This window comes from Cryobacterium sp. W22_MBD10_FK3 (assembly GCF_052113745.1).
Taxonomy (GTDB): Bacteria; Actinomycetota; Actinomycetes; order Actinomycetales; family Microbacteriaceae; genus Cryobacterium.
The window spans coordinates 1-55,767 of the sequence record NZ_JBGQOH010000018.1 but is presented as its reverse complement, the minus strand read 5'-3'; the positions used below and the strand labels follow the sequence as shown (position 1 = coordinate 55,767).

Genomic DNA, 55,767 nt, shown 5'->3' with positions numbered 1-55,767 from the left:
CGGGCTTGCCGGCTCGAGCACGAACAGGGAGACCGACCCATGAGCGATTCCGCAGACTGGAAGTTCGAAACCAAGCAGGTCCACTCCGGGGCCCGCCCCGACCCCGTGACCAACGCACGGGCCACGCCGATCTACCAGACCACCTCCTACGTCTTCAACAACGCCGAGCATGCCCAGAATCTGTTCGCGCTGGCCGAATTCGGCAACATCTACACCCGCATCCAGAACCCGACCCAGGCCGTGGTCGAGGAGCGCGTCGCCGCCCTCGAGGGCGGCACCGGCGCCCTGCTCGTGGCCAGCGGCCAGGCCGCGTCGACCTTCGCCGTGCTCAACATCGCCCAGGCCGGCGACCACATCGTGTCGTCCAGCTCCATCTACGGGGGCACGTACAACCTCTTCAAGTACACCCTCAAGAAGCTCGGCATCGAGACCACCTTCGTCGAAGACCAGGACGACGCCGCCGAGTGGGCCCGCGCGGTGCGGCCCAACACCAAGCTGTTCTTCGCCGAGACCATCGGCAACCCCAAGATCAACGTGCTCGACATCGCACTCGTCGCCGAGGTCGCCCACACCAACGGGGTGCCGCTGATCGTGGACAACACCATCGCGACGCCGTACCTGATCCGCCCGTTCGAGCACGGCGCCGACATCGTCGTGCACTCCGCCACCAAGTTCCTCGGCGGTCACGGCACCATCATCGGCGGCGTCGTCGTGGACGGCGGCCTGTTCAAGTGGTCCGACAACGTGGAGAAGTTCCCCGGCCTGACCGAACCCGACCCGTCCTACCACGGCGCCAGCTACACCACGGCGGTCGGCGACGGCCTCGCCTTCATCATCAAGGCCCGCGTGCAGCTGCTGCGCGACCTCGGCAGCGCCATCGCCCCGGCGAGCGCCTGGCAGCTCATCCAGGGCATCGAGACGCTGAGCCTCCGCATCGAGAGGCACGTGGCCAACGCGCAGACCATCGCGGAGTTCCTCGAGAACCACCCCGACATCGCGTCGGTCAATTACGCCGGGCTGCCGTCCAGCCCCTGGTACGCGGCGGCCAACAAGTACGCCCCGCTGGGCGTTGGCGCTGTGCTCTCGTTCGAGCTCAAGGGCGGGGTGGATGCCGGGCGCGCGCTGGTGGACAACCTCAGCCTGTTCAGCCACCTGGCCAACATCGGCGATGTGCGCTCCCTCGTGATCCACCCGGCGTCGACCACCCACGCCCAGCTCACCCCGGAGCAGCAGCTCACCGCTGGCGTGACCCCGGGTCTGGTGCGCCTGTCGCTCGGCATCGAGAATGTCGTCGACCTGCAGGCCGATCTGGAGGCCGGTCTGGCCGCCGCACGGGCCGTGGTCGTCGCGTCCCGCGCAAACGCGTAGCCGGCTGCCTGCCTCAGCACGGGGCGTAACAATCACCCGGCCCGGGTCGACATTGACCACAATGGAGCCGTATGGAATGGCAATACTCCGCGGACACCGTCCCGTCCAGCCTCGTCACCGACGCGCAGGCGCGCTCCCTCCTGGGCAAGCCGCCCGTGACGGGCGCCTGGCGGGACGGTGACCCCGTCGGCCGCCGCCGCTTCACCGACATCGGCGCCCTGGACCTCGAAGCCGGCGGTCGCCTGCCCGCGGTGCGAATCGCCTACGAGACCTGGGGCGAGCTCTCCCCGGCCGGCGACAACGCCGTGCTGGTGGTGCACGCGCTCACCGGGGACAGCCATGTCGCCGGGCCGTCGGAGCCCGGGCATCCGACCGCCGGCTGGTGGAGCGGCATCGTCGGCCCCGGTCTGGCGATCGACACCGACCGCTGGTTCGTGGTGGCGCCGAACATGCTCGGCGGTTGCCAGGGCAGCACCGGACCCGCCTCCCTCGCCCCGGACGGCTCGGAGTGGGGCCCCCGCTTCCCGTACCTGACCATCCGGGACCAGGTGGCCGCGCAGGTGGCCTTCAGCGACCGGATCGGGGTGGCGAGCTGGGCCGCGATAATCGGCGGCTCCATGGGCGGCATGCACGTGCTGGAGTGGGGCATCGACCACCCCGACCGGGTGGCCAGGCTGGGCATCCTGGCCGCCCCGCCGGTCACGACGGCCGATCAGATCGCCCTCAACTCCGTGCAGGTCGAGGCGATCCGCACGGACCCGCTCTTCCGCGGCGGCGACTACTACGACGCAGACGCCGGCGACGGCCCGAGCCGGGGCCTGGCCCTCGCCCGGCGGATGGCGCTCTTGAACTACCGCAGTCCGTCTGAACTCAACCTGCGCTTCGAGCGCGGCTGGCAGAGCGACATCACCCCGCTGGGCGGGCACGGTCGCTTCGCCGTGGAGTCCTACCTCGACTTCCACGGCAACAAATTCACCCGCCGGTTCGACGCGAACAGCTACATCACCCTGGTCGAGGCGATGAACTCCCACGACGTCGGCCGGGGCAGGGGCGGCGTCGATGCCGCACTGGCCCTGGTCACCGCCCGCACGCTCGTGGTCGGCATCGACAGCGACAGGCTGTTCCCCCTCGACGGGCAACGCGCCATCGCGGCCGGGCTCGGCGGCGTTCCCGTCGTCATCGAGTCCGGGTACGGCCACGACGGGTTCCTCATCGAGTACGAGGCCGTCGGCCGGCAGTTGCGGCGGCTGTTGGAGGGTTGACACCCGGTCGGTTCGGGAGAACTGTGACTGCCATGAAACCCGGTCCCCTCATCATGCTGCTGATCGGCACGGTCCTCGCGCTGATCGGAATCGGGCTGACGGCCACGGGCATCGTCGCCGGGGTCGCCGCCGCGGCTCAGGGCGAAAACGGGTACTTCTCCACCCGCACGGTGCCCCTGATCGCGAACTCCTACGCCTTGACCAGTCCGACGCTCGGGCCGGTCACCACCACTGGAACCACACCGCCGCTGAATTTCGACGTCGCCCGGATCCGGTTGGAAGCGACCGGCGCCAACAACGCCGAGGTGTTCATCGGCATCGCGCCGCGCGAGGATGTCGACGCCTACCTGGAGAACGTGGCCCACACCGAGGTGCGCGGCATCGAGTCCACGCCGTTCCGGGTGCGGTACGGCGACATCGCCGGGTCCAACCGCCCCGCCCCGCCCGCCGCGCAGGATTTCTGGACGGTCTCGGCGGCGGGTCCGGGCAGCCAGGACATCACCTGGCCGGTGCAGCCGGGCTCCTGGGCCGTCGTGGTGATGAACGCCGACGGCAGCAGCCCCGTCGCCGTCGAGGTCAGCGCTGGGGTGCGGTCTGGGCTGCTGGCACCCGCGGCGGTCGCCCTGCTGCTGACCGGCATCCTCAGCCTCGTGATCGGGCTGATTCTGGTCATCCTCGGCGTGATCGGCCTCGGCCGGAACGGACCGGCCCCCTCGAGCCGCAGCGGATCGACGCCGGCAGGCGGGGCGGCACGTCAGCCCGGTGCCGACCCGGATGCGCCCGGCGCCGACTACCCGGCCCGGCTGAACGGGCGGCTCGATCCCGGCGTCTCCAGAGCGCTCTGGCTGGTGAAGTGGATTCTGGTGATCCCGCACGTCATCGTGTTGTTCTTCCTCTGGTTCGGGTTCTGGATCGGCACCATCGTGGCCGGGTTCGCCATCCTGTTCACCGGTCGGTACCCGCGCTCCATCTTCAACTACAGCGTCGGCGTGCTGCGCTGGAACTGGCGGGTGGGGTTCTACTCCTATTCGGCGCTCGGCACCGACAGGTACCCGCCATTCACCCTCGCCGCCACCGACTATCCGGCGGACCTCGAGGTGGACTATCCCGACCGGCTCTCGCACGGCCTGGTGCTGGTCAAGTGGTGGTTGCTGGTGATTCCGCACCTGTTCATCGTGGCGATCATCACCGGGGGCAGCTGGGGCTGGACGACAACCGGCAACAGCGGCTGGGGCCCGGCCGCCGGCACCGGAATCTCGCTCCTGGGCATCCTGATTGTCATCGCCGCCGTGATCCTGCTCTTCAGCGGGCGGTACCGGCACGGCATCTTTGACCTGGTCATCGGCCTCAACCGCTGGGTGTACAGGGTGATCGCCTACGCCGCGCTGATGCGCGACGAGTATCCCCCGTTCCGGCTCGACCAGGGCCCGGTCGATCCCGGCACCGGTGTCCCCGCGTCTGTGACCACCGTCGCGCCTGCCCCCGCTGCGCCCCATGACGGTAGATAGAGGCGTTCCTCCACGGCCCCGCGTCGCACCCGATCCCGCCGACAGGTTTCTGCGCAATTGGCTGCTCTGGGTCACCCTCGGCGAAAGCGTGGGCTTTCTCGCCCCGGCACTCGCGCAGCTGGCCTTCGCGGGTGCGCCCGTCGCGGCCCCCGCGTTGATCCTGGCGGGCGCGGCGGAGGGAGCCGTGCTCGGCTGGACGCAGGCCACCGTGCTCCGCAGCCGGCTGCCGGCGCTGTCCCGCCGCCGCTGGGTCGGGGCCACGGCGATCGGTGCCGCCCTGGCCTGGTTCATCGGCCTGTTGCCCGCCGAGTGGGCCGATGTCTGGCAGCGCTGGCCGGTGTCGGCGCAACTGGTCGCCGGGACCGTGGCCGCGACGGTGCTGCTGTCTGCCCTCGGTGTGGCCCAATGGTTCGAGCTGCGGCGACACCTCCGGCGAGCCGTCTGGTGGATCGTCGGCAGCGCCGTGGGCTGGTGCGCCGGGCTCGCCGTCTTCTTCGCCGTCGCCACTCCGCTCTGGCAGCCGGGCCAGCCGGGGGCCCTCGTCCTCCTGATCGGCGTTCTCGCGGGCGTGCTCATGGCCCTCACCATGTCCCTGGTCACCGGCCTGGTTCTGCTCAGACTTCTGGGCGACCACGGAAAGTCCTAGTCATCAGCCGTAAAACCCTCTCCTGGGCCGATAAGGTGCAGTGAGAGCACTCATGAGGAGTCCTGCATTCATGCCACGCATTGCCAGAGAGCGCGATCGGGTCCTTCGTCGGTCCGCCCGGGTGACCGGGGTGACCGCTTCGGTGACCTCGCTGGCCTATCTGGCCGTGCCGGGCGGCCCAGGTGCGCCGGTGACCCTCCTGGTCGGGGCCCTGCTCGTGCTGATCCTCGGCTGCCAATACGTGCTCGGGCAGAGTGGCGCGCTCCGATGGGTGCTGTGCATCATCGTGCTGGGCAACGCCGCCATCCTCGTTGTGGGATCGAACCACCGGGTCGACGTCGGGCTGACCGGGGTCGAGGAGGCCCTGATCGGTTCACTGGCCGCCGGCGCAATCAGCTGTGTCGCCCCTGTTCTGGTGGTCGGCCCCCAACGCCAACTCGTGCTCTTCGGCGCCTTCGGCGTGACTGCCGCGAGCGTGGCCTTGGTCACGATGTCAGCCGGCGCATCGGTGTTGCCGCTCGCCCTGACGGTGTGCGGCTGGGCCGCCCTGTCGCTGGGCGGGTGGTGGATGGCGCAGAGCGTTCCCCGGGTGCTGCAGCGCGTGGCGGCGATCGGCCGGGCGCACCACGCCGAACGCCACGCCAGCGAACTCGAAGCACAACGCCGGCAGGGTGCCAGGCTGCTGCACGACACCGTTCTGGCCACGCTCACCCTGCTCGCGCATTCGGGGGTGGGCGTCAGTCCCGCGGCGCTCCGGCAGCAGTCCGGCGATGACGCCCACCTGCTGCGCCAGCTGCGCCTGGGGGCCCTGCCCACCCCCAGCCGGTCGGGCGTCTACACCCTGGAACCGGCCAACACGTCGATGCTCGGCAGCACCCTGGAATCGGTCAAACAGCGCTTCGGCCGGATGGGACTCGAGGTGGACTGGCACGGCAGCGGCCAGGTGCTGTTGCCCGCCGACGTGCTCGACTCGTTCCTGCTCGCCCTCGGCGAGTGCCTCGAGAACGTGCGCCGGCACTCCGGCGTCACCAGGGCCGACGTCACGATCTCCGACGATGACACCACGGTGCGTGCGATGGTGACGGATGCCGGTAAGGGCTTCAACCTCAGCGCGGTGAGCACGGAACGGCTCGGCTTCGCCGAGTCCGTGGTGGCGCGGCTGCGCGATGTCGGCGGCACCGCGCGGCTGTTCTCCTCGCCGGGCTCTGGCACCACCGTCGTGCTCGAGGTGCCCAAATGAGCGCGGGCACGGCGCAGACGCCGGCATCCGCACCCCGCCCCAACCCGTCATCCGCGCGTGCGCACAAACAGCTCCTCGACGAGCAACGCGACGAACGTCGGCGCACCTTCCGACGGCCGCAGCGCACCGTCAACACCACCAGGGCCAACCGCACCGGGCTCGGCAGCCGCCACCTCGGCCTGGGCATCTCACTCAGCGGCGGGTTCTTCGCCCTCTTCCTGCTCTGGCGGTTTGCCGTGCAGTGGGACCGCTACCCCAACCCGCTGCCGACCCTGGCGGCCTGGATCGTGCTTCTGGTCGCCACCGTGGCGACCCTGATCGTCGTCAACAGGCTCGCCGACCGGATGCCGACCTGGATGTTCCTCACCGTCCTGGCCATCGGCGAGATCGTCGTGGGGCTCGACCTGGCCGGTTACGGCCGTGGCGACGCTGTCGACACCTATCCCACCGCGGCCGCCGCAGTGGGCGCCTTCTTCGCCATCCTGGTTTCGGTGCGGCGCGGGCGCGAGATCGTGGCCGCCACCCTGGTCCTCGGCGCCGTCATCGCCGCCGGCTCCCTCACCGCGGCCCGAGACAATCCGCAGGTCCTGGTCCCGGCGATCCTCACCATCAGCCTGTGCGTGTTCCCCCCGCTGCTCGGCGTGTCCATCGTGCGCGGCTTCCGCCGCATGGTGCAGCGCGAACTCGACCTGGTGCTGGTGCAGAGCACGATCAGCCAGCCCTCCTCCGCGGTGGGCATGCTCGCGTCAGAGGAACTCGCCCGCATCGACCTGGACGCCGAGACCCTGCTCGACGACGTCGCCACCGGGCGCACCGCGTTGCCGCTCAGTCCCGCGAAGTCTGCCGCTGCGGCGACCCTGGCCACCCAGCTGCGACTGCACCTCATCGAGGGCCGCAGGGAAACCTGGCTGCACCACGCGCTGACCGAGTCCGAGTTCCTCGGCCCGGCCGTGAATCTCGATGACCCGGCCGGGCTCGCCGGGGAACTCTCGCCAACGCAGCGCGACGCCCTGCTGTTGGCGATTTGGCTTCTGATCAGCGACACCGACGGCGCAGAACCGACGGTTTCGCTGGTTTTCGGGCCCTTAGGCCGTACCGGCGGGCACTCGATCGGTGAGATGCTTCGGTTTCCGATCAAAATGATCATCGAGGGGGTGCCACGGCGACGGGTGGACCCTGAGACGTGGCAAGCTATCCGAGTAGTCGGCCCTCACATCGATTCGGTGCGAAGTGGGCAGCTCCACGTCGACATCGAATGCAGTATTGACAATCCTGCGGACGCCTGACCGTGCATTGTGCACGGTCTCGCTCCGACAGGGAAAAATGCAACAGGAGGCAGCAGTGACGAACACAGCAACGACGCTCATCGACAATCCCATCCGGTTGGCTTTGGTCGACGACCACCGGATGCTCCTGGGAGCGTTGACCGAGTGGATCAGGGGCGCCGCAGACGACATCAACATGGTCGCGGCCGTGACCACCTGGCCCGAGCTCCTCACCCACCCGGAATTCCCGGTCGACGTGGTGCTGCTCGACCTGGACCTCAAGGACAACATCCCGGTCTCGCTCAAGATCTCCACCCTCAAGACCGCCGGCGTGAAGACGGTGCTGATGAGCACATACTCCGAGCCCGCCCTCGTGCGTGAGGCTCTTGCCGCCGGCGCCCTGGGGTACCTCGTCAAGACCGAGGAAGCGACCACCATCGTGGAAGCCATCCACGCCGCTCACATCGGGGAGTCCTACATCTCCGCCGAGCTCGACCTCGCCCTGCACGCCGGGGCCGCCGGCAGCTCACCGCGGCTGAGCGCACAGGAGCGCCGGGTCATGGCGCTGTACGGCGCCGGCGAGCCGGTCAAGGCCGTCGCGCACCAGCTCGGCATCTCGGAGGAGACGGCGAAGTCGTACCTCAAGCGGATCCGCGAGAAGTACCGCCTCGCCGGCTTCGACGTGGGCACCAAGGTGGCGCTGCGAAAGCGCGCCATCCACGACGGCATCCTGCTGCAGTCGGACTGAGCCGACGAGGGAGAACCGGCGTGCGGCCTCGGCCCACGCCGGTTTTGTGTGTCCGGGCTCAGCTCGGGCTGATCACGCTGATCAGCTGCGTGCCGTATGGCACGTCGACTCCGCGCCGCCTGCGGCTCCGGTCGATGGCGAAGGTGACGACGGCCAGGGCCACCCCCAGCACGCTCAGGCCCAGACCCACCCAGATGGGCGCGAGATAGCCCAGCCCCGCGGCCACCACCACCCCGCCGAGGTAGGCGCCCAGCGCGTTGCCGAGGTTGAGCGCGGAGTGGTTCAGGGCGGCGGCGATGGACTGGCTGTCGTGGGCGACATCCATCAGCCGGGTCTGGATGGTCGGCGACAGCGCCGAGGCCGCCCCGCCGACCAGGAACACGCCGATCAGCAGCCCCGCCAGGGTTGCTGCCGAGAAGGCCAGCAGCAGCAGCGCCGCGATCATCACCCCGAAGAACAGGTACATCGTGCGCCGCACGCTGCGATCGGCGAGGGCGCCGCCGACGAAGTTGCCCGCCGTCATGCCCAGGCCCACCACCACGAGCACCAGCGGCACCGCGAGGGCAGGGAGCCCAGTGACCTCGATCACCAGCGGCGCCACGTACGTGTAGACGGCGAACAGTCCGCCGAAGCCGACAGCGCCGATCAACAGCGCGAGCCAGACCTGCAGCCGGCCGAAGGCGCGCAGTTCGCTCCGCATGGTGGCGCCCGAATTGCCGTTCTGGAACGGCACGGCCACGATCACAGCGACGAAGGTCATGGCGAACAGCGCCGCCACCGCCAGGTAGGCGGTGCGCCAGCCGGCGACCTGGCCAAGCCAGGTGATCGCCGGCACGCCGATGACGTTGGCGATGGTGAGGCCGGAGAGCACGATGGCTACGCCGCGGGCCCGCTTGCCCGGCCCCATCAGCTCGGCCGCGACCAGCGACGCGATGCCGAAGTAGGCGCCGTGCGGCAGGGCGGCGACGAACCGGGCCACGAGAACCAGGCCGAAGGTCGGCAACAGCGCGGACGCGATGGTGGCCAGGGTGAAGCAGGCCAGCAGCACCAGGAGCAGCTGCTTGCGCGGCCACCGGGCCGCGGCCGCGGCGATCGTGGGGGCGCCGACGACGACGCCGAGCGCGTACGCGGAGATGAGCCAGCCGACCTGGGCGTTGGCGGCATCCGGCGACGACGCGTGGAGGCCGGGCAGGAGGTCGGCGGCCAGGTTGGGCAGCAGTCCCATCGCCACGAATTCAGTCGCGCCGATCGCGAAGCCGCCGAGGGCGAGAGCGAGGAGCGCAAGACGGATGCGGGCCGGCGACAGGCGCGCCACCCCATCGGAGAGTGAAGGCATCGGACCAGACTACGGGGAGGCCGTGTCGGTACCGTGTCCGAGCACCATCCGGTCGCTATCCGTCACGAGCCGATCGCGAATGCGGTTCCGTAGAAATTCACAATCAGCGCGGCGATTCCCAGCCCGGCCATCCACCATGCGGACTTCCCGTTCATCAGCCGGAAGAACCCCCACAGGACAGACCCGAGCACGATGCCAATCGGACCGAAGGTCGCCAGGGACAGCAAGAACCCGAGAACGGGACCTGGCAGGGTCGATTCCAGCGCCCCATAGCCGAGGAAGCTGCCGAGGAAGCCGGCAAGAATCGCGGCGAAGGACAAGACGATGTTGCCCAACACGACGACGATGACCTCCCAGACCGGAATCTTATGAACGATTTCCTGGCTGCTGGGGGATGTCATCCGGTGGTCCGATCTAGTCGTCAGATTCCTCGAGCGCCTGCTCGAGTCGGTGAATCTTAGCGTCGAGTTCGCCCTCGTAGCCGGGCCGGATGTCGGCTTTGATCACGAGCGAGATCCGTGAGCCGAACGGCGCCACAGCCTCGGTTGCTCGTTTCACGACATCGAAGACGTCGTCCCACGAGCCTTCGATCTCGGTGAACATGCTTGTCGTCCGGTTGGGCAGGCCGGACTCGCGGACCACCTTCACGGCGGCGGCGACAGCGTCGTGCACCGAATCGGTCGGGCCGCCGGAGGGGGCGACAGAGAATGCGACAAGCATGATTACTCCTTGATGATCGAGCGGTGCCACGCGGCACCTGGGTTGCCGGCGGGGACGACTGCCTCACCGGTGGTGCTGCAGAGCCGCCAGATGCGGCCGACCATCCAGCCCAGCAGCACCAGCTCCAGCACGTTCCGAGCCGTCAGTACCAGCACCAGGGCCGGCTCGGTGGCCAGCAGGTAGTTGTAGAAATACGGGTAGACCACCTGGGTGAGTGCCGCCATCGCAAGCGCGACGAGCGCGGGGGCCCGCCAGGCCCGCGGCGACGCGACCAGGCCGAGGATCAGCGGACCGGCCAGCCAGGTCATGAACTGCGGTGACCCCACCTTGTTGGCCGCGATCAGGGTGAGCACCAGGGCGAGCAGCAGCGGCGGGAAGAGGGCCGCCGCGGCGGCCCCGGCCCGCTGGGCGCGCCAGCCGATCAGCAACACCAGGCCCACGCACACGGCCAGCAGCGGGGTCAGCAGCGCTCCGGCCAGGTCGGTGCCGGGCCCGATCACCTGGTAGGTCAGGATCTGCTGGTCGTAGTAGACCACAGCGCCCGGGATGCCCAGGGCCGACTGCACCAACCACCACGACGCCACCGGCGACTCGATCTGGATGCCCCGGTTGGTCTGCTCGGTGACGAAGCTGAGGATGGTCAGTCCGCTGCCGGCCACGAGGGCCGCGCCGATGATCAGCGCGGAGGTGCCGGCGAAGACGGCGAGCACCTGCCACCGCCGCTTCGACGCCACCATCAGCGCGATGATCGCCGCGACCGGCCAGACCTTGATCCAGGTGGCGATGCTCAGGAGCACGGCCCCCCAGAACGGCCGGGTGCGCAGCACCAGCAATCCGGTGATCGCCACCGCCGCTGTCACCGCGTCGATCCGGGCCAGGGCGACGGGGCCGAGCAGCAGCAGGAACACCAGCCACCACCAGGCGGCCAGGCAGGCCGCCCGGCCGGGCCGGCGGCCGAGCAGCACGGCGAAGGCGGCAGCATTGAGCACGGTGACCAGGCCCAGCCAGGTGAGCGCGTAGAGCGGGGCGCCGAAGACGAGGGACGCGAGGATCGGGGCGAGCGCCAGGATCGGGTAGACGAAATCAGTGTCGATGCCCAGCCTGACGGCGCCGGAGGTGGTGCCCTCCGCCCAGCCCAGGTACACCCTCTCCACGTCGCCGAGCGGCCAGCCGACACCGCTGAGGTTGAGGGCGATGAGCACAGCGTGCACGAGAGCGAAGCCGCACCACAGCGCGACGGGGCGGCGCAGGAAAGCCGGCAACACGCTCGGGGCTGCGGGCTGGGATTCGGGCACGCTCCACTGTGACACACCTGTGCCGGATTCCCCCGGATCGGGTCAGCCCAGGGGGTCGGTCAGAGTTGGGTGGCTCAGCCGAGCAGGTCAGCGATCGTCGCCGGTACCGCCAGGGCCACGTCGAGCGCCACCAGAGGTCCGCCGCCGGAAGCCCGGTGGGCCGCCGCGCCGTGCAGGAACGCCGCCGTGGCGGCGAGCGCGGCGAGGGCGTCGGCATCCGCCTGGATGCGGGCGGAATTCGTGGCCAGCAGGGCACCGAGGATGCCGGCGAGCACGTCGCCGGAGCCTGCCGTCGCCAGCCAGGTGGGGGCTCCGGACACCGTCAACCGGATACCGGACGGAGAGGCCAGGTGGGTCACGCTGCCCTTCAGCAGCACGGTGACGTCGAGCAGGCCGGCCGCCCTGATCGCCCACTCCCCCGGGTCGCCGGCGATCTGGTCGACGGTGACGGTCTCCCCCGAAAGGCCGAGCAGCCCGGCCAGTTCCCGGTAGTGCGGGGTGATCAGTCTGGGCCCGGTACCGGTGCCGACCAGGTCGAGCGCACCGGCGTCCAGCACGGTGGGCAGGCCCTGCCGCAGCGCCTTCTGCAGTTGTTTGGTCGTCTCGGCGCTGCGGCTGCCCGCTGCCATGCCGGAGCCGAGCAGCCAGGCCTGCACCCGGCCGTCGACCGTCACGATCTCGGGCCGGCGCTGCATGACCAGGGCGCCCACCCGCCTGGGGCCGAGGTAGCGCAGCATGCCCACCCCGGTGCGGCTCGCGGCCTCGACGCCGAGCACCGCGGCACCCGGGTACTCGGTGGAACCCGTGCGCATCCCGAGCACACCGCGACTGTACTTGTCGTCGGCCGCCTGCGGAACCGCGATCCAGTCGCGCGCCTGCGCGGCCTCCCATTCGAGCCATCGTCGTGGTTTCGCCATGCACTCACGATAGGTTGTTTCGGTGTCCGATATCTCCGCCGCCCCGTCCTTCCTCGCCACCGACGCCGCCACCCCGGTTTCCCTCTTCGACCCGATCAGCCTGCGCGGAGTGCGCATTCGCAACCGGCTCTGGGTCGCGCCGATGTGCCAGTACTCCGTCATGGAGCGGAACGGGGTGCCCACCGACTGGCACCTCGTGCACCTGGGCTCGATGGCTGCCGGCGGGGCCGGGCTGATCATCACCGAGGCCACCGCCGTGAGCCCGGAGGGGCGCATCACCGACCGGGACACCGGCATCTGGAACGACGTGCAGGCGGCAGCCTGGATGCGCATCGTCGACTACCTGCACGGGCAGGGCGCCACCGCGGGCATCCAGCTCGCCCACGCCGGCCGTAAGGCGTCGACCTGGCCGGCCTGGGGCGCCGCCGAGCGTGGCACTGTGCCCGCCGACCAGGGCGGCTGGCCCACGCTCGCTCCGTCCGCGATCGCGTTCCCTGGGTACGCCGAACCGGTCGCCCTCGACCTGGCCGGGATCGAGACCGTCATCGCCGACTTCGCCACGGCTGCCGCACGCGCTGTGCGCGCCGGCTTCGACGTGCTCGAGCTGCACGCCGCACACGGCTACCTGCTGCACCAGTTCCTCTCGCCGCTGAGCAACCTACGCACCGATGAGTTCGGCGGGTCGCTCGAGAACCGGGCCCGCCTGCTGTTGCGCGTCGTCGAGGCGGTGCGCGCCGAGGTGGGCGAGGGCGTGCCACTGCTGGTGCGGTTCTCCGGCACCGACTACGCCGTCGACGGTTGGACGATCGAGGAGACGGCTGTCGTCGCCGGTTGGGCCGCGGCGGCCGGAGCAGACTTCTTCGACGTGTCCTCCGGCGGCAATGTCACCGGCGTGCACATCCCCCTCGCGCCCGGCTACCAGGTTCCGTTGGCGCAGTTCGTCAAAGACCACGCCGACGTGCCGGTGAACGCGGTCGGACTCATCACGACGGCCGAGCAGGCCAATGACATCGTCGCCTCCGGCGCCGCGGACGCGGTCATGCTCGGCCGGGAGTTCCTGCGCGACCCGCATTTCGCCCTCCGGGCCGCCGCCGAGCTGGGCGTACCGCTGGACTACTGGCCGGGCCAGTACCTGCGGGCCCCCTGGCCGGACGCGTAACCGCCCTCCGGCCAGGTGCCGGTCACGACCGGGTCAGCCGTCCTGCGCGACGCAGAGGATGTTCCCCTCCGAGTCCTTGAACCAGGCGGCACGTTCCCCGCCGGTGGTGGCGATACCGTTCTCGGTCTTCAACCCGGGCAGGTCGTATTCCTCGAACACGACCCCCGCTCCCCGCAGCCGGTCGACCTCGGCCTGAACGTCGGGGGTCGCCCAGAGCAGGGCGGTGTTCTTGGCCGTTCCCGCGTTCTCGGTTTCATACATCAACACCGCGGCGCCCGACGGTGTGCGGTAACGCAACTCGCCGTCGCGCTCCTCGGCCGGCTCCAGGCCCAGCTTGTCCCTGTAGAACGCCTTGGCCCGGTTGAGGTCCCGGGCCGGCAGTACCGCGGCGGCTTCCAATTGACTCAACATGAGACACCCCATTTCCTTCCTTTTCTGCCGAACAGGGTACGCCGGGCGGCCCAGGCCAGCGAGGGGCACCGGCCGCCCGGAGGGGGTGGGCAGGCGCGGCGGCTACCCTGAAGGGATGACCCACCCGACACAATCAGCCGACATCCGCCTCATCGCCAGCGACATGGACGGCACCCTGCTCGACGCCGACGGGCAGGTGCCCGAGCGGTTCTGGCCGTTGCTGGAGAACATCCTGGCGGCCGGGATCCTATTCTCCCCCGCCAGCGGGCGCCAGTACCAGACCCTCGAGGCCGTGTTCGGTGACCGCGACGGCCTGGTCTACATCGCTGAGAACGGCACCAACATCGTGCAGGACGGTGTCAGCATCGCCATGGAACCCGTCGTGGGCTCGATCATCGCCCCCGTGGTGGACTGGGTGCGGAGCAGCATCGCGGCCGGGGCCGACCTGGGCATCGTGGTGTGCGGGGCCGGCTCCGCCTACATCGAGCGGGCCGACGAGGAATTCGTCGCCCAGGTGCGCCCCTACTACGCGGCCCTGACCGTCGTCGACGATGTCACGGTGGCCGCCGCGGGCGACGACGTGCTCAAACTGGCGATCTTCGACCGGGGCCGGGCCGAGACCCGGACCGGGCCCGCCGTGATCGCACTGGGGCTTCCCGCCGACGTCGTCATCTCCGGCGACAACTGGGTCGACATCATGCGGCCGGGGGTCAACAAGGGAAAGGCGTTGCTGCACCTGCAACGCCACCTCGGCATCAGCCGGGAGCAGACGATGGCCTTCGGCGACTACCTGAACGACGCCGAGATGCTCGACGCCGCCGGGCACTCCTACGCCGTCGCGAACGCCCACCCGAGCATCCGGGAACGCGCCAGGCACCTGGCGCCGTCGAACCTCGACGAGGGCGTCATCACCAGCATCCTCGCCGCCCTCCCGGCGCTCGCACCGGCCGCCGCCTAGATTCGCCTAGAGGCGCCTCGTGGCGTCCTGCACCTCACCGACCAGTTCCTCGATGATGTCCTCGAGGAACAGTACGCCGGTGGCGTCGCCCGTCGCGGTGAACGTGCGGGCCAGGTGCGCGCCGGAGCGGCGCATGGTGGCGAGCGCATCCTCGAGGTCGGTGTCCTCGAAGATCGACACCAGCTGGCGGATCAGTTTGGCCGGGATCGGGTCCCGGTACCCGTTGCTCCCGGTGTCGACCGGGTCCACGTTCAGTCCGAGCACATCCTTGAGGTGGATGTAGCCGACGGGTTCACCGCCGTCGTTGTCGAGCACGTACCGCGAGAAGCCGTGCCTGGTGACGGCCTTCTCCACGTCGGCCGGCGTGGCCGCTTCGGGCAGGCTGACCAGCTGGTCCAGCGGCACCGCGATGTCCCTCGCCTTGCGGGTGGTGAATTCGAAGGCAGCCGTGAGCGCGCCGGAGTCGTCGGTGAGCACACCCTCCCTGGTGGACTGGGTGACGATGGTGGCGACCTCGTCGAGCGTGAATGTGCTCGTCGCCTCGTGTTTGGGCGCCACACCGAACAGGCGGAGCACGCCGTTCGCTGTGGAGTTCAGGGCCACGATCACGGGCTTGACCAGGCGTCCGAAGAACACCAGCGGCGGGGCCAGGATCAGCACGGCCTGGTCGGGGATCGAGAACGACAGGTTCTTGGGCACCATCTCACCGAACACCACGTGCAGGTACGACACGATCAGCAGGGCGATGATGAAGGCGATCGTGCCGATGGCCTCCTCGGGCAGCCCGGTGAGTTCCAACGGGATCTCGAGCAGGTGGTGGATCGCCGGCTCCGACACGTTCAGGATCAGCAGCGAACACACCGTGATGCCCAGCTGGGAGGTCGCCAGCATCAGGGTGGCGTGCTCCATGGCCCACAGCGCGGTCTTGGCGCTGCGCTTGCCGGCCTCCGCGAGGGGTTCGATCTGCGAGCGGCGCGCTGAGATCACGGCGAACTCGGCGGCGACGAAGAACGCGTTGCCGAGCAGGAGCACGAACAGCCAGCCGATCCCGGCCCAGTCGTTCATCGACGGCCCTCCTTGGAGTCATGGGCTGAGGAGTTCACTGCTGCCTTCTGGATGGTGCGCACGGCGCCGGTGGCCGGCTGGCCGGGCGGGAGGGGGTCCGGGGTGTAACGCAGGCGGTCGATGCGGCGCCCGTCGAGCCGTTCCACCCGCAGCTCGCCGGTGCCGATGCGCACGATGTCGCCGACCACGGGTAGCCGTCCGAGTTCGCTCATCACGTATCCGGCGACGGTTTCGTATGGCCCGTCGTCCGGCACGCTCAGGCCGGCGCGCTCGGCGAGCTCGTCCGGTCGCAGCATGCCGGGGAAGGTGAGGGAGCCCGGGGACCGCACGATGCCGGCCCTGGTGCGGTCGTGCTCGTCGGCGACCTCGCCGACGAGTTCCTCGACGAGGTCCTCGAGGGTGACGACACCGGCCGTTCCGCCGTATTCGTCGACCACGACGGCCATCTGGAAACCGCGACCGCGCAGCTCGCCGAGCAGGCCGTCGAGTTTCATGGTCTCCGGCACCCGGAGCGCCTCCGACTGCAGGGCAGACACCGGCACCGCCGAGCGTCGCTGCCTGGGCACGGCCACGGCCTGCTTGACGTGCACGATGCCGACGACGTCGTCGGCGTCTTCGTCGATGACGGGGAACCGCGAGTACCCGGTCTGGCGGGTGAGGTCGATGACCGCCTGGGCGCTGGCGGTGCGCTGAATGCTGGCGACCCGGGGGCGCGGCGTCATGACGTCGGATGCGGTGTGCCCGGAGAACAGCAGGGTGCGATGCAGCAGGGTGGCCGTGTCGGCCTCGAGCAGGCCGGCGCTGGCCGACCGGCGCACCAGCGAAGAGAGTTCCTCGGCGGTGCGGGCCCCGGAGATCTCTTCCTTGGGCTCGATGCCGACGGCGCGGAGGAGGCCGTTGGCGCTTTCGTTCAGCACCGTCACCGCTGGCTTGAACACCGTGGTGAACACGGTCTGGAACGGGATGACGAACTTGGCGGTCTGGATCGGCAGCGCCAACGCGAAGTTCTTGGGCACGAGCTCACCGATGATCATCGAGATCAGGGTGGCCAGCACGATGGCGACGGTCGAACCCACCACGGGAACCACAGCGGCGGGCACGCCGATGAGGGCCAGCGGGCCCGCGAGCAATGAACTGATCGCCGGCTCCAGCGCGTACCCGGTGAGCAGGGTCGTGAGGGTGATGCCGAGCTGGGCGCTGGAGAGGTGCGTGGAGGTGATCTTCAGCGCGGCGATGGTCATCGCCAGGCGGGTCTCCCCGCGGTCCCGGCGCGCCTCGAGATCGGAACGGTCCAGGTTGACCAGCGCGAATTCGCTGGCCACGAACAGGCCAGTGCCCAGGGTCAGAATCAGGCCGACCCCGAGCATGATCCACTCATACACGGGCAGCACCGCCGCTGGTCACTGGCGAGGGTTTATGGTCGGGTGAATTCGCAGAAGGGGGGTCGTCCATTAGAGGGTCAACTATACCGGCAGTACCTGGGCGAATTCACGTGTGAGTCACCAGGAAACCACCAGCGCCTTGCCCTCTTCGTACCCGGCCGCCGACTGGATTCCGACCTTGGCCCGGTCGTGGAATTCGGCGACGCTGGCCGCTCCGGCATAGGTGAACGAGCTGCGCACCCCCGAGGTGATCATGTCGAGCAGGTCTTCGAGCGAGGGGCGCAGCGGGTCCAGGTAGATCTTGGAGCTGGAGATGCCCTCGGCGAACAGGGTCTTGCGGGCCAGCTCGTAGGCGTCGAGCCTGTCGAAACGCTGCTGCACGGCCTTGGTCGACGCCATCCCCCAGCTCTCCTTGTAAAGGGCTCCGGATGCGTCGGTGTCCAGGGTGCCCGGCGCTTCGATGGTGCCGGCGAACCAGGAGCCGATCATCACCGAGGCGGCGCCGGCGGCGAGCGCGAGCGCCACGTCGCGCGGGTAGCGCACGCCGCCGTCCGCCCAGACGTGCGCGCCGAGCTTGCCGGCGGCCTCGGCGGTTTCGAGCACGGCGGAGAACTGCGGGCGGCCGACGGCCGTCATCATGCGGGTGGTGCACATCGCGCCGGGTCCCACACCCACCTTGATGATGTTCGCGCCGGCGCCGACGAGGTGCTCCACGGCGTCGGCGGTGACCACGTTGCCCGCCACGATGGGGATGCCCAGCTTCAGGGCGGAGACTGTGCGCAGGGCCCGGAGCATGCCGTCCTGGTGGCCGTGCGCGGTGTCGAGCACGAGCACGTCGACCCCGGCGGCGGCCAGCGCGCGGGCCTTGGCGGCGACGTCACCGTTGATGCCGACGGCGGCGGCGACCAGAAGCCGGCCCGACCTGTCGACGGCCGGCTGGTAGAGGGTGGAGCGCAGGGCGCTCTTGCGGCTGAGCGTGCCGATCAGCTTGCCGCGCCGCAGCACCGGCGCGAAGTCGAGGTCCGCGGCGGTCATCACGTCGAACGCGCTGCGGGGGGTGTCGATGTCTTCGGCGTCGAGCGAGGCCAGCGGGCCGTGCAGCAGATCGCCGAGGCGGGCATCCGGCAACGCCGACGCGAGCCTGGCCGCGTCGATGCAGCCCAGGTAGGTCTCGTCGCCGTCGTGGATGACCAGGCCCTGACCGGTGACCGGCGGAACTTGACGCAGCGCGTCGGCCACGGTGGCGTCAGGGCCGAACACGAACGGGGTGTCGAACTGCACGGGCTGCGACTTCACCCAGCGGATGGCGGCATCCAGGTCTTGCAGGTGCATGTCCTGTGGCAGCACACCGAGACCGCCGCGCCGGGCGAGCGACGCCGCCAGGCGGGGTCCGGTCACCGAGTTCATGTTGGCCGACACGATCGGGATCGTGGCCGCTGTGCCGTCTCCCGGAGCGAGTGACACGTCGAGCCGGCTGTTGATGGCCGACTGGCTGGGCACCAGGAAGACGTCGGAATAGGTCAAGTCGTGGCGGGGTACCGCTCCATAGAACTGCATGTTTTTAACGCTAGTCCCCGCAAAGCCGTACCGGTGCAGCACCTCGATGGGATTAGTCTTGATATCAACACACTGACCCGGCGGTTGTGATCGCCATGGACAATCAGAATCAACGAAGAGAGTGGGCGATCAGCTGTGTCGAACCAGTTGACCGGCGGTGGGTCCGAAGAAACGGCCTCTGCTGAATTCGGAGCCAACGAATGGCTCGTAGACGAATTTTACGAACGTTACCTCATCGACAAGAACTCGGTGGATCAGTCCTGGTGGCCGATCCTGGACAGCTACCACCAGAGCGCGACAGCGTCCGAGCAGCCGGCGGGAACCGCGCCGGCCTCCGAGGGCGCCGCGGCGAGTGACGCCCCCGCCGCCGCCGAGGTGCCGCCGCTGGCTGAGGAGCCGGCGACGCCGACAGCCGAAGCGCATCCGATCACGGCGCCGATCCCCGTTCTCGGTGGTCCGCGCACGGCCCGCACCACGTCGATCGCACCCAAGCCGGAGCCGGTACCCGCCGATGCCCCGATCACCAACCCGCAGCCCGTGCTCGGCGCCACCGCGCCCACTCCCCCGCAGGATGTCGTCACCCCGCTGCGCGGCATGGCCAAGAGCCTCGCGGCCAACATGGCCACCAGCCTCACCGTGCCCACCGCCACGAGCGTGCGCACCATCCCGGCGAAGCTGCTCATCGACAACCGCATCGTGATCAACAATCACATGAAGCGTGCTCGCGGCGGCAAGGTGTCCTTCACCCACCTGATCGGCTGGGCGCTGATCCGGGCGCTCAAGATGTTCCCCAGCCAGAACGTCTACTACGACGAGCTCGAGGGCAAGCCCTCCGTGATCGCCCCCGCGCACGTGGGACTGGGCATCGCGATCGACCTGCCCAAGCCCGACGGCACCCGGTCGCTGATGGTCCCGGCCATCAAGCGGGCCGACACCATGACCTTCGGCGAATACCTCACCTCCTACGAAGACCTCGTCGGCCGCGCCCGCAAGGGCAAGCTCACCGCCGATGACTTCTCGGGCGCCACGGTCTCGCTCACCAACCCCGGCGGCATCGGCACCGTGCACTCGGTGCCGCGGCTGATGAAGGGCCAGGGCTGCATCATCGGCGCCGGCGCGCTGGACTACCCGGCCGAGTTCATGGGCGCGAGCGTCAAGACCCTCACCAGCCTGGCGATCTCCAAGACCATCACCCTCACCAGCACCTACGACCACCGGGTCATCCAGGGCGCAGGCTCGGGCGAGTTCCTCAAGATCGTGCACGAGCTGCTCATCGGCCAGCACAACTTCTACGAAGACATCTTCGCGGCGATGCGCATCCCGTACGACCCCATCCACTGGGCGCCGGACATCAGCGTCGACCTGGCCAGCGCCGTGGACAAGACCGCGCGGGTGCAGGAACTGATCAACGCCTACCGGGTGCGCGGCCACCTGATGGCCGACATCGACCCGCTGGAATACCAGCAACGCACCCACCCCGACCTCGACATCGCCAGCCACGGCCTCACCTTCTGGGACCTGGACCGCGAGTTCATCACCGGCGGCTTCGGCACCAAGCGCACGATGCTGCTGCGCGACATCCTGGGCGTGCTCCGCGACTCTTACTGCCGCACCACGGGCATCGAGTACATGCACATCCAGGACCCGGCCCAGCGCAAGTGGGTGCAGGAGAAGATGGAGAAGACCTACGTCAAGCCCACCCACGACGAGCAGATGCGCATCCTCGGCAAGCTCAACGAGGCGGAGGCGTTCGAGACCTTCCTGCAGACCAAGTACGTCGGCCAGAAGCGGTTCAGCCTCGAGGGCGGCGAGTCCACCATCGCCCTGCTCGACCAGATCCTGCAGGGCTCGGCAGAGGCCGGCCTCGACGAGGTCTGCATCGGCATGGCCCACCGCGGCCGGTTGAACGTGCTCACCAACATCGCCGGCAAGACCTACGGCCAGATCTTCCGCGAGTTCGAGGGCACCCAGGATCCCCGCAGCGTGCAGGGCTCAGGCGACGTGAAGTACCACCTCGGCACCGAGGGCACCTTCCGCGGCGGGAACGGCGAGGAGGTGGCCGTGTACCTGGCCGCCAACCCGTCCCACCTCGAGGCCGTCGACGGCGTGCTCGAGGGCATCGTGCGCGCCAAGCAGGACCGCAAGCCCATCGGCACCTTCTCGACCCTGCCCGTGCTGGTGCACGGCGACGCGGCCATGGCCGGCCAGGGCGTGGTGCTGGAGACCCTGCAGATGTCCCAGCTGCGCGGCTACCGCACCGGCGGCACCATCCACCTGGTCGTCAACAACCAGGTCGGCTTCACCACGCCTCCCGGCGAGGGCCGCACCTCGGTGTACTCCACCGACGTGGCCAAGACCATTCAGGCGCCGATCTTCCACGTGAACGGCGACGACCCCGAAGCCGTCGTGCGGGTCGCCGAACTGGCGTTCGCCTACCGGCAGGAATTCAAGCGCGACGTCGTCATCGACCTGGTCTGCTACCGCAGGCGCGGCCACAACGAGGGCGATGACCCCTCCATGACGCAGCCGCTGATGTACAACCTGATCGAGGCCAAGCGCAGCGTCCGGAAGCTCTACACCGAGGCGCTGGTCGGACGTGGCGACATCACCCAGGCCGAGTTCGAGGCGGCACACGCCGACTTCCAGGACCGCCTGGAACGGGCGTTCCTGGAAACGCACGCCGCCCAGACCTCGTCGATCCCGATCATCACCGGCGCCGAGGCCGCCGCGGCCGCCAACCGGGGCCTGTCGGGCTCCGGCGTGCCGGACGACGCCGTCGGCGAACCCGAGACCACCGGGGTCGCCGAGAGCGTCGTGCACCTGATCGGTGACACCTTCAACAACAAGCCGGCCGGGTTCACCGTGCACAACAAGCTGCAGCAGCTGTTGCAGAAGCGCCTGGACATGAGCCGTAACGGCAACATCGACTGGAGCTTCGGCGAACTGCTCGCGCTCGGATCGGTGCTGCTCGAGGGCACCCCGGTGCGGTTCGCCGGCCAGGATGCCCGCCGCGGCACCTTCGTGCAGCGCCACGCCGTGCTGCACGACAGGGTCAACGGCCAGGAGTGGCTGCCGCTGGCCAACCTCAGCGAGAACCAGGCGCGCTTCTGGATCTACGACACCCTGCTCAGCGAATACGCGGCCATGGGCTTCGAATACGGCTACTCGGTGGAGCGGGCCGACGCCCTCGTGCTCTGGGAGGCCCAGTTCGGTGACTTCGCGAACGGCGCCCAGACCATCATCGACGAGTTCATCTCTTCGGCCGAGCAGAAGTGGGGCCAGCGCTCCAGCGTCGTGCTGCTGCTCCCGCACGGCTACGAGGGCCAGGGTCCCGACCACTCGTCGGCCCGGATCGAGCGCTACCTGCAGATGTGCGCCGAGAACAACATGACCGTCGCACGGCCGTCGACGCCCGCGTCGTACTTCCACCTGTTGCGCCGCCAGGCCTACATGCGGCCGCGCCGCCCGCTGATCGTCTTCACCCCGAAGTCGATGCTGCGGCTCCGCGGCGCCACCAGCCCGGTCGCGGACTTCACCTCGGGCAAGTTCGAACCCGTCCTCGACGATCCCCGCGAGTTGGACAAGTCGCAGGTGAAGCGGGTGCTGTTCATGGCCGGCAAGCTCTACTACGACCTGTTGGCCGACCTCGAGAAGAACCCGAACCCCGAGATCGCCCTGGTGCGCCTGGAGCAGTTCTACCCGCTGCCCGGCGCCGAGCTGAAGCAGGTCGCCGAGCAGTACCCGAACGCCGAACTCGCCTGGGTGCAGGACGAGCCGGAGAACCAGGGCGCCTGGCCGTTCTTCTACCTGCAGACGAACAAGCTCGGCACCCGGCCGATCCGCCTGTTCTCGCGGGCATCGTCGGCCTCCCCCGCCGCCGGCTCGGCCAAGCGGCACGCCGCCGAGCAATCCGAGCTGATCAAGAACGCGCTCACCCTCTAGGCAGAATCCGCACGAAGAAGGGCCGCACCCCCGCCGGGGTGCGGCCCTTCTGTGCTCTCTCAATCCGCTGTGCACCGATGACTGGCCCACATTCGCTAGTGCGGGAGGCTCCCCGACTAGCAAAACTGGGCCACTCATGCTGGGCGCGGTCGAGCCCGCCCGTGACTGGCCCGTTTTTGCTAGTGGGGAGGCTCCCCGACTAGCAAAAACGGGCCAGTCATGAAATCGGTCAGAGGCGCTCGCGGGGTTCGGCGGTGGCCAGCTTGCTCGGCCACCAGATCTTCGCCCCGATGTCGTGAGCCAACGCCGGTACCAGCAGCGACCGCACCACGAAGGTGTCCAGCAGCACCCCGAAGGCCACGATGAACGCGAGCTGCGCCAGGAACAGGATCGGCAGCACCCCGAGGGCGGCGAACGTCGCCGCCAGCACCAGACCGGCCGAGGTGATCACGCCGCCGGTCGCGACGAGTCCGCGCAGGATCCCGGTGCGGGTACCGAACCGGATCGATTCCTCCCGCACCCTGGTCATCAGGAAGATGTTGTAGTCGATGCCGAGCGCCACCAGGAAGACGAAGCCGTACAACGGCACCACGGGGTCGGCGCCAGGGAAACCGAGCACGCCGTCGAACACCCAGGAGGACACGCCCAGCGCCGCGGCGAAGGACAGCACCACGGTGGCGATCAGCAGCACCGGGGCCAGGATGGACCGCAGCAGGAGCATCAGGATCACCAGGATGACCCCGAGGATGATCGGGATGATCAGGTTGCGGTCGTGGATGGCGGTGTCGGTCGTGTCGACGGCGATCGCCGTCGTGCCGCCGACCAGCACCGTCCCCGCCACGTCGTCCAGGGCCACCCGGAGCTCCCGCACTGTGGCCTCGGCGGGTGCGGAGTCGCCCACGTCGGTGAGCGTGGCCTGCAGCATGACGTCGCCGTCGATCACGGTCGCCTCGCCCACCGGCGTGCCGGGAGGGCCGAACGCCTGCACGCCGTCCGCCGTCACCGGCAGCGACCCGCTGACGGAATCCTCGGAGAGCACCGTGACGGAATCGACCCCGTCGTTGGCCAGCAGCACGTCGGTCATCGCCTGCAGTTCGGCCTCCGGCCCGACCACGACGGCCGGGGTGCCGGAGCCGCCGGGGAAATGCTCCCCGACCACGGCCTGGCCGTCCCTGGCCTCGGAGCTGCCGAGCACGAATTCACTCTGCGAGACGCCGTCCGCCTTGAACTGGAACGCCCCGATCGAGGCAATCGCCAGCAACACAGTGCAGGCGATCCAGATGAGCCGGGCCCGCCGGCTCACCAGCCGGGCCAGCCACGGCCAAACGCCAGTGGCGTTCGCGCCGTCCAGTCCGGGGTGGGCGGAGCCGAGCTTGGGACGTACCGGCCAGAACGCGGCGCGGCCGGCCCACAGCATCAGCGCCGGCAGCAGGGTCAGCGCGGCGAGGAGCGCGAAGCCGATGCCGATGGCCGCGACGGGGCCCAGCGCCTTGTTCGAGTTGAGGTCGCTGAACAACAGGCAGAGCAGGCCCACGATCACGGTGCCGCCGGCGGCGAGGATCGGCTCGAACGAGCCGCGCAGGGCCACCAGGGTCGCATCCCACTTCTTCTCGTTGTCACGCAGCGCCTCCCGGAACCTGGCGACGTAGAGCAGCGAATAGTCTGTGGCCGCACCGATCACCAGGATGAACAGGATGCCCTGGGTCTGTCCGGTCAGGATCAGCACGTCGGCGCTGGCCAACGCGACCACCACCAGCACGGAGGCGCAGAGCGCCGCGAGGCTGGTGAACAGCACGAGGAGGGGAAGCAGCGGCGACCTGTAGACGATCACCAGGATCACCAGCACGGCAGCGAGGGCGGTGAGCAGCAGGATGCCGTCGATGCCGGCGAACGCGCCGGTGAGGTCGGCGATCAGCCCGGCCGGTCCGGTCACATAGGTGTCTACGCCGTCGATCGGGTTGTCGGCGAGGTACGCGCGGATCTCCTCGACGGTATCTGCGGGTTTGATCTGGGTGTCCAGCGTGAGGATGGCCTCGGCCGCCTCGCCGTCGTCGGAGAAGATGGCCGGCGACACACTCTCGGTGACGACACCGTCCAGCTGCGCGAGCTCGGTGACCTGAGCGCTGATCGCGGTCTGGTCGGCCTCGGTGAGGCCGCCGCTGCGCTCGTAGACGAGCACGCCGGGCAGCACGTCGTCACCGCGGAATTCGGCCTGCAGGGCCTGCACCTTGGTCGCGTCAGCGCTGGCGGGGAGTTGCTGCACCTGGTCGTTGGTGGACACGTCACTGATCCGGCCGAAGGAAGCCCCACCCGCCCCGAACATGACGAACCAGACCAGGATCAGAGCCGTCGGGATCAGGATGCGCAGCCACAGGGGAACCCGGCTGCCCGGCCCGGACCGTCGGGTCCGGCGTGCAGGAGCGGGTGGTGGTGCGGGGGCAGTTGTCTTCATCACACCTGCGAGGATATGCCCGCGCGGCACGGGTCGGCGTCGTCCGAAAGTTTGAAGATCCACGCCGGCAGAGACACGAAAACGGCGGCACACCCAGCAGAGCTGGGATGTGCCGCCGTCGATCCGGGAAGCCCGGGCTGCCGTTACGCCTTGCGACGGCCTACGGCGAAGCCGTAGATGAGCAGAACGATGATGGATCCGCCGATGGCCAGGAGCCACGTCTGGATGGAGAAGAAGTCCTCGAGCGGGGCGCCGAACAGCGCGCTACCGAGGAATCCGCCGAGCAGTGCGCCGACAACGCCGAGCAGAAGGGTGATGAACCATCCGCCGCCCTGGTTGCCCGGAAGGATCAGCTTGGCGATGGCGCCGGCAAGGAGGCCGAGAAGAAGGAATCCGAAAAACCCCATGGAGTGTCTCATTTCTGTTGGTGTTAGCTACTGCTGGTGTTGGGTACTGCTGGTGTTTCGGACGTGCTGTGCTCGTCCGACCGGGCTCTGACGAGCCGGCTTGATTACGCGGCCGGAAGCCTAGGCGACGTCGTTGTCGTCGGGCTCCTCGGCCACGTAAATATCTGTGATGGTCACGTTCACCGTTGACACGGCGATTCCCACCAGGCCTTCGATGGCGCCGGTGACGGCGCCGCGGATCTGATCGGCCAGGGCCGTCAGGGGCACCGGGTAACCGGCGACGAGGGTGATGTCGACGGCGACGTCGTTGTCACCCATCGTCACGGAGATCCCGGGATTGACCTCGGCGTTGCCGATGGCGTCCAGGATGGCGCCGAGCGCCCGGGTCGGCATGGTGCCCAGAGTGTGCACGCCGGGGATCTCCCGCACGGCGAGGCCGGTGACCTTGGCGATCACGCCATCCTTGATGGTCGTGACGCCCTCGCCCACCCGCTCGCCGGCACCGTCGGTGACCTCGCCGGCGTTCGCCGGCAGGGTGGTCGCCGCGTTCGGCAGCTCGGGGGTATTGCTGGACATCAGTGGGGCTCCTTGGTCGACCTCGATGAGGGCAGAATCTGCATCGTCTTAGTTACGACGCGACCAACCGCTGATTCGTCACGCAATTCGCAGGAAAGTTTTTCGTCGCTGACGCTCTACACTGATCTGGTCCCACCCGTTCCCGAGACTGGAGACGCCATGAGCACCACCACGAAGCCCACCGTGGAACTGGCCGCCGTCGTCGAGCAGGTTCCCGGCGTCGACGAGCTGTACCCGGCGACGCCCATTCTGACCACCGTCGTCAAACAGGTGGTCGGGGCGCTCACGGCGAAGCCGACGAGCCCGGAGCTGGTCACCCTCACCGAGACCGACGAGGGCCTCACGGCATCCGTCGCCATCGGGATCTCGGACGTGGACGCGGCGACGGAGGTCTGCCGCAGGGTCTACGACACCATCGAGGAGTACTTCGTCGCGTCCGGCGACCCTGCCGTGACGTCGATCGAAGTGAAGGTGGCGCGAATCGGCTAGTGCCGGTTCCCGGCTAGTGGGCTGACTGGATGGCGCGCAGCCGCAGCAGCACCTGGTCGCGCAGATCCTCTGGTGCGGTCTCCTTGCAGGCCCGCTGCATCACGTCGGTGAGGGTGCGCCCCACGTGGTGCTCACTCCGGCAGTCCGGGCAGTGCTCGAGGTGCTCACGAATGTCGATGGCGTCCTCCTTGCGGAGTTCGTTGTGCAGATACTCTTCGAGTTCGGCCTTGGCCTTCTCGCAACCGCAATCGGTCATTTTCCTGTGCTCCCGGATTTCTTCTTGCTCGGTACGCCCTGGCCGAGGCCGCGCTCGAGGGCGTAGCCGGCCAGCAGTTCGCGTAGTAGGCGGCGGCCGCGGTGCAGGCGGCTCATCACCGTTCCGATAGGTGTTTTCATGATTTCGGCGATCTCCTGGTAGGAGAAGCCTTCGACGTCGGCGAAGTACACCGCCAGGCGGAAGTCCTCCGGGATCGATTGGAGGGCGTCCTTGACGGCGCTGTCCGGCAGGTGGTCGATCGCTTCGGCCTCGGCGGAGCGGCTCGACGTCGCCGTCGTCGACTCCGCACCGCCCAGCTGCCAGTCCTCGAGGTCGTCGATGGTGCCCTGGTAGGGCTCGCGCTGCTTCTTGCGATAGGTGTTGATGAAGGTGTTGGTCAGGATCCGGTAGAGCCACGCCTTGAGGTTGGTGCCCTGCTCGAACTGCTTGAACGACGCGAACGCCTTGACGAAGGTCTCCTGAACCAGGTCCTGCGCGTCGGACGGGTTTCGCGTCATGCGCATCGCCGCTGCGTACAGCTGGTCGATGAACGGCATGGCCTGTGCTTCGAACAGGTCCCGCATGTCAGTCGTATCTGTTGTCATCACGGGCAATTCTAAGCCGTTGACATCGCGGGGCGCCGCGAGCGTGCGTTCCATGAGCATGGATGCTGGCACCCGTGACCTCCTGTGTACGATGCTGTGAATCGGCAATCCCGACTATTCTGATAACCGATGTTGATCTCGAGATATTCCAAGCCGGAGTTCGATCCATACGGCGACAGCTCGCCTGAGGAGACGGATGCCCTCTGGGCGGCCCCCGTCGCGCCGCGAGCGCTGGCCGCCACGCTGTCGCTGCCCGGCTCCAAGTCGCTGACCAACCGCGAACTCGTGCTCTCCGCCCTGGCCGACTCCCCCTCGCTGCTCCGTGCCCCGCTGCACTCGCGGGACAGCGACCTCATGGTCGCCGCTCTCCGGCAGCTCGGCACCACGATCGAGGCCGTCGACGGCGACGGCGACGGCGAATACGGCAGCGACCTGCGCATCACCCCCGGCGAGCTGTTCGGCTCCACCACCATCGACTGCGGCCTGGCCGGCACCGTGATGCGGTTCCTGCCGCCCGTCGCCGCGTTAGCCCTGGGCCCAACCACCTTCGACGGCGACGCCGGCGCCAGGCGCCGGCCCATGTCGACCACGATCAGCTCGCTGCGGGCCCTCGGCGCCGACATCAACGACGACGGCCGGGGCGCCCTGCCGTTCACCGTGCACGGCACCGGCGGCCTCGACGGCGGCGAGGTGACCATCGACGCGTCCGCGTCGAGCCAGTTCGTCTCCGGGCTGCTGCTGGCCGCCTCGCGCTTCACCGACGGCCTGAACCTGCGTCACGCGGGCGAGCGCCTGCCGAGCCTGCCGCACATCGAGATGACCATCGCCACCCTCGCGGCGCGCGGCGTCACCGTGACCAGCCCGGAGGTCGGCGTCTGGAACGTCGCGCCCGGCCCCATCCACGGCGCCGACGTGCACATCGAACCCGACCTGTCCAACGCCGCGCCGTTCCTCGCCGCGGCGCTGGTGGCCGGCGGCACCGTCACCATCACCGGCTGGCCGGCCTCGACCACCCAGGTCGGCGCGCACCTGGCCGAGCTGCTGCCGCTGTTCGGCGCCACCGTCACCGTCGACGGCGACAGGCTCACGGTCGCAGGCACCGGTCGGATCACCGGGGTGGAGATCGACCTGTCCACCGGCGGCGAACTGGCCCCCACCCTGGTGGGCCTGGCCGCGCTGGCCGACTCGCCAAGCACCATCACCGGCATCGGCCACATCCGCCACCACGAGACCGACCGCCTCGCCGCCCTGGCGACCGAGATCAACAACCTCGGCGGCCACGTCACCGAGCTGCCCGACGGCCTGTCCATCGAACCGCGGCCGCTGCACGGCGGCACCTGGCACAGCTACGACGACCACCGCATGGCCACCACCGGCGCCCTGATCGGCCTGGTCGTGCCCGGCGTCGAGGTGGAGGACATCGGCACGACAGCCAAGACCCTCCCCCAGTTCGCCGAGCTGTGGCACGGCCTGTTCACCGGGTTGGGCACCGAGTGACGTGGTGGTCGACCCCGGACGACGATGAGCCGGAGTACGACGAGTCCAGTGTGCGGATCCGCCCGGGGCGCAAGGGCACCAAGCCGCGCACCAAGACCCGGCCGGAGCACGGCGACGCCCTGACCGGACGCATCCTGTCGGTCGACCGTGGCCGGTACACCGTGATGCTCGACGAGAACGAACCCACCGAACGCCGGGTCACGGCCGCGCGGGCCAGCGAGCTGCGCAAGCACGCCGTTGTCACCGGCGACAGGGTCGACATCGTCGGCGACACCACAGGCGCCCAGGGCAGCCTGTCCCGCATCGTGCGCATCGTTCGCCGCGAGACCCTGCTGCGCCGCAGCGCCGACGACACGGATGCCGTGGAGCGCGTGATCGTCGCCAACGCCGACCAGATGCTCATCGTGGTGTCCGCAGCGAACCCGGAGCCGCGCATCCGCCTGGTCGACCGCTACCTCGTCGCCGCGTACGACGCCGGGGTCTCCCCCATCCTCTGCATCACCAAGACCGACCTGGCCGACCCCGCCGAGTTCCTCAGCAATTTCGCCGGCCTCGACCTGCCCGTGTTCCAGAGCCGCGACGACGCCATGCCGCTCGAGCAGATCTCCGCCGCCCTGGTGGGGCACGACACCGTCTTCGTGGGCCACTCCGGTGTGGGCAAGTCCACGTTGGTGAACGCCCTGGTGCCAGACGCGCACCGCGCCGTCGGTGTGGTGAACACCGTCACCGGCCGGGGCAGGCACACCTCCTCGTCGACGATCTCACTGCGGCTGCAGACCGAGGCCGGCCGCGGCTGGGTCATCGACACCCCGGGCGTGCGCTCCTTCGGACTGGGTCACATCAACACCGACAACATCCTGCGCGCCTTCACCGACCTGGCCACCATCGCCGAGAAGTGCCCGCGCGGCTGCACCCACCTGCCCTCCTCGCCCGACTGCGCCATCAACGAGGCCGTCGCGGCCGGAACCCTGGGTGAGACCGGCAAAGCCCGTCTGGACTCCCTGCAGCGCCTCCTGGCGACCTTCGCGGCCGCACCGGCGCACCGTCCGGGTGAGAACTGACCGGGTAGCGTGGTGGGATGACTGATTCCACACGGCTTGCAGCCGGCGATACGGCCCCTGACTTCACCCTGACCGACCAGAACGGCGACGCCGTCAGCCTGGCCGACTATCGCGGGCAGAAGGTCGTGGTGTACTTCTACCCGGCCGCCATGACGCCGGGCTGCACGACTCAGGCCTGCGATTTCCGCGACAACCTGGGTTCGCTCGCCGCGGCCGGCTACCAGGTGCTCGGGCTCTCCAAAGACGGCCAGGCCAAACTCGCGGCATTCGCCGCGAACGACCACCTCACCTTCCCGCTGCTCAGCGACGAGGACCTCGCCGTGCACCGTGCCTACGGCACCTGGGGCGAGAAGAACCTCTACGGCAAGGTCGTCACCGGGGTGCTGCGCTCCACCTTCGTGCTCGACGAGGCCGGCGTCGTGACCCTGGCGCTCTACAACGTCAAGGCCACCGGCCACGTGGCCGGCCTGCGCAAGAAGCTCGGGCTCTAGCTACGGTTCGCGGGTGCTCGTGGCCTGCACCACGCTGCGCGTGAAGAGCAGCACCAGCACGAGCACCGACGGGACCAGCAGCGCCCAGCCGAGGTCCGGCCTGGCGTAGAAGCCCTGGAAGCAGCCGACGGCAATGAAGATCTGCACCAGCTGCCAGGTGACGGCGGCAGCCCTGATCCAGGACCGCCCGCGCAGCGTGCCGACGGTGATGGTCGACACCCAGAGCGCGGCGACAACCGTGAGCACGAGGATCGCCAGGGCGCTCGCGAACGAGGTGGGTTGCTGGGTCAAGAGCTCGAGGATCAGCCAGAGAACGGCCGCCCAGAGCAGTGCCGCCTCGGCGGCCAAAAGCACCACCAGGGCGATGAGCGCGCGGGACCGGCGGGCGGGCCGGGGCTCGTCCAGGCCGTCCTGGCTGGGGTCGAACGGTTGTCTCACAGCGATATCCCATACAAAACTATTGATTTGACCTCCCTATTATGGGACCATATTTGAGGCCCGGTTGACGCTCACAGGGTGGTGAGCAGATCTCTTCGAAGATCCGACATTCCTGCAACCTCGGCTTTCCCCCGCATCTTCGGCCGATCGGCCAGGCATCCCCCCGCAATAAAGGAGCACCCCTATGGATTGGCGCGATAAAGCAGCCTGCCTTACCGCCGACCCGGAACTTTTCTTCCCGGTTGGTAACACTGGTCCCGCAGTCGACCAGATCGAGAAGGCCAAGTCCGTGTGTGCCCGCTGCAATGTAACCGAGGTCTGCCTTCAGTACGCTCTCGAAACCGGTCAGGACTCCGGCGTCTGGGGCGGCCTCAGCGAAGACGAGCGCCGCGCCCTCAAGCGCCGTGCCGCCCGCGCACGCCGCGCTTCCTAGAGGCTTTCCCCTCTAGCCCGAAACGGGCGAGCAGCTCACGCTGCTCGCCCGTTTCTTGTGCCCGCGCGACGACCGGATCGGTCGAATCGATCGGTCGAATTGGATCAGTCGAATCGATCAGTCGAATTCCATGAAGCGTAACGGAATCTCGATGGTGACCTCGGTGCCGCTGTCCATCATGGTGTGCCAGTCGATGGTGCCGCTGAGCTCACCCTGAATCAGGGTGCGCACGATCTGGGTGCCGAGCCCCGACCCGACCTTGCCCTCTGGCATGCCGGACCCGTTGTCGCGCACCCGCACGGTGAGGGTCTCCTCGTTGCGCTCGGCCTCGATGGCCACCTCGCCCTCGCGGCCGGCGAGCCCGTGCTCCACGGCGTTGGTGACAAGCTCGGTGAGCGCCAGGGCCAGCGGGGTGGCGTAGGCGCTGGGCAGGATGCCGAAGCTGCCGGATGACGTGGGATGCGCCGTGGTGTTGTGCGCGGACGCCACCTCGGCGATGAGCAGCAGCACCCTGTCGAACACGGTGTCGAAGTCGACGTTCTGGCTCAGGCCGCTCGAGAGGGTGTCGTGCACCACGGCGATCGCCGCGACCCGGCGCATGGCCTGGTTGAGGGCCTCGCGGGCGGTGTCGGAGTGGGTGCGCCGCGCCTGGATCCGCAGCAGCGACGCCACGGTCTGCAGGTTGTTCTTCACCCGGTGGTGGATCTCCCGGATGGTGGCATCCTTGGTGATCAGCTCGCGCTCCTGGTGTCGCAGCTCGGTGACGTCGCGGGAGAGCACGATGGCGCCGATGCGTTCGCCCCGGTTGCGGATGGGGATCGCGCGCAGCGACACCGTCACCCCGCGGGCCTCGATGTCGGTGCGCCAGGGTGCCCGGCCGGTCACGACCAGGGGCAGGGACTCGTCGACGACGGCCTTGCCGCTGAGCAGGCTCGTGGTGACCTCGGCGAGCGATTCGCCCTCGAGCTCGTCGGCGAAGCCCATCCGGTTGAACGCCGAGAGCGCGTTGGGGCTGGCGAAGGTCGTGACGCCGTCCAGGTCCAGGCGGATCAGGCCGTCCGAGGCCCTGGGTGCGCCGCGGCGCGGGCCGGTCGGGGCGCCGAGGTCGGGGAAGTCGCCGGAGGCGATCATGGCGAACAGGTCGTTCGCGCAGTCGTTGAAGGTCAGCTCCTGCCGGCCGGGGGTGCGCGTCTCGCTGAGGTTGGTGTGCCGGGTGAGCACGGCGATGGGTTCGGGGGTGATCTCCGCACCGCTCGAGCTGATCCGCCGGCGCACGGGGATGGCCCGCACCCGGGTGGGCGTCTCCTCGTACCAGTCCGGCGCCGTGGTGTCGATGATCTTCGCCGTGTCGAAGGCCTCCGTCACCTGTTTGCGCCATTCGGCCTTGATCTCCTGACCCACGAAGTCGCGGTAGAAGAGGGTGGCGGCGCTGGACGGCCTGGCGTGGGCGACGGCGACGAAGCTGCCACCGATGGTGGGCACCCACACGACGATGTCGGCGAAGGCGAGGTCGGCCAGCAGCTGGCCGTCGGCGACGAGCATGTGCAGCCAGTCGACGTCCTCCGCACTGTTGCGGCCCTGGGCAAGTACGAGATCACTGAGCGTCGACACGAGACCAGCCTACGGCCGCGGCGGGTACCCCGCAGCACGCGCGGAGCGCTCGGGGCTGTCGCCCTCGCTGGTGCGCCGGCGCCGGATACGCCATGCTCGCGATATGACCTCTGCTGTTCCCGACCCAGAATCCGCCCCGGCCACGGCGTCGTCCGCTCGACGCGACCCGGCGGTGCTGGTGGTTCTCGGCCTGATCGTGCTGCTCGTCGTGGTCGCCCTGGTCGTGGTTTTCAGCCGTGGCGAGCCGACTCCCCTCGCCGCTGACACACCGGGCGGGGTGGTGCAACGCTATGCCACCGCCGTGCTGGACGGCGACGAGGCCGCAGCCGCCAGGTACCTCAGCGCCGGCGCGCTGGCTGACTGCGCCGACACCGGGTCCTACGGCACGTCGTCGGAAACGAACGACACGCGTGTCGCGCTCGTCGACACCGTCGAACGGGACTCCAACGCCGATGTGATGGTGCGGATCGTCCGGTCTTCAGGCACTGGTCCGTTCGGTGCCTCCGAGTACGAATCGGAGGACTCCTTCGCTCTGGTGCGGGCCGGCGCCGGTTGGCTCATCGACGAGGCGCCGTGGCAGCTCGCCGTCTGCCCGCCGACGACCGAGGGAGAGACCCCGTGACCGCGCCCGCCGCACTCACCCGGCCGTCTGCGGCCCCGGTGGTCACCAGGGTCGTGATCTACACGATCCTCTTCGTGCTGGTCGTGCTCACCGCGAGTGGCCTCGCCGACCTGCTCGGCCGGGTGTTCGACATGCTCACCGGCGAACTGATCTACGGCACCGACACCGTTGGCCTGGCCGTCTCGCTGACCTTCACCCTGGTGGCGGGGCCTCTGGCCGCGATCCTCGGCTGGCTGGCCTGGCGGCGGCTGGCCGGCCTACCCGAGCGGGAGTCCCTGGCTTGGGCACTGTACCTGGTCGGCATCTGCACGGTGGCCCTGATCGTTCTGACAACGGCCCTGCTCACGGCGGTCGCCGGCGCGGTGACCGGCGATGACGGCACCACTGAGGCGGCCACGGGCCTGGTCTGGGCCGGCGTGTGGGCCGGGCATCGATTCGTTCTGCGCCGCACCGACCGACGGCCCACCCGGTTGCCCGGAACCGCCGCGCTGCTCGGTGGCACCTTCGGGCTCCTGGTCGGCGCCGGCGGCGCGATCAGCACCCTCACGAGCCTCCTCGACGAGGCCCTGGCGACCGGACTCGGCGCGGATGCCGCCGCGTCTGCCGGCACGCCCTGGTTCGCGGGCGCCGTGCAAGCCCTGGTCTGGGCGGCCGGGGGCGCGCTGGTCTGGGCGTGGCACTGGTTCCACGACGGCGGTCGTGCCGCCCGCACCGCCCTCGCGGCTGTGGTCCTCACCGGCGTCGGCGTTCTGGGCGGGTGCCTGGCGGCCCTGGCCGGCACCGGCGCGGTCGTGTTCGTGCTGCTGCGGCTGAGCTTCGACAGGTCTGACCCTGTTCCTGTGCTGCTGGATCCGCTCGGTCTGGCGGTGTCGGCCGCCCTCGTGGGCGGTCTCATCTGGGTCTACCACCGCGGTGTGGTGCGCGGACGATCGGTCGCCGTGCAGCAGACGAGCACGCTCGTGACCAGCGGCGTCTCCCTGGTCGCAGCGGCCAGCGGCATCGGCGTTATCGTGAACGCGCTCCTGGCCACCCTCAGCGCGCCCCTGGCCGGCTCGGATCCCCGCACCCTGCTGCTGGGCGGCATCAGCTCCCTTCTCGTCGGCGGGCCGCTGTGGTGGGTCACCTGGCAGCCGCGCATCGCGCCGGCGCCGGACCGGAGCCGGTCAGCTGGCCGCGGCGTCTACCTCGTCGTGGTGTTCGGCATCAGCGCCGTCGTCGCACTGGTCACCCTCCTGGTCATCGGCTTTCGGCTCTTCGACACCGTCCTCGCCGGCAACCCAGGGCTCCTCGACCGCATCCGCGCACCGCTCGGGTTGCTGCTGGCAACCGGCCTGGTGGCGGGCTACCACTTCACCCTCTGGCGCCGGGACCGGGCCGGCGTTGGCCCGGCGGGCTCGGCGGCGCCGGCGATCGGCGAGTTGGTGCTGGTGATGGGGCCGGGTGCCGAGCCCGTCGTGAACCACCTGCGCGAGCTCACCGGCGCGCCGGTCAGCTATTGGCAGCGGGCCGGCGCTGCGACGGCGCTGCCGGATCCCACGCGAGTCATGCAGGCCCTGGCCGGCGTCAGCGCGGAGCGCGTCCTGCTCATCGTCGGGGTCGATGGCGCTGTCACGGTGATCCCGCTGGCCCCGGTTCAGGTGGGCTGAGCCGTTCGCCGCCAGTCGAAGGCACGGCGCCACTGGCCCCTCGCCGCCTGGGCGTGCGGCACCGGCAACAACTGATCACGCACCAGGCCGAGAATGCTCAGCCGGGCCGGTGACCGCGGTGCCGCGTCCCGCAGGGTGCGCCCGGTCAGCACCGCGGCATCGAGACCGATCTGGTCGTGCGGCACCAGGACGGCCGCGTCGATGCCGCCGAACCGGCGGAGCGCGCTGCTGACCTGCGCCGCCGGTCCGAGCCCCACGGCGCTGGCGCGCACCCGGTTCATCACGACATGCACCCGATGGGTGGTGATCACCTCGGTGAGGTCGCTCCAGGCGCGCAGGAACCTGGCCATGCCGACGGGGTCGGCGAGGCCGCAGGCCACGACCCTGTCGGCTGCGCCCAGTGCGGCCAGGGTCGCCGCATTCCGGCGGGGCGCGAACAGGTCACTCGAGATCTCCTCGTCGCTCTCCAGGCTGAACCCAGTGTCGAGCACCACGTAGTCGGCCCAGCGTCGCAGCGCCAGAATCGTGCCGCTGACCCGTTCGGCCGACAGCTCGGGCCATCTGGACGGCCGTCCGATGCCGGTCAGCACCCAGAACGCGCCCCGCGGCGAGTTGTAGCGATGGGCGATCCGTTCCAGTTCGACCGGGGTCAGGGTGTCGGAGCCGGACAGCCTGCAGGCCGCCGCGAAACCCGGCGCCTCGTCGAGCAGGCCCAGGCTCGGCGCGATCGAGCCGCTGTAGGTGTCCACGTCCGCCAACACCACCGAGTGCCCGGCCGCCGCGATCTCGGCGGCGATGTTGATGGCCAGGGTGGTGCGGCCCGGCGCCCCCGCCGGACCCCAGACCGCGATCACTGTTCCCGGGCCGGTCAGCCCCGCCGCGACCTCGTCGAACTCGTCGACGGCCGCCGCGTTGGATGCCTCCGGCCTCTGCGGTGCCGAGTCGGCGGGGCCGTCGCCGGCGCCCCGTGGTGCGGCCCGGCGCCCTCGCCGGCCCGGGGTCGGTCGTGCCTTGCTCCGGCCGCGCCTGGTCGGCGTCGCGGCGTCGGCGGGTCCGTCGGCGGCGGGCTCAGGGTCGTCGTCGATGCGCAATGGGATACCGCCGCCCACCGTCAGCATCCGCTCGATCTCGGGCCACCCGGCATCCGCCCGAACGACCTCGTGCAGCCCCAGCCCGGCCGCGTAGCGGCGTTCGGCCTCCGTCGCGGCGAGCGCGATCACCCGGATGCCGCCGGCGTCGCTGGCGGCGAGAAGGTCGGCGGTCAGGGTGCCCGGCGTGGCTCCCACGATGAGCGCCTCTGGCGTATGCCGGTCGATCGAGGCCAGCAACTCGCGAATGTTAGCCGGCCTGGCGACGATCACGTGGCCGTGCTCGATGATGTCGGCGAGCAGCCGGTCTTCGGTGTCCCTGTCGAGCGCGAGTGCCAGCAGTGTCATGGTCAGCCTCCGATCGGAGCGTTCACGGCCACGAGGGAAATCGCCTCGTCGTTGGCGATCGCCTGCAACACTGCCGCGACCTTGCCCTTGGGCACCAGCACCTCCACGGCCCGGCCGCTACCGGACTGGATGAGACCCGTCGGCTCCAGGATCCGAACGATGGCCGCCCGCCCGACGAGCACAGCCGGCGGCCCGAACACCCCGCCGTCGTCGGCACCGGCGGACCAGACGTCTACCACCGACCCCGGAACGAGCCCCGCCGACAGGCTCCCGCGCAGATCGACGACGAGGCTGGTGACGCTCTCGCCCGCGCGGGTTCCGACGGCGGCGGCCGGCACGAGCTCACCGGTCGTGACGGTGCGGGTCACGATCAGGCCGTCGGCGGGGATCAGGTCCGGGGTGAGGTAGAGCTCACCGGCCGCGCCGAGCCGCACATCCGTTTCGACCAGGTCGGCGATATCGAGGTGATCGCCGACGGCCAGCGGAACCCGGGCCGCGTAGACCGCGACGGTACTGTCGCTGCCGGCCACGACGGTGCTGACCCCGACCACGGAGGCCGCCACCAGCACCAACCCGAGCGCGAAGCGCGGATCGAACCAGAACCTCGTCCTCGTCGCTGTCGCGGGGCGCCCGGCACCGTCTGCAGTCCTCATCCGCGCACCTCGCTCACCGTGTCGATCGCCGTCTGGTTCACCATCTCGTCCATCGTGACGGCCCGCGCCGTTGCGCGCTGAAGTTATCCACAGGTAGCGCGCTCGACCGTCGCAGGGCTCCAGCACGACGCATAATCGTTCGCATGAGCGATCCCGTGTCATCTGCCTCGGTGGGGCGTTTCCTGACCCTCGCCGACACCGCTCAGATCCTCAACCTCTCCCTCGTCGCCGCTCTCGATCTGGTGCGCACCGGCGAGCTGCCGGCCATCCGGGTCGGCGCGACCGGCGCGTGGCGGGTGGAGCGGGTCGTGCTGGAGTCCTACATCGAGGCGAAGTACGAGGAGGCCCGCCGGCTGTCCCTCTGGGAGCAATCCGACTTCGCGAACATCCCGGAACTGTCGGCGGGAAAGATCCTGCGCCCGAACGCGGCAGGCGGCAGCGGCCCCGACGACGACGACCCTGGGGGCGACACCCCCAGCCCCTGAGGCCGTCAGTCCAGCCGCACCAGGTAGATCTGACTCAGCGGCACGATCCGGTATTGCTGCACGTCTGGTGCCCGCCTGAGGGTTCCTGGCGGGTGCACGGCCAGGTCAACGTGATCGCGCCCCACGCGATCGATGGTGCCGGTCACCGGTCCCACCCCGGTGTGGATCAGGAGGCTCTTGCGACGCCGGCACAGATCCCGCAGTACGAATGGCAGGCCGATGCGGTCGACGAGCCGCGCCGGCGTCTCGGTCTCGGCCGCCAGCGACTCCGGCACCTGAGCGGGCTGCAGGATGACAGCGCCGATGGCCGCAAACGGGAGGATGCACTGCGGGTTGCCCGTGCCTGCCTCGAGGAGGTCGGCGGCCAGCCAGTCCCGCCCGAAGGTTGTGGGCCGCACCGAGAGCGTTTGGCCGTCGACGAGCACCACCCGCAGCACCGGGGATGCGGCCGGGCCGGCCAGGACACCGGTCAGCCGCTGGCGCAGGGCCAGCCTCCCCAGGCGCAGCCGTTCCTCCTCCGCACGCAGCTCGAGGTCCTCGGCGTTCAGCTCGTTCTCGAGCTGACCTTCGAGGTCGTCGAACAAATTATCCCAGCGCACACCCCGACGGTAGTCGGCCCGCGAATCCGCGGCTGACGTTATCCACAGCCGGCGCGGCAAGCCTAGACAGACTGGAATGCGGGTGGTTGAGTGTCGCCCAAGGCCTCAGCAGTGTCCACGGGGCCGATCCGGTGTTCCACCCGCACGATAGCGCCACACTCGTCCCGCTCTTCTCGTCGACACCACGGATCCCCGCATCTGGAGCAACCCATGAGCGATCCACTTGCCGAGCCACACCCGCGCCGTTCGCCGCCCGCGCAGGCGCCGAAGCCGCCGGACTCCCCCGCCGACCCGGGCGGCCGGGCCGGGCGGGGGTCGGACGACACGTTCCACGCCGACGACTTCTTCGATCACCAGCCGAGCCCGCGCGCCGCCCTACCCGATCCGGAGCCTTTGCTGATCAACCTCACCCGCTGCGTCATTGAGGTGCTCGCCGGGGCCAGGGAACTCGACCAGCTGGCGCGCTGGGTGAGCGACGACGTCTACAGGCACCTGCTCAAACGGGTGGTGCTCTCGGCCAGGGCCCGCGCCGTCAAGGGACAGCGCGCCCAGCGCCCCGCCATCACGATCGGCCGGGTCACCATCAACGAGCCGCGGGACGGCATCATCGAGGCGGTCGTGATCGTGCACAGCAAGGTGCGGGTGCGCGCGGTGGCCGTGCGCCTGGAAGGCCTGGACAACCGCTGGCGGGCCAGCGCCATCAACGTGCTCTGAGCCAACAACGTGCTCTGAGCTGTCACGCGCTCTGAGTTGTCACGCGGTCTGAGCTGTCACGGTGCCGGCGCAGAGCGGCCGCCAACTGGTCCCGATGCGGACAACTGTGCCCGGTGCGCCGGACGCAATCGTCCGCACCGGGCACAGTTGCCGCAGAGCGGGTGGTTACTTCTTCTTGCCCTGGGTGCGACGCTCGGCGCGGTTGTTCGGCGCCGGCTTGTCGGCCTCGGCGCGCTGACCGAAGGCACCGCGCTGGGGCGGACCCGTCGGCGCTGCCGGGGCAGCCTCGGTGGGAGCGGCGGTCACGGCGGCGCGGCGGGCACGGTCCGTCGCGGCCTGCTGGATCTGGCCGCGCTGGTTTCGCACCTCGACTCCGCCGGAGTCGCTCGGGGCGGTGAAGCTCAGCTTCTCCTGGCCGGTCTCGGCCGGAGGGGTCAGGCCCTTGGCCGCGACGATGGGTGCGTCGACGGCACCGGCCGGCTGGGACACCTCGACCTCGAGGTTGAACAGGAAGCCGACGGTCTCCTCGCGGATCTGGCCCATCATCTGCTGGAACATGGCGAAGCCTTCGCGCTGGTACTCGACCAGCGGGTCACGCTGTGCCATCGCGCGCAGGCCGATGCCGTCCTTGAGGTAATCCATCTCGTAGAGGTGTTCGCGCCAGCGGCGGTCGATCACCGAGAGCACCACACGACGTTCCAGCTCGCGCATGGCGGGTGAGCCGAGCGATTCTTCGCGGCGGGCGTAGGCGACCTTGGCGTCGGAGATGATCTCCCTGCGCATGAAGTCGCGGTTGATCTTGCCCTTGTTTCCGACCTCGGAGATGACCTCGTCGATGGTGAGACCCACCGGGTACAGGGTCTTCAGCTCGGTCCAGAGCGCGTCGAAGTCCCAGTCGTCGCCGTTGCCCTCGCCGGTGTGCACGTCAAGCACCTCGTCGATGACGTCTTCGAGGAACCGCTGGGTGCGCTCGTGCAGGTCGTCGCCCTCGAGGATGTGCCGGCGGTCGCCGTAGATCGCTTCGCGCTGGCGATTGAGCACGTCGTCGTACTTGAGCACGTTCTTGCGGATCTCGGCGTTGCGGCCCTCAACCTGCGACTGGGCGCTGCGGATGGCGCGGCTGACCACCTTGGATTCGATGGCCATGTCGTCGGGGACGCCCTGGCGGCCCATCAGGCTTTCGGCGGCGCCGGCGTTGAACAGACGCATCAGGTCGTCGGTGAGCGACAGGTAGAACCGGCTCTCGCCAGGGTCGCCCTGGCGGCCGCTGCGTCCGCGGAGCTGGTTGTCGATGCGGCGGGACTCGTGGCGCTCGGTGCCGAGCACGTAGAGGCCGCCGGCCGCGATGACCTTGTCGGCCTCCTCGGACACCTCGGCCTTGACGCCGGCGAAGACGTCGTCCCATTCCTTCTCGTACTCGTCCGGGGTCTCCACCGGGCTCAGGCCCTTGGCGTTCATCGCGGCGACGGCGAGGAACTCGGCGTTGCCGCCGAGCATCACGTCGGTGCCACGGCCGGCCATGTTGGTGGCGACGGTGACCGAGCCCAGGCGCCCGGCCTGGGCGACGATGGCGGCCTCACGGGCGTGGTTCTTGGCGTTCAGGACCTCGTGGCGCACGCCCTTCTTCGCCAGCAGGCGGGAGAGGTACTCGCTCTTCTCGACGCTGGTGGTGCCCACCAGGACGGGCTGGCCGTTGGCGTGGCGCTCCACGATGTCCTCGACGACCTGGCCGAACTTGGCCTCTTCGTTCTTGTAGATCAGGTCGGACTGGTCGATGCGCTGCATCGGCTTGTTCGTGGGGATCGCGACGACGCCGAGCTTGTACGTGCTCATGAACTCGGCGGCCTCGGTCTCGGCGGTACCGGTCATGCCGGAGATCTTCGAGTACAGCCGGAAGTAGTTCTGCAGGGTGACGGTGGCGAGGGTCTGGTTCTCGGCCTTGACCGCGACACCTTCCTTGGCCTCGATCGCCTGGTGGATGCCTTCGTTGTAACGACGGCCCATCAGGATGCGGCCGGTGTGCTCGTCGACGATGAGCACCTCGCCGTTCATCACGACGTAGTCCTTGTCTTTCTTGAACAGGGCGTTGGCCTTGATGGCGTTGTTCAGGAACGAGATCAGTGGGGTGTTCGCGGATTCGTAGAGGTTGTCGATGCCGAGGTAGTCCTCGACCTTTTCGATGCCGGGTTCGAGCACACCCACGGTGCGCTTCTTCTCGTCGACCTCGAAGTCCTCGTCGACGACGAGGCGCTTGGCCAGGCTGGCGAACTCGGTGAACCAGCGGTTCGCCTCGCCGGAGGCGGGCCCGGAGATGATCAAGGGGGTACGGGCTTCGTCGATGAGGATCGAGTCGACCTCGTCGACGATGGCGAAGTAGTGGCCGCGCTGCACCATGTCGGTGGCCTGCCAGGCCATGTTGTCGCGGAGGTAGTCGAAGCCGAACTCGTTGTTCGTGCCGTAGGTGATGTCGCAGGCGTACATCTCGCGACGCTGCGCGGGGGTCTGGCCGGAGACGATGCATCCGGTAGTCATGCCCAGGGCGCGGAACACGCGGCCCATCAGCTCGCTCTGGTAGCTGGCGAGGTAGTCGTTGACCGTGATCACGTGCACGCCGCGGCTGGTGATGGCGTTCAGGTAAGCCGCCGTCGTGGCGACCAGGGTCTTGCCCTCACCGGTCTTCATCTCGGCGATGTTGCCGAGGTGCAGGGCCGCGCCGCCCATCAGCTGCACGTCGAAGTGCCGCAGGCCCAGGGTGCGGGTGGAGGCCTCACGCACGGCGGCGAACGCCTCGGGCAGCAAGTCGTCCAACGACTCACCGCCCGAGTAACGCTCACGCAACTGCACGGTCTCGTTCTTCAGCTCCTCATCACTGAGGGTGCTGAAGTCGTCTTCCAGCGCATTGATGGCCTTTGCATAGCTCTCGAGCCGACGCAGAATGCGCCCCTCGCCAACACGAAGAACTTTTTCCAGTATTCCGGCCACGAATGCACTCCACTAGTCGTCACGGCGTGCGAACACGCCTGTCGTCCGGTCGGACGCACGTAGCGCCGACCTAGCCGGCAACTATAGCAATGCTAGTTGGTCAGGAGCTGGACTCGCTGGACCCCGTACCCGAGACGGATGCCAACACCCTGGCCGAGTCGGAGTTCGGGTCGAGTTCGATGACCCCGTAGTCCCAGCCCTTGCGCCGGTAGACCACGCTGGGCCGGTGGGATTCGGCGTCCTGGAACAGGTAGAAGTCGTGGCCGACGAGCTCCATGAAGTACAGGGCGTCGTCCACCGTCATGGGGGCGGCGGAGAAGACCTTGCGCCGGATGACCACCGGGCTGTAGACCTCCTCGGCCTCGTCGGTCTCGTCTGCCTCGTCCGACACCACCTGGATCGCCCCGGTGCGCACGCGCTCCAGGGTCTCGCCGTCGGCGGGCACGATGTCGATCACGGCGAAACCGGAGGACGACGCGTCGTGCAGCGACGTGGGTCGGTGGGCGCCGCCGCGGTGCACCTTGCGGCGGTCCTTGGCCCGACGCACCCGCTCGAGGAGCCGGCCGAGGGCGATGTCGAAGGCCGCGTACTTGTCGCCACCTTCTGCTTCGGCCCGTACAACGGGCCCCTTGCCGATCAGCGTGAGTTCAACGCGGTCGTTACCGGCGGCGCCGCTCTTCTCGGTGTGACGACTGACCTTGATTTCCAGGGCGAGGGCCTTATCGGCGAGGCCGGCGATCTTCTCGGCCTTCTCCGTCGCATATTCCCGGAAGCGATCAGTGATCCCCAGGTTCCGTCCAACGATGTTAGTTTCCATGACGACCTCCAGATCTGGCGAACCGCCCCTGATCCGGGCGATTGGTACGCGCCTTTGGCACCACCGTAGTCGTGCCAGCTGGATAAGTCACAGCTTTTGTCAATCCGATTTGCGTGAACGGTGAGTGTCGGGATGGAGTCTGCGGGTTTCGGCGACGGTCGCCGCGCCGACAACCTCTCCGCCGGCCTGCCGGATGGCGCGCGCGGCTTCGAGCAGGGTGGCGCCCGTGGTCACGATGTCATCAACGAGCAGGATCCGGCTGCCCGCGAGCGGACGCGAAGCCACCAACGAGCCGCTGCGATTGTCGAGGCGCTGCTGCCGGCCCAGCCCGACCTGGTCGGCGACGGAGCCGGACGGCCGCAGCAGCCTGCGTCCGCGCAGTCCCGCCCGGCGCAGGAGCAGATCCACCGGATGGAAACCCCGCACCCGCCAAGCCCGGCGGGAGGACGGCACCGTCACCAGCACGATGCCGCCGGTGATCTGTGTCGGGTCTGCCGGGGCCGCGGCGGTCAGCGCCGCCGCTACGGCCTCCCGCAGCGCCGCGGCGAGCGCCGGCGCTGCATCCGTGCGTCCGCCGTCCTTGTACGCCACCAGCACCCGGCCCACCACCCCGGAGTAGTCCAGCGCCGACCAGACCGCGAGATCGTCGCGGTACGCCGCCCGAGGCGCGGCCCGCAACGCGCACAGGCAGGCGGCACAGAGCGCCCGGTCCGGCGTGCCGCAGCCGCTGCAGTCCGTGGGCATGACCACAGCCCAGGCGTCCAGGACCGCGGTGCGGGCGGCGTTCCGCGCCGCGTGCAGCATCCGCCGTTCGGTCATCACCGGGCCAGACTGGTGCGGTGACGCCGGCACGGGGGCCGGGCCACGCCGCCTGTGCACAACCCCGCCGTTCCCTCCCTGGGGAGGACCGCCGGATCAGCCGCCTGTGCCCGTCTGGGTGGCCACCAGGGTGACCCCGTCGATGCGTTGCTGCCAACCGATGCCGCGCTGCACCAGGAGCGATCCGCCCGCGGACAGCGCCCGCAGGTCGCGCAGAAGATTGCTCCCGGTGATGGAGGTGATCCCCGTCGACGACTCGAGCTGTTCGCTCCGCCCGCCGATCTCATGGGAGACGATCCGGTCCACTCCGTCGGGCTGCCGGCTCACGTACGCCACAGTGCTCTGGTCGATCCAGGTCGCATCGACCGGGGTTCCGGTGTCGGTGGCCAGCTGCACCGGATCGCCCAGGCCCACCGGAGCGCCGTTCTCGCGCAGCACCGCGGCCACCACGAGACGCAGCTCGCCGGCCGCGTTGAGCAGCGCGATCACCCGGGTGCCGTCGCGGGAGACCTTGAGCGCGGTGATCGCCGAGGTGTCCGGCCACGGCGTCGGAACGGCCTGTGCCGCGCCCTGCGTGTTGTAGACGAAGAGCTCGCCCGGCCGGTCCGCCGGCACCGACCAGACGTACCCGGAGCCGTCGATGGACGGAGCGATGAGGTTCTGCCGCGGGTCGAGCTGCCTGGCCTCCTCCCCCACCCTGACCCCGTAGACGCCGTTGGCGGTCAGAGCCGCGGCAGCCGTCTGCGACGGCGACAGGGTCACGGCGCTCGGCGCGAGGGCGGCGACGGCCTCCGACAGCCCGGGCAACAGGTTGATGCTCTTTCCGGTCGCGGCGAGGAACCCGAATTCGCCGTCGCGGAGCACGAGGGCCCTGGCATCCACCCGGGGGTTCACCTCGGGTTCGTTGGCACCGAGCGCGTCGATGTTCTGGGAGTTCTGGTTGATCGTGATGGTGACCGACAGCCCGCTGGGCAGGCTGTTCTCCAGCTGGCTCTTCATGCGTTGCAGGGTCACCGCGTCTGCGCTGAGCGCGTCACTGTTCAGATCCACCTTGGCGTCTCTCGCGACCACGGTGACGGCGTCTGCGGTGAGGGCGGTGCCCTCGGGAAACGCCGAAATCACCGCCCCGGCGAGCCACTCGCCCGGCCCGTTGAGCACACCGTTGACGATCTTGGTCGGGGTGGATGCCCCGCGCGGGAACCAGCGCACGTCCGGCACCAGGTAACGGAAGTCCGGATCGAAGAAATACAGCGATTGTGCGCTGAAGACGTCTTCGAAGGTGTTCTGGTCGAGCACGGTACCGTTCGGCGCCGCGCTGATCCGCCATTCGCCGTCGTCCTGGGTGAATTCGTAGCGGAGCTGCACCGCCGCGGATGCGACGTCTTCGTGGTACTCGCCGATCGAGTTGACCTCGGCCACCGGGCGCACCGAAACGAGCATCATGCTCTCATCGACCGGAGCGATGATGCGCCCGGATCCGTCGTCGACGGTGACGTTCGTGTCCGACTTCCAGGTGTCGCTGAATTCGTTGGTCAGGAATTCCCTGGCGATCTCGTAGTTGTTTTCCGGGCTGGTGGCGGCGCCGATGAATCCGGTGAGGATCTCTTCCATCGTGGCCCCGTCCCTGGGCCGGTCGGGCAGGAAGACAGGTGCCGGGTTCTCCCCGGTCACGGCGTCCTGGCCGGCCTGCACGGCGCCGGTGCGCGGGATGCTCGAGCACCCGCCGAGCATCAGCGCCACAGCGGTGATGACGGCGAGGAGCCTGGCCGGGCTACGCATGGTGGTCTCTTCTCGGTTCGGCGTGCGGCGACACGTATCCGGGGCTCTCGGCATCTGCGGGTGGCAGCGGGTTGGGCGACACCGTCAACGTGACGCCGGTCGCGCGGGGCAGCGTCAACCGGAAGCAGGACCCGGCCCCTGGGCTGGACCAGACCTGGAGCCAGCCCCGGTGCGCGGCGGCGTCTTCGAGGGAGATCGCCAATCCGAGCCCGGTGCCGCCGATGGTGCGCTTGCGGGACGGGTCCGCCCGCCAGAACCTGTCGAACACGTGGGTGATCTCGGCCTGGGTCATGCCCATCCCGTAGTCGCGCACCGACAGAGCCACCGCTGATTCGTTGCTGTCCACGGACACGACGATGGGTTTGCCCTCGCCGTGCTCGATGGCGTTTCCGATGAGGTTGTTCACGATCCGGCGCACCCGGCGGGGATCCACCTCGGCGGCCAGGTGCCCGCCCGGTGCGACCATCCTGATGTCGCTGCCCTTGGAATCGCCCAGCGAGCGCATGCCGTCGATGACGTCCTCGGCCAGGTGCACAAGGTTGGTGGGCTCGGACTCGAGCTCCACTGAGCCGGCGTCGTACCGGCTGATCTCGAGGAGGTCGGCCAGGAGCAGCTCGAAACGTTCGACCTGGGTGTGCAGCAGCTCCGCGGTGCGTTCGGTGGCGGGCGGGAAGGTGGCCCGTTGGTCGTACAGCAGGTCGCCGGCCAGGCGGATGGTGGTGAGCGGGGTACGGAGCTCGTGAGACACGTCGGAGACGAAGCGCTGCTGGACCTCGGACAGGTCGGCGAGCTCCTTGATCTGGCTTTGCAGGCTGTCGGCCATGCCGTTGAACGAGCGTGCGAGCGTCGCGATCACGTCCTCGCCCTTCTCCGGGATGCGTACCCCCAGGTCGCCGGAGGCGAGCTTCTGGCTGGTCTCGGCGGCCACCTGGATCGGGCTGACCACGAATCGCACGACGATCCAGGTGACCGCACCGATCAGCACGATGAGGGCAAGCCCGGCGCCGCCCAGGGTCCTCTGCACGAAGAGCAGCGTCGACTCGGCGTCGGCGAGGCTGTAGCCGATGTACAGCTCGTATTTCCCCGCAACCGGCACGGCGATCTGGGACCCCACGACGATGCCGGGAATCGTCGACCCGTCGTCGGAGGCCAGGGTCACCGATTGCCAGTACTGCCCGTCGGCGTCGTCCTGCACGGCGTTGCGCAGCTCGGGTGAGATCACCTCGGTGGAGGTGCCGAAGGTGGATGAGTCCTGCGGGGCGACGGTCGACGACTCCTGGCCCGGCACCCTGAAAACGGCGACCAGCCGGCTCGACGACGCGGCGGAGATGGACGTGCGCGCGGACTCCAGCAGCGTTTGGACCTGCACCCTGTCGGCGGCATCCGAGGAGTCCAGAATCGCCTGGGCGGCAGTGGTGGCGCGGTTGGAGTCCACCTGCACCTGGGTCAGCCTGGACTGGAACAGGTCGTTCCCCACGCTGACCGACATGTAGACGCCGACCAGCCCGATGGCGGCACCGGAGGCCACCACAGTGATGGCCACGGTGCGGAACTGCAGGGATGACCGCCAGCTGCGACGCAGCTGCCGGGTCAGGCGTCGCCACGATCCCCACGACCTCCAGCCGACCTCGTTCATCTCGAACCGCGCAGCCACCTCAGTCCTAGCCGGCCGCGCCGGCCCGGTAGCCGACACCGCGCACCGTCATCACGATGCGGGGGTTGTCCGGGTCGTCTTCGACCTTGGCGCGCAGGCGCTGCACGTGCACGTTCACCAGCCGGGTATCGGCCTTGTAGTGATAGCCCCAGACCTGCTCCAGCAGCATCTCGCGGGTGAAGACCTGCGACGGTTTGGACGCCAGCGCCAGCAGCAGGTCGAACTCCAGCGGAGTGAGGTTGATGCTCTGATCGCCGCGCTTGACCTCGTGGCCGGCGGCGTCGACGACGAGGTCGCCGATCTGCAGGCTGGCGGGAGACTCCACCGGTACCGGGCGCAGCCTGGTGCGAATCCGGGCGACGAGCTCCTTGGGGTTGAACGGTTTGACCATGTAGTCGTCAGCGCCGGATTCCAGGCCCTTGACGACGTCGGTGGTGTCCGACTTCGCCGTCAGCATGATGATCGGGGTGCCGGATTCGGCGCGGATCAGGCTGCACACCTCGATGCCGTCCATGCCGGGGAGCATCAGGTCCAGCAGTACCAGGTCGGGCACGACGCTGTGGAACGCGTCCAACGCCTGGGATCCGTCCGCGCAGAAGTGCGGCTCGAAGCCTTCGCCCTGCAGAACAATGCCGATCATCTCAGCGAGTGCGGGGTCATCGTCGACAACCAAAATGCGTGAGTTCATGAATCCGTTTTCCGCCCGGTCACCGGGCAATAACGCGCACGACGCGGGCAATCTCTGGCACAAGAGTAGTCGACACGGCACCGAGTGTGCTGACAGGCCACACCGAGGACTCCGGGTATGCCAGCATGGAGGCGTGACGGACCCAGACTGGCACCCCCCGACCAACACCCCAGGCGTTCCCCGCTACGGCGAATACGCCCAGGGAGGTGCGCCCGGAAGTCCTCCGCCACCACCGCCCGGCGGCAGCTACCGGGCCGTTCCGCCGCCGCCCGCGTGGACGCCGCCGCCCAAGCCCGGTCTGATTCCGCTGCGCCCGCTCGGATTCGGCACCCTGCTGGGTGCTCCGTTCCAGGTCTTGCGCCGCAACCCCAAGGCCACCTTCGGCAGCGCCCTGATCGTGCAGGCCGCCACCCTCCTGGTCACCCTCGTTGTCGTGGGTGTGGTGAGCTTCTTCGCGATCAGCCGGATCGCCTCCGCGCCGGTCGACGAACAGGATGCCGTCGAGGCCGGCGCGATGCTCACCATCGTGCTGTCCGCCCTCGTGCCTGTCGCCCTGGCCGTCGTCGCCTCGGCACTGCTGCAGGGCGTGATCGTGCTCGAGGTCTCCCGCGCGACTCTGGGCGAGAAGCTGCGCCTCGGCGCGCTCTGGCGTCAGGTGGGGAAGCGGGTGTGGCCGTTGGTCGGCTGGACCCTGCTGTTGTCAGCAGCGCTCCTGATCGGCGTGCTGCTCATCGGCGGTGTTGTCTTCGTGTGCGTGCTCCTGGGCGGCGGTTGGATCGCGCTTGCGGTGATCGTCGGCGTCTTCGGCGGGCTCGGGCTGGTTGCGCTCGGCGCCTGGGTGAGCACCAAGACAGCGGTCGTGCCCAGTCTGATCGTGCTGGAACGATTGAGCATCGGCCGAGCGATTCGACGCTCGTGGTCGTTGACCGGTGGGTTCTTCTGGCGCACCCTGGGCGTCTTGCTGCTCATCACGGTGATCGTGAACGTCGTCGCCCAGGTGGTGACCACCCCGCTGAGCTTTTTGTTCGGCATGGTCATTAGCCTGATCGACCCGAATGCCGCCATTGAGGCGTTCATCCCCGCCGCCGTGCTGTACATCCTCACCCTGTTGATCGCCCTGGTTCTGGGCGCCGTGACCGCGGTGGTGCAGTCGGCCGCCGTGGCCCTGATCTATATCGACCTGCGGATGCGCAAAGAGGGCCTGGACCTCGAGCTCCAGCGCTTCGTCGAAGCGGCCCCTGGCGCCCAGACGCGTGATCCTTACCTGCCGCACACCGCGCCGGCCGGCGCCGACGGCGCACCTCGGCCCGACCTGGGGTCGCCCTGGGCATGACGGCACAGTAATGACAACACAGTGGGGGCTTGTTCTGCCGTGGGTGGGGATCCCGGTCGATCCCGACGCGCCCGACGCGCAGCAGTGGCTGCGCGACGAGCTCGCCAAGGCCCCCTATCAGGCTGCCCAGCCCACCTGGTTCGACAGGCTCTCCCAAGCGATTCTCGAGTGGTTCTCCACCCTCTCCTTCGTCGGAGACGGCAGCAACGGCTGGATCCCGCTCGTGGCGACTCTGATCGGCATCGCCCTGCTGGTCGCCGCCGTGCTCGTCTTCGGGTTGCCCCGGCGGGCACGCCGGCGCCGGAGCGCAGCGGGGCTGTTCGCCGCCGACGATCGGCGCACGGCGGACCAGCTGCGCGCATCCGCCGCCGCCGCGGCAGCAGCCGGAGACTGGACCCGCGCCAGCGAAGAGGCCTTCAGGGCCATCGCGCAGGGATTGGCCGAACGCACCATTCTGCGGCCCACGCCTGGCACCACGGCGCACCGGGTGGCCGAACTGGCTGCCCTGGCCTTCCCTGACGAACAAGACCGGCTCAGAACCGGTGCGGGCGTCTTCGAGAGCGTGCGGTACCTCGGCGGAGCGGGAACCGAACAGGGTTACTCCGAGTTGCTCAGCCTGGACACCGACCTGCGGGCCGCGCGCCCCCGGCAGACGGCCACGCCGGTGGCCTCGTGAGCGCCGGCCCCGCCCTCGCACCGGCCCGCCCGGCATCGCGTGATCGCTCCAGCACGCCCACGATCCGGGCGGCGCTGCGACGCTCCTCGTTCTGGATCGTCGCCGGCGTCGGCGCCCTGCTCGTCTCCGTCATTGCCTTCGTCGTCACCGGCTCCGGCACCGCCGCCGGTCCCCGGCTCGGGGCCGACAACCCGGCTCCGATCGGCGGCATGGCCGTCGTCGAGGTGCTGCGGCAGCAGGGTGTGACCGTGCTGCCCGTGGACACCCTCGATGAAGCCGCGGCCGCGACCGACGCGGCCGGGAACGCCACCCTGTTCGTGTCCGACGAGTCCGGCTATCTCAGCACCGACCAGCTCGGCCGGCTCGGCACCCTGGCGCCCCGCCTCGTCGTCGTGGACCCCGACTTCCGTGCCTTGCAGGCACTGGCGCCCGAGGTCGGCTTCGGCGGGATCTCGACCGCGGACTCGCTCAGCGCCGAGTGTTCGGTTCCGGCCGCCGAACGCGCCGAAACCCTCGCGCCCGGCGGCAAGACCCTCGGTCTGCCTCAGGGCACGGCGGGCTACACGGGCTGCTTCCCCAGTGACGACCAGACCTACTCCGTGATCGAGCGGGTTGTGGACGACAAGACCATCACCCTGGTCGCGGACACCGCGGTGTTCGCCAACGACGAGATCGCCACCTACGGCAATGCCGCCCTGGCGCTCAACCTCCTCGGCAGTACCGACACGCTGGTCTGGTACCTGCCGACGCTGGCCGATGTGCCGGCCACCGGCCCGCCGTCCCTCGGTGCGCTCACGCCGGGTTGGGTGACACCCGCACTGCTGCTGCTCATGGGCGTCGCCATCGCCGCCATGGTCTGGCGCGGACGTCGGTTCGGCCCGCTGGTGGCCGAGAACCTGCCGGTTGTCGTACGGGCCAGCGAAACCATGGAGGGGCGCGCCAGGCTGTACGCCCGCGGCAGCGCCCGGTTGCGGGCCATCGACGCGATCCGCATCGGGGCGGTGACGCGGATGGCTCAGACCGTCGGTTTGTCTCGCACCGCTCCCCTCGACCAGGTGATCCGCACCGTGGCCGCCCTCACCAGCCGGTCACCCGAGCGGGTGCACGCCATCCTCGTCGGTGACGTGCCGGGCGGCGACGCGGCCATGATGGAACTGTCTGACGCGATCGACGAGCTTGAACACGCCACGGTCCTCGCCGCCCGCCCGCCGGGCGCCGGCCCCTCCCCCGCCGCACCCCCGTCAACCGGAAGAATGGAACCATGACCAGTCACGCCTCGACATCCGCCGAGATCAGCCCGGCCGACGGCTCGACCGCCAGCCTGCGCCGCTCGCTCGCCCAGGTGCGCACCGAGGTGGGCAAGGCCGTCGTCGGGCAGGACGGTGCCGTCACCGGGCTCATCATCGCGCTGCTGTCCCGCGGTCATGTGCTGCTGGAGGGCGTGCCGGGTGTCGCCAAGACCCTGCTCGTGCGTTCCCTGAGTCACGCGCTGAGCCTGGACACCAAGCGGGTGCAGTTCACCCCCGACCTGATGCCCGGCGATGTGACCGGGTCGCTCATCTACGATGCGAAGGCCGGCGAATTCGAGTTTCGCAACGGGCCGGTGTTCACGAACATCCTGCTCGCCGACGAGATCAACCGCACGCCACCCAAGACGCAGTCCGCCCTGCTCGAGGCGATGGAGGAACGTCAGGTCAGCGTGGACGGTCTCTCGCTCCCGTTGCCTGAGCCGTTCATCGTTGCCGCGACCATGAACCCGATCGAGTACGAGGGCACCTACACACTCCCGGAAGCCCAGCTGGACAGGTTCCTGCTCAAGCTGGTGCTCGACATTCCCGAGCGTGACGTGGAGCTCGAGGTGCTGCGCCGGCACGCGAACGGATTCAGCCCCCGCGACCTCACCGCGGCAGGGGTCACCCCCGTGCTCGGCGCCGCCGAGCTGGCGGCCGCGCAGGCGTCGGTCGCCGCGGTCGGGGCGAGCCCGGATGTGCTGGCCTACATCGTCGACCTGGCCAGGGCCACCAGGAACAGCCCGTCGGCCAAGTTGGGTGTGAGCCCGCGCGGCACCACGGCGCTGCTCGCCGCTGCCAAGGCCTGGGCCTGGCTCAGCGGCTACGAGTCGATCACCCCCGACCACGTGCAGGCCATGGTGCTGCCGGTCTGGCGGCACCGCATCCAGCTGCGTCCGGAGGCTGAACTCGAGGGCATCACCGTCGACACGATCCTGCACGGCGTGCTGCAGCAGGTTCAGGTTCCGATCTAACCGATGACTCCGACCCGATGACACTGACCGGCCGTTTCGTTCTCCTCGTCGCCCTCGGCGTCGTGCCCATCGTGCTGTTCGGCGACTCCACCGCGGCGGCACTGGCCATCCTGGCCGGTTGGTTGGTGCTTGTCCTCACGTTGGGAAGCATCGACCTGGCCCTCGCCGCGTCACCGCGGCGGCTGACCCTGGCCCGGGTGCTGCCGGCCCGGGTGCGCCTGGGCGAAGCAGTGACCAGCGAGCTCTACCTCACCAACGACGGCTCCCGCCGGCTTCGCGGCATCGTCCGCGACGCGTGGCAGCCCTCCGCGGGAGCGGGCAACAACCGCACCGCGGTGACGCTGCCGCCGGGCGAACGCCGCCTGGTCGAGCTCACGCTGCGACCCACCAGGCGCGGAGAGCGCACGGCGTCGCACGTGACGGTGCGATCGGTGGGTCCGCTCGGGCTGTGGGCCCGGCAGGCCACCCTCACCTCACCCGCGCACATCAGGGTGTTGCCGCCGTTCCATTCCCGCAAGCACCTGCCGAGCCGGATCAGCCGGCTCAAGGAGCTCGACGGCCGCACCAGTGTTCTGGTCCGCGGGCAGGGCACCGAGTTCGACTCCCTGCGTGAATACGTTCGCGGCGACGACGTGCGATCCATCGACTGGCGCGCGACCGCCCGGCGCAACGACGTCGTGGTGCGCACCTGGCGACCCGAACGGGACCGGCGCATCGTCATCGTCATCGACACCGGCCGAACCTCCGCCGCCCGCGTCGCCGACGAACCGCGCCTCGACACGGCGTTCGAGGCCGCGCTGCTCCTGGCCGCGCTGGCATCCAGGGCCGGCGACCGCGTCGACTTTCTGGCCTGGGACCGCCGGGTCCGAGCCCGGGTGCAGGGCGCATCCGGTTCGGAGCTGCTCAGCCGGATGGTGGACGGCATGGCCCTGATCGAGCCCGAACTCATCGAGATGGACTGGACGGCACTGCCCGGGCAGATCCGCGCGATCACCGGCCAACACGCCCTGGTGGTGCTGCTCACCCCGATGGATGCGCCCGGCGCGTCGACCGGCCTGCTGTCGGTGCTCGGCCAACTCACCGCCCGGCACACCGTACTGGTGGCCTCGGTCACCGACCCGTCGGTCGTCGACCTGGTCCGCAGCCGCGGCACCCGCGAAGACGTCTACCGTGCCGCGTCGGCCGAACGCACGATTCTGGACGCCGCCAGGGTGGCGGCCGCCGTGCGGCAGCTCGGTGCCGACGTCGTCACCGGCCCGCCCGAGCAGCTGCCCCCGGCTTTGGCCGACCGCTACATCGCTCTCAAGGCCGCTGGCCGGCTCTAGGGGTTCGCCGGGGCCGGCGAAACCTATCCGGCGAAGACCCGGGCGCTGCCCGCTTCGAACTCGGCCAGATCGCCGGTCTCGCCGGCGCGGGAGGCCCGCCCACCGAGAACCAGCATGTAACCCAGGAACGCGAGCAGGGCTACGGCGCCGATGCCGATCTTCACCGGCCAGGGCCAGGGCGCCGGGGTGACGAAACCCTCGATGATGCCGGACACCAGCAGCACGAAGACCAGGCCGATCGCCACCGTGAACAGGGCACGGGCGTCCTCCGCCAGGGCCTGCCCGCGGGTCCGGGCGCCCGGAGCGATCCAGGCCCAGAAGATGCGCAGTCCCGCTGCCGCGGCCACGAAGATGGCCGTCAGCTCGAGCAGGCCGTGCGGAGCGATGTACAGGAAGAACGTGTCGCCCTGGTCGTAGGCGAACATGACTGCAGCGTTCACGCCGAGGTTCTGCGCGTTCTGCAAGATGATGTACGGCACGTAGACGCCCAGGATGCCGAACGCGACACACTGCGCCGCGATCCAAGCGTTGTTGGTCCACACCCGGCCGGCGAAGGATGCCGCCGGATTCTCGGAGTAGTACGACACGAAGGTCTGGTTGGCGAGTTGCTCGAGCTCGGCGGGCGTGCCGAAATTGGCCAGCACATCGGGGTTGTTTGTGGCCCACACCGCGTAGAGGGTGGCCACCACGGCGGTGACCGCGGCCATGACGAGGGTCAGCCAGCGCAACCGATACAGCGCGGCCGGCAGCTGGCTGAGGAAGAACCTGGGCAGCTGGGAGAGCACGTTCGTGCCGGCGCCGGTGAAGCGCAACCTGGCGCGGGACAGAATCACCGAGAGCCTGTCGCCCTGCATCGTCGAGCCGGCCGCCGTCTTGATGACGGAGAGCTGGGTGGCCCCGGCCTGGTACGCCTGGATCAGTTCGTCGGCCTGGGCACCGCTGAGCTGCCGCCGGTGACCGAGTTCGGCCAAGCGGTCCCACTCGGCACGGTGCGCCGCTGAATACGCGTCAAGATCCATCTGCTTCAATAGTAGACATGGCGGAGCCCTGGAAAGCAGCCGATCACGGTGAAGATTCCCTGATCGAGCGCGAACTGGTGACCGGAGAGGCCGTTGCGCTGGATGTTCGACCTGCGAGCGTGATCCTGCGCGGTGCCGGGACCATGATCGACTGGGTGGCCTACATCGGGTTCTTCCTGCTCATGGCGCTGGTGGTCTCCACCCTGTTCGGCGACGACATCGACCAGGCTCTCGCGCAGGCCCTGGCCATCGCGGGCCTGGTTTTCTCGCTCCTGATCGTGCCGATGCTGGTGGAGACGCTCTCTCGAGGTCGGTCGTTGGGCCGCTGGGCGGTGGGCGCCCGCATCGTGCGCGACGACGGCGGAGCCACAGGCCTTCGTCATTCCTTCATCCGGGCGCTGATGGGCGTGATCGAGATCTTCCTCACCTTTGGCGGGCTCGCGGTCACCTGCGCGCTGCTGAACTCACGGTCCAAGCGTCTCGGCGACCTCTTGGCCGGTACCTACAGCCAGCATGAGCGGGTTCCCCGGTTCAACGAACCCACCTTCGTGCTTCCGCCGGTTCTGACCTCCTGGGCCGCCACAGTGGACGTCGCCCGCCTACCGGACCGGCTCTCGCGCCGGGTCGCGCAGTACCTCAGGCAGGCACACCAGCTCTCCCCCGACACCCGGCTCCGGCTCGCGGAAAGCCTCGCGGCCGAGGTGGCCCCGTTCGTGTCGCCACTCCCCCCGGTGCCGCCGGAGTACCTTCTCATCGGCGTGGCCGAGGTGCGCCGCAACCGCGAGTACGCCGGGCACCTGCTCGAGCGTGGGCGTCTCGAGAGCCTCTCCCCCGTTCTCACCGGCCGCCCCCACGACTTCCCCGAACGCTGATCCCTCTTACCCGACACCCGGTAGCGGGCCCGCGGGCGCCCGTGGCTCGAGCGTGTCGAGCGGTGCGCCGGCAGCACCGTCTTGCGCGGTCCCGACAGTCTCGACCAGCGGATGGGCCGGGTCGTGGAGTCTCATCCGGGTGAGCGGTTCCATGGACCCTGCCCGCCTCGTTGGTGGAGCTGGTCGAGGCCGGGTGGCGGGGGCGGGGGACTTGGGGGTTAAACGCAGAAAAGCCACCCCGTGGGGTGGCTTTTCTGGTGTTGCTAAGTTAAGTCCGGCGGTGTCCTACT

At 69.3% G+C, this 55,767-nt stretch carries 51 protein-coding genes; 25 read left to right on the top strand and 26 right to left on the bottom strand.

Annotated elements, in window-relative coordinates; genetic code table 11:
- The first annotated feature begins 39 nt into the window (after positions 1-39).
- The 7 genes from ACEN2M_RS14865 to ACEN2M_RS14835 all read left to right on the top strand — a co-directional run bounded on the left by ACEN2M_RS14865 (position 40) and on the right by ACEN2M_RS14835 (position 8,037).
- Positions 40-1,368 carry a bifunctional o-acetylhomoserine/o-acetylserine sulfhydrylase gene (locus tag ACEN2M_RS14865; protein ID WP_441648915.1) on the top strand — a complete coding sequence of 443 codons (1,329 nt, stop codon included), beginning with the start codon at positions 40-42 and terminating at the stop codon, positions 1,366-1,368.
- 71 nt (positions 1,369-1,439) lie between these two features.
- Complete coding sequence (metX, locus tag ACEN2M_RS14860) at positions 1,440-2,630, top strand: homoserine O-acetyltransferase MetX (protein WP_441648914.1); 1,191 nt, start codon at positions 1,440-1,442, stop codon at positions 2,628-2,630.
- Positions 2,631-2,662: 32 nt separating this feature from the next.
- Positions 2,663-4,138, top strand: a complete 1,476-nt coding sequence (locus ACEN2M_RS14855; protein WP_441648913.1) for a DUF4389 domain-containing protein — start codon at positions 2,663-2,665, stop codon at positions 4,136-4,138.
- Complete coding sequence (locus tag ACEN2M_RS14850; protein ID WP_441648912.1) at positions 4,125-4,784, top strand: hypothetical protein; 660 nt, start codon at positions 4,125-4,127, stop codon at positions 4,782-4,784. Before ACEN2M_RS14855 ends, ACEN2M_RS14850 begins: the two co-directional genes overlap by 14 nt.
- A gap of 70 nt (positions 4,785-4,854) precedes the next feature.
- Entirely contained in the window at positions 4,855-6,024 is a 1,170-nt protein-coding gene (locus ACEN2M_RS14845) for a sensor histidine kinase (protein WP_441648911.1), read from the top strand.
- The gene (locus ACEN2M_RS14840) at positions 6,021-7,310 is read left to right on the top strand and encodes a hypothetical protein (protein WP_441648910.1); all 1,290 of its coding nucleotides are present in this window, start codon (positions 6,021-6,023) and stop codon (positions 7,308-7,310) included. Before ACEN2M_RS14845 ends, ACEN2M_RS14840 begins: the two co-directional genes overlap by 4 nt.
- 55 nt (positions 7,311-7,365) lie before the next feature.
- Positions 7,366-8,037: a response regulator gene (locus tag ACEN2M_RS14835; RefSeq protein WP_441648909.1), complete on the top strand. Its 672-nt coding sequence runs from the start codon at positions 7,366-7,368 to the stop codon at positions 8,035-8,037.
- Positions 8,038-8,095: 58 nt separating this feature from the next.
- On the opposite strand, the gene ACEN2M_RS14830 is transcribed toward ACEN2M_RS14835, so the two are convergent.
- From ACEN2M_RS14830 to ACEN2M_RS14810, 5 genes are all read right to left on the bottom strand, one after another.
- Positions 8,096-9,373, bottom strand: coding sequence for an MFS transporter (locus ACEN2M_RS14830; RefSeq protein ID WP_441648908.1), 1,278 nt, complete (start codon positions 9,371-9,373; stop codon positions 8,096-8,098).
- Positions 9,374-9,435: 62 nt separating this feature from the next.
- A complete protein-coding gene (locus ACEN2M_RS14825; protein WP_441648907.1) occupies positions 9,436-9,774 on the bottom strand; it encodes a hypothetical protein in 339 nt (112 codons plus the stop codon).
- Positions 9,775-9,787: 13 nt separating this feature from the next.
- The gene (locus ACEN2M_RS14820) at positions 9,788-10,093 is read right to left on the bottom strand and encodes a thiamine-binding protein (RefSeq protein WP_441648906.1); all 306 of its coding nucleotides are present in this window, start codon (positions 10,091-10,093) and stop codon (positions 9,788-9,790) included.
- Positions 10,094-10,095: 2 nt separating this feature from the next.
- Complete coding sequence (locus tag ACEN2M_RS14815; protein ID WP_441648905.1) at positions 10,096-11,388, bottom strand: glycosyltransferase 87 family protein; 1,293 nt, start codon at positions 11,386-11,388, stop codon at positions 10,096-10,098.
- A 74-nt stretch (positions 11,389-11,462) separates the two neighbouring features.
- Positions 11,463-12,305, bottom strand: coding sequence for an ADP-dependent NAD(P)H-hydrate dehydratase (locus ACEN2M_RS14810; RefSeq protein WP_441648904.1), 843 nt, complete (start codon positions 12,303-12,305; stop codon positions 11,463-11,465).
- A gap of 22 nt (positions 12,306-12,327) precedes the next feature.
- On the opposite strand from ACEN2M_RS14810, the gene ACEN2M_RS14805 reads away from it, so the two are divergent.
- Complete coding sequence (locus ACEN2M_RS14805) at positions 12,328-13,464, top strand: NADH:flavin oxidoreductase/NADH oxidase (RefSeq protein ID WP_441648903.1); 1,137 nt, start codon at positions 12,328-12,330, stop codon at positions 13,462-13,464.
- Between the two features lie 33 nt (positions 13,465-13,497).
- Here ACEN2M_RS14805 and ACEN2M_RS14800 read toward each other — a convergent pair whose 3' ends face one another.
- Positions 13,498-13,875: a VOC family protein gene (locus ACEN2M_RS14800; RefSeq protein WP_441648902.1), complete on the bottom strand. Its 378-nt coding sequence runs from the start codon at positions 13,873-13,875 to the stop codon at positions 13,498-13,500.
- A 115-nt stretch (positions 13,876-13,990) separates the two neighbouring features.
- Between ACEN2M_RS14800 and ACEN2M_RS14795 the strand changes: the two genes are divergently transcribed.
- The gene (locus tag ACEN2M_RS14795; RefSeq protein ID WP_441648901.1) at positions 13,991-14,833 is read left to right on the top strand and encodes a Cof-type HAD-IIB family hydrolase; all 843 of its coding nucleotides are present in this window, start codon (positions 13,991-13,993) and stop codon (positions 14,831-14,833) included.
- A gap of 6 nt (positions 14,834-14,839) precedes the next feature.
- Here ACEN2M_RS14795 and ACEN2M_RS14790 read toward each other — a convergent pair whose 3' ends face one another.
- The 3 genes from ACEN2M_RS14790 to ACEN2M_RS14780 all read right to left on the bottom strand — a co-directional run bounded on the left by ACEN2M_RS14790 (position 14,840) and on the right by ACEN2M_RS14780 (position 18,837).
- Positions 14,840-15,898 (bottom strand): hemolysin family protein, encoded by a 1,059-nt coding sequence (locus tag ACEN2M_RS14790; protein WP_441648900.1) that lies wholly within the window; start codon positions 15,896-15,898, stop codon positions 14,840-14,842.
- Positions 15,895-17,265 carry a hemolysin family protein gene (locus ACEN2M_RS14785; protein ID WP_441648937.1) on the bottom strand — a complete coding sequence of 457 codons (1,371 nt, stop codon included), beginning with the start codon at positions 17,263-17,265 and terminating at the stop codon, positions 15,895-15,897. The genes ACEN2M_RS14790 and ACEN2M_RS14785 overlap by 4 nt, the downstream gene beginning before the upstream one ends.
- 132 nt (positions 17,266-17,397) lie before the next feature.
- Positions 17,398-18,837, bottom strand: a complete 1,440-nt coding sequence (locus ACEN2M_RS14780) for a GuaB1 family IMP dehydrogenase-related protein (RefSeq protein ID WP_441648899.1) — start codon at positions 18,835-18,837, stop codon at positions 17,398-17,400.
- A gap of 135 nt (positions 18,838-18,972) precedes the next feature.
- Here ACEN2M_RS14780 and ACEN2M_RS14775 point away from each other — a divergent pair, with 135 nt between their 5' ends.
- Entirely contained in the window at positions 18,973-22,779 is a 3,807-nt protein-coding gene (locus ACEN2M_RS14775; protein WP_441648898.1) for a multifunctional oxoglutarate decarboxylase/oxoglutarate dehydrogenase thiamine pyrophosphate-binding subunit/dihydrolipoyllysine-residue succinyltransferase subunit, read from the top strand.
- Positions 22,780-23,008: 229 nt separating this feature from the next.
- On the opposite strand, the gene ACEN2M_RS14770 is transcribed toward ACEN2M_RS14775, so the two are convergent.
- From ACEN2M_RS14770 to ACEN2M_RS14760, 3 genes are all read right to left on the bottom strand, one after another.
- Positions 23,009-25,231, bottom strand: coding sequence for an MMPL family transporter (locus ACEN2M_RS14770; protein WP_441648936.1), 2,223 nt, complete (start codon positions 25,229-25,231; stop codon positions 23,009-23,011).
- Positions 25,232-25,374: 143 nt separating this feature from the next.
- Positions 25,375-25,638: a GlsB/YeaQ/YmgE family stress response membrane protein gene (locus ACEN2M_RS14765; RefSeq protein WP_088455336.1), complete on the bottom strand. Its 264-nt coding sequence runs from the start codon at positions 25,636-25,638 to the stop codon at positions 25,375-25,377.
- A 120-nt stretch (positions 25,639-25,758) separates the two neighbouring features.
- Complete coding sequence (locus ACEN2M_RS14760) at positions 25,759-26,214, bottom strand: Asp23/Gls24 family envelope stress response protein (RefSeq protein WP_441648897.1); 456 nt, start codon at positions 26,212-26,214, stop codon at positions 25,759-25,761.
- A 159-nt stretch (positions 26,215-26,373) separates the two neighbouring features.
- On the opposite strand from ACEN2M_RS14760, the gene ACEN2M_RS14755 reads away from it, so the two are divergent.
- Entirely contained in the window at positions 26,374-26,703 is a 330-nt protein-coding gene (locus tag ACEN2M_RS14755; protein WP_441648896.1) for a hypothetical protein, read from the top strand.
- Between the two features lie 13 nt (positions 26,704-26,716).
- Here ACEN2M_RS14755 and ACEN2M_RS14750 read toward each other — a convergent pair whose 3' ends face one another.
- Positions 26,717-26,959, bottom strand: coding sequence for a zf-HC2 domain-containing protein (locus tag ACEN2M_RS14750; protein ID WP_441648895.1), 243 nt, complete (start codon positions 26,957-26,959; stop codon positions 26,717-26,719).
- Complete coding sequence (locus ACEN2M_RS14745) at positions 26,956-27,564, bottom strand: sigma-70 family RNA polymerase sigma factor (protein WP_441648935.1); 609 nt, start codon at positions 27,562-27,564, stop codon at positions 26,956-26,958. Before ACEN2M_RS14745 ends, ACEN2M_RS14750 begins: the two co-directional genes overlap by 4 nt.
- A 129-nt stretch (positions 27,565-27,693) precedes the next feature.
- On the opposite strand from ACEN2M_RS14745, the gene aroA reads away from it, so the two are divergent.
- From aroA to bcp, 3 genes are read left to right on the top strand one after another with little or no spacing between them, the layout of a single operon-like run.
- Entirely contained in the window at positions 27,694-29,061 is a 1,368-nt protein-coding gene (gene aroA / locus ACEN2M_RS14740; RefSeq protein ID WP_441648894.1) for a 3-phosphoshikimate 1-carboxyvinyltransferase, read from the top strand.
- The gene (gene rsgA, locus ACEN2M_RS14735) at positions 29,058-30,122 is read left to right on the top strand and encodes a ribosome small subunit-dependent GTPase A (protein WP_441648893.1); all 1,065 of its coding nucleotides are present in this window, start codon (positions 29,058-29,060) and stop codon (positions 30,120-30,122) included. The genes aroA and rsgA overlap by 4 nt, the downstream gene beginning before the upstream one ends.
- A gap of 17 nt (positions 30,123-30,139) precedes the next feature.
- Positions 30,140-30,613 carry a thioredoxin-dependent thiol peroxidase gene (gene bcp, locus ACEN2M_RS14730; protein ID WP_441648892.1) on the top strand — a complete coding sequence of 158 codons (474 nt, stop codon included), beginning with the start codon at positions 30,140-30,142 and terminating at the stop codon, positions 30,611-30,613.
- On the opposite strand, the gene ACEN2M_RS14725 is transcribed toward bcp, so the two are convergent.
- Positions 30,614-31,051 carry a hypothetical protein gene (locus ACEN2M_RS14725; RefSeq protein ID WP_441648891.1) on the bottom strand — a complete coding sequence of 146 codons (438 nt, stop codon included), beginning with the start codon at positions 31,049-31,051 and terminating at the stop codon, positions 30,614-30,616.
- A 184-nt stretch (positions 31,052-31,235) separates the two neighbouring features.
- On the opposite strand from ACEN2M_RS14725, the gene ACEN2M_RS14720 reads away from it, so the two are divergent.
- Positions 31,236-31,484, top strand: coding sequence for a WhiB family transcriptional regulator (locus tag ACEN2M_RS14720; RefSeq protein ID WP_035837005.1), 249 nt, complete (start codon positions 31,236-31,238; stop codon positions 31,482-31,484).
- Positions 31,485-31,601: 117 nt separating this feature from the next.
- Here ACEN2M_RS14720 and ACEN2M_RS14715 read toward each other — a convergent pair whose 3' ends face one another.
- Positions 31,602-33,095: a sensor histidine kinase gene (locus tag ACEN2M_RS14715; protein WP_441648890.1), complete on the bottom strand. Its 1,494-nt coding sequence runs from the start codon at positions 33,093-33,095 to the stop codon at positions 31,602-31,604.
- 103 nt (positions 33,096-33,198) lie between these two features.
- On the opposite strand from ACEN2M_RS14715, the gene ACEN2M_RS14710 reads away from it, so the two are divergent.
- Together ACEN2M_RS14710 and ACEN2M_RS14705 are read left to right on the top strand one after the other, a co-directional pair.
- The gene (locus ACEN2M_RS14710; RefSeq protein WP_441648889.1) at positions 33,199-33,717 is read left to right on the top strand and encodes a hypothetical protein; all 519 of its coding nucleotides are present in this window, start codon (positions 33,199-33,201) and stop codon (positions 33,715-33,717) included.
- Positions 33,714-35,363 carry a DUF5671 domain-containing protein gene (locus tag ACEN2M_RS14705; protein ID WP_441648888.1) on the top strand — a complete coding sequence of 550 codons (1,650 nt, stop codon included), beginning with the start codon at positions 33,714-33,716 and terminating at the stop codon, positions 35,361-35,363. Before ACEN2M_RS14710 ends, ACEN2M_RS14705 begins: the two co-directional genes overlap by 4 nt.
- Here the strand turns inward: ACEN2M_RS14705 and ACEN2M_RS14700 are convergent.
- Positions 35,351-36,799, bottom strand: coding sequence for an AAA family ATPase (locus tag ACEN2M_RS14700; RefSeq protein WP_441648887.1), 1,449 nt, complete (start codon positions 36,797-36,799; stop codon positions 35,351-35,353). The genes ACEN2M_RS14705 and ACEN2M_RS14700 overlap by 13 nt on opposite strands.
- Before the next feature lie 2 nt (positions 36,800-36,801).
- Entirely contained in the window at positions 36,802-37,452 is a 651-nt protein-coding gene (locus ACEN2M_RS14695) for a hypothetical protein (protein ID WP_441648886.1), read from the bottom strand.
- Between the two features lie 143 nt (positions 37,453-37,595).
- Here ACEN2M_RS14695 and ACEN2M_RS14690 point away from each other — a divergent pair, with 143 nt between their 5' ends.
- On the top strand, positions 37,596-37,937 hold the full coding sequence (locus ACEN2M_RS14690; protein ID WP_441648885.1) for a helix-turn-helix domain-containing protein: 342 nt from the start codon (positions 37,596-37,598) through the stop codon (positions 37,935-37,937).
- 5 nt (positions 37,938-37,942) lie between these two features.
- Here ACEN2M_RS14690 and ACEN2M_RS14685 read toward each other — a convergent pair whose 3' ends face one another.
- Complete coding sequence (locus ACEN2M_RS14685; RefSeq protein WP_441648884.1) at positions 37,943-38,536, bottom strand: hypothetical protein; 594 nt, start codon at positions 38,534-38,536, stop codon at positions 37,943-37,945.
- A gap of 210 nt (positions 38,537-38,746) precedes the next feature.
- Here ACEN2M_RS14685 and ACEN2M_RS14680 point away from each other — a divergent pair, with 210 nt between their 5' ends.
- Positions 38,747-39,250 (top strand): Rv3235 family protein, encoded by a 504-nt coding sequence (locus ACEN2M_RS14680; RefSeq protein ID WP_441648883.1) that lies wholly within the window; start codon positions 38,747-38,749, stop codon positions 39,248-39,250.
- 165 nt (positions 39,251-39,415) lie between these two features.
- Here the strand turns inward: ACEN2M_RS14680 and secA are convergent, their stop codons facing one another.
- The 6 genes from secA to mtrA all read right to left on the bottom strand — a co-directional run bounded on the left by secA (position 39,416) and on the right by mtrA (position 47,989).
- Positions 39,416-42,232, bottom strand: coding sequence for a preprotein translocase subunit SecA (secA, locus tag ACEN2M_RS14675; protein WP_441648882.1), 2,817 nt, complete (start codon positions 42,230-42,232; stop codon positions 39,416-39,418).
- Positions 42,233-42,332: 100 nt separating this feature from the next.
- Positions 42,333-43,049, bottom strand: a complete 717-nt coding sequence (hpf, locus tag ACEN2M_RS14670) for a ribosome hibernation-promoting factor, HPF/YfiA family (protein ID WP_441648881.1) — start codon at positions 43,047-43,049, stop codon at positions 42,333-42,335.
- Between the two features lie 99 nt (positions 43,050-43,148).
- Positions 43,149-43,868: a ComF family protein gene (locus ACEN2M_RS14665; RefSeq protein WP_441648934.1), complete on the bottom strand. Its 720-nt coding sequence runs from the start codon at positions 43,866-43,868 to the stop codon at positions 43,149-43,151.
- Positions 43,869-43,964: 96 nt separating this feature from the next.
- Positions 43,965-45,647, bottom strand: coding sequence for an LpqB family beta-propeller domain-containing protein (locus ACEN2M_RS14660; RefSeq protein ID WP_441648880.1), 1,683 nt, complete (start codon positions 45,645-45,647; stop codon positions 43,965-43,967).
- Positions 45,640-47,283: an MtrAB system histidine kinase MtrB gene (mtrB, locus tag ACEN2M_RS14655; protein ID WP_441648933.1), complete on the bottom strand. Its 1,644-nt coding sequence runs from the start codon at positions 47,281-47,283 to the stop codon at positions 45,640-45,642. The genes ACEN2M_RS14660 and mtrB overlap by 8 nt, the downstream gene beginning before the upstream one ends.
- 25 nt (positions 47,284-47,308) lie before the next feature.
- Complete coding sequence (gene mtrA, locus ACEN2M_RS14650; RefSeq protein ID WP_441648879.1) at positions 47,309-47,989, bottom strand: MtrAB system response regulator MtrA; 681 nt, start codon at positions 47,987-47,989, stop codon at positions 47,309-47,311.
- 133 nt (positions 47,990-48,122) lie between these two features.
- Here mtrA and ACEN2M_RS14645 point away from each other — a divergent pair, with 133 nt between their 5' ends.
- Genes ACEN2M_RS14645 through ACEN2M_RS14625 form a run of 5 tightly spaced genes read left to right on the top strand, consistent with a single transcriptional unit; the run spans position 48,123 to position 53,586 of the window.
- Positions 48,123-49,322: a hypothetical protein gene (locus ACEN2M_RS14645; protein WP_441648878.1), complete on the top strand. Its 1,200-nt coding sequence runs from the start codon at positions 48,123-48,125 to the stop codon at positions 49,320-49,322.
- 10 nt (positions 49,323-49,332) lie between these two features.
- On the top strand, positions 49,333-49,998 hold the full coding sequence (locus tag ACEN2M_RS14640) for a DUF4129 domain-containing protein (protein WP_441648877.1): 666 nt from the start codon (positions 49,333-49,335) through the stop codon (positions 49,996-49,998).
- Positions 49,995-51,263, top strand: a complete 1,269-nt coding sequence (locus ACEN2M_RS14635; protein WP_441648876.1) for a DUF4350 domain-containing protein — start codon at positions 49,995-49,997, stop codon at positions 51,261-51,263. Before ACEN2M_RS14640 ends, ACEN2M_RS14635 begins: the two co-directional genes overlap by 4 nt.
- Complete coding sequence (locus ACEN2M_RS14630) at positions 51,260-52,261, top strand: AAA family ATPase (protein ID WP_441648875.1); 1,002 nt, start codon at positions 51,260-51,262, stop codon at positions 52,259-52,261. The genes ACEN2M_RS14635 and ACEN2M_RS14630 overlap by 4 nt, the downstream gene beginning before the upstream one ends.
- Before the next feature lie 17 nt (positions 52,262-52,278).
- Complete coding sequence (locus tag ACEN2M_RS14625; RefSeq protein ID WP_441648874.1) at positions 52,279-53,586, top strand: DUF58 domain-containing protein; 1,308 nt, start codon at positions 52,279-52,281, stop codon at positions 53,584-53,586.
- Between the two features lie 23 nt (positions 53,587-53,609).
- On the opposite strand, the gene ACEN2M_RS14620 is transcribed toward ACEN2M_RS14625, so the two are convergent.
- On the bottom strand, positions 53,610-54,605 hold the full coding sequence (locus ACEN2M_RS14620; RefSeq protein WP_441648873.1) for a stage II sporulation protein M: 996 nt from the start codon (positions 54,603-54,605) through the stop codon (positions 53,610-53,612).
- A gap of 17 nt (positions 54,606-54,622) precedes the next feature.
- Between ACEN2M_RS14620 and ACEN2M_RS14615 the strand changes: the two genes are divergently transcribed.
- Positions 54,623-55,477 carry an RDD family protein gene (locus ACEN2M_RS14615; RefSeq protein WP_441648872.1) on the top strand — a complete coding sequence of 285 codons (855 nt, stop codon included), beginning with the start codon at positions 54,623-54,625 and terminating at the stop codon, positions 55,475-55,477.
- The last annotated feature ends 290 nt before the right edge of the window (positions 55,478-55,767 follow it).

Excerpts from the sequence above, each read along its gene's own strand:
- ACEN2M_RS14710 (WP_441648889.1), top strand. The coding sequence starts at position 33,199 with ATGACCTCTGCTGTTCCCGACCCAGAATCCGCCCCGGCCACGGCGTCG.
- mtrA (WP_441648879.1), bottom strand. The coding sequence starts at position 47,989 with ATGAACTCACGCATTTTGGTTGTCGACGATGACCCCGCACTCGCTGAG.
- ACEN2M_RS14660 (WP_441648880.1), bottom strand. The coding sequence starts at position 45,647 with ATGCGTAGCCCGGCCAGGCTCCTCGCCGTCATCACCGCTGTGGCGCTG.
- ACEN2M_RS14855 (WP_441648913.1), top strand. The coding sequence starts at position 2,663 with ATGAAACCCGGTCCCCTCATCATGCTGCTGATCGGCACGGTCCTCGCG.
- ACEN2M_RS14620 (WP_441648873.1), bottom strand. The coding sequence starts at position 54,605 with ATGGATCTTGACGCGTATTCAGCGGCGCACCGTGCCGAGTGGGACCGC.
- ACEN2M_RS14755 (WP_441648896.1), top strand. The coding sequence starts at position 26,374 with ATGAGCACCACCACGAAGCCCACCGTGGAACTGGCCGCCGTCGTCGAG.
- ACEN2M_RS14840 (WP_441648910.1), top strand. The coding sequence starts at position 6,021 with ATGAGCGCGGGCACGGCGCAGACGCCGGCATCCGCACCCCGCCCCAAC.
- ACEN2M_RS14765 (WP_088455336.1), bottom strand. The coding sequence starts at position 25,638 with ATGGGGTTTTTCGGATTCCTTCTTCTCGGCCTCCTTGCCGGCGCCATC.
- ACEN2M_RS14760 (WP_441648897.1), bottom strand. The coding sequence starts at position 26,214 with ATGTCCAGCAATACCCCCGAGCTGCCGAACGCGGCGACCACCCTGCCG.
- ACEN2M_RS14745 (WP_441648935.1), bottom strand. The coding sequence starts at position 27,564 with ATGACAACAGATACGACTGACATGCGGGACCTGTTCGAAGCACAGGCC.
- ACEN2M_RS14865 (WP_441648915.1), top strand. The coding sequence starts at position 40 with ATGAGCGATTCCGCAGACTGGAAGTTCGAAACCAAGCAGGTCCACTCC.
- hpf (WP_441648881.1), bottom strand. The coding sequence starts at position 43,049 with ATGGAAACTAACATCGTTGGACGGAACCTGGGGATCACTGATCGCTTC.
- ACEN2M_RS14695 (WP_441648886.1), bottom strand. The coding sequence starts at position 37,452 with ATGAGGACTGCAGACGGTGCCGGGCGCCCCGCGACAGCGACGAGGACG.
- ACEN2M_RS14810 (WP_441648904.1), bottom strand. The coding sequence starts at position 12,305 with ATGGCGAAACCACGACGATGGCTCGAATGGGAGGCCGCGCAGGCGCGC.
- ACEN2M_RS14700 (WP_441648887.1), bottom strand. The coding sequence starts at position 36,799 with ATGACACTGCTGGCACTCGCGCTCGACAGGGACACCGAAGACCGGCTG.
- mtrB (WP_441648933.1), bottom strand. The coding sequence starts at position 47,283 with ATGAACGAGGTCGGCTGGAGGTCGTGGGGATCGTGGCGACGCCTGACC.
- ACEN2M_RS14780 (WP_441648899.1), bottom strand. The coding sequence starts at position 18,837 with ATGCAGTTCTATGGAGCGGTACCCCGCCACGACTTGACCTATTCCGAC.
- ACEN2M_RS14825 (WP_441648907.1), bottom strand. The coding sequence starts at position 9,774 with ATGACATCCCCCAGCAGCCAGGAAATCGTTCATAAGATTCCGGTCTGG.
- ACEN2M_RS14665 (WP_441648934.1), bottom strand. The coding sequence starts at position 43,868 with ATGACCGAACGGCGGATGCTGCACGCGGCGCGGAACGCCGCCCGCACC.
- ACEN2M_RS14720 (WP_035837005.1), top strand. The coding sequence starts at position 31,236 with ATGGATTGGCGCGATAAAGCAGCCTGCCTTACCGCCGACCCGGAACTT.
- ACEN2M_RS14770 (WP_441648936.1), bottom strand. The coding sequence starts at position 25,231 with ATGAAGACAACTGCCCCCGCACCACCACCCGCTCCTGCACGCCGGACC.
- ACEN2M_RS14750 (WP_441648895.1), bottom strand. The coding sequence starts at position 26,959 with ATGACCGATTGCGGTTGCGAGAAGGCCAAGGCCGAACTCGAAGAGTAT.
- ACEN2M_RS14630 (WP_441648875.1), top strand. The coding sequence starts at position 51,260 with ATGACCAGTCACGCCTCGACATCCGCCGAGATCAGCCCGGCCGACGGC.
- ACEN2M_RS14845 (WP_441648911.1), top strand. The coding sequence starts at position 4,855 with ATGCCACGCATTGCCAGAGAGCGCGATCGGGTCCTTCGTCGGTCCGCC.
- aroA (WP_441648894.1), top strand. The coding sequence starts at position 27,694 with ATGTTGATCTCGAGATATTCCAAGCCGGAGTTCGATCCATACGGCGAC.
- ACEN2M_RS14615 (WP_441648872.1), top strand. The coding sequence starts at position 54,623 with ATGGCGGAGCCCTGGAAAGCAGCCGATCACGGTGAAGATTCCCTGATC.
- ACEN2M_RS14790 (WP_441648900.1), bottom strand. The coding sequence starts at position 15,898 with ATGAACGACTGGGCCGGGATCGGCTGGCTGTTCGTGCTCCTGCTCGGC.
- ACEN2M_RS14850 (WP_441648912.1), top strand. The coding sequence starts at position 4,125 with ATGACGGTAGATAGAGGCGTTCCTCCACGGCCCCGCGTCGCACCCGAT.
- bcp (WP_441648892.1), top strand. The coding sequence starts at position 30,140 with ATGACTGATTCCACACGGCTTGCAGCCGGCGATACGGCCCCTGACTTC.
- ACEN2M_RS14795 (WP_441648901.1), top strand. The coding sequence starts at position 13,991 with ATGACCCACCCGACACAATCAGCCGACATCCGCCTCATCGCCAGCGAC.
- ACEN2M_RS14690 (WP_441648885.1), top strand. The coding sequence starts at position 37,596 with ATGAGCGATCCCGTGTCATCTGCCTCGGTGGGGCGTTTCCTGACCCTC.
- ACEN2M_RS14800 (WP_441648902.1), bottom strand. The coding sequence starts at position 13,875 with ATGTTGAGTCAATTGGAAGCCGCCGCGGTACTGCCGGCCCGGGACCTC.
- ACEN2M_RS14625 (WP_441648874.1), top strand. The coding sequence starts at position 52,279 with ATGACACTGACCGGCCGTTTCGTTCTCCTCGTCGCCCTCGGCGTCGTG.
- ACEN2M_RS14640 (WP_441648877.1), top strand. The coding sequence starts at position 49,333 with ATGACAACACAGTGGGGGCTTGTTCTGCCGTGGGTGGGGATCCCGGTC.
- metX (WP_441648914.1), top strand. The coding sequence starts at position 1,440 with ATGGAATGGCAATACTCCGCGGACACCGTCCCGTCCAGCCTCGTCACC.
- ACEN2M_RS14680 (WP_441648883.1), top strand. The coding sequence starts at position 38,747 with ATGAGCGATCCACTTGCCGAGCCACACCCGCGCCGTTCGCCGCCCGCG.
- ACEN2M_RS14785 (WP_441648937.1), bottom strand. The coding sequence starts at position 17,265 with ATGCTCGGGGTCGGCCTGATTCTGACCCTGGGCACTGGCCTGTTCGTG.
- ACEN2M_RS14830 (WP_441648908.1), bottom strand. The coding sequence starts at position 9,373 with ATGCCTTCACTCTCCGATGGGGTGGCGCGCCTGTCGCCGGCCCGCATC.
- ACEN2M_RS14820 (WP_441648906.1), bottom strand. The coding sequence starts at position 10,093 with ATGCTTGTCGCATTCTCTGTCGCCCCCTCCGGCGGCCCGACCGATTCG.